General features: G+C 58.8%; 62 protein-coding genes, 1 tRNA gene and 1 riboswitch (1 of these 64 cut by a window edge). Of the genes, 35 read left to right on the top strand and 28 right to left on the bottom strand.

What is annotated here, in order from left to right; genetic code table 11:
• Positions 1-144 precede the first annotated feature (144 nt).
• A complete protein-coding gene (locus tag EV561_RS23165; protein ID WP_165927885.1) occupies positions 145-861 on the top strand; it encodes an aldolase/citrate lyase family protein in 717 nt (238 codons plus the stop codon).
• 18 nt (positions 862-879) lie between these two features.
• On the opposite strand, the gene EV561_RS23160 is transcribed toward EV561_RS23165, so the two are convergent.
• Together EV561_RS23160 and EV561_RS23155 are read right to left on the bottom strand one after the other, a co-directional pair.
• The gene (locus EV561_RS23160) at positions 880-1,491 is read right to left on the bottom strand and encodes a flavin reductase family protein (protein ID WP_132524854.1); all 612 of its coding nucleotides are present in this window, start codon (positions 1,489-1,491) and stop codon (positions 880-882) included.
• A gap of 1 nt (position 1,492) precedes the next feature.
• A complete protein-coding gene (locus tag EV561_RS23155) occupies positions 1,493-2,074 on the bottom strand; it encodes a nitroreductase (RefSeq protein ID WP_132524852.1) in 582 nt (193 codons plus the stop codon).
• Positions 2,075-2,183: 109 nt separating this feature from the next.
• On the opposite strand from EV561_RS23155, the gene EV561_RS23150 reads away from it, so the two are divergent.
• Positions 2,184-3,302, top strand: coding sequence for a hypothetical protein (locus EV561_RS23150; protein WP_132524850.1), 1,119 nt, complete (start codon positions 2,184-2,186; stop codon positions 3,300-3,302).
• A gap of 8 nt (positions 3,303-3,310) precedes the next feature.
• Here EV561_RS23150 and EV561_RS23145 read toward each other — a convergent pair whose 3' ends face one another.
• The 6 genes from EV561_RS23145 to EV561_RS23120 all read right to left on the bottom strand — a co-directional run bounded on the left by EV561_RS23145 (position 3,311) and on the right by EV561_RS23120 (position 10,618).
• A complete protein-coding gene (locus EV561_RS23145) occupies positions 3,311-4,150 on the bottom strand; it encodes a lysophospholipid acyltransferase family protein (RefSeq protein ID WP_132524848.1) in 840 nt (279 codons plus the stop codon).
• Between the two features lie 118 nt (positions 4,151-4,268).
• The gene (gene thrS, locus EV561_RS23140; RefSeq protein WP_132524846.1) at positions 4,269-6,278 is read right to left on the bottom strand and encodes a threonine--tRNA ligase; all 2,010 of its coding nucleotides are present in this window, start codon (positions 6,276-6,278) and stop codon (positions 4,269-4,271) included.
• Positions 6,279-6,431: 153 nt separating this feature from the next.
• Complete coding sequence (locus EV561_RS23135; protein ID WP_207910574.1) at positions 6,432-8,909, bottom strand: tetratricopeptide repeat protein; 2,478 nt, start codon at positions 8,907-8,909, stop codon at positions 6,432-6,434.
• A gap of 247 nt (positions 8,910-9,156) precedes the next feature.
• Positions 9,157-9,477 (bottom strand): ribonuclease E inhibitor RraB, encoded by a 321-nt coding sequence (locus tag EV561_RS23130; RefSeq protein ID WP_165927884.1) that lies wholly within the window; start codon positions 9,475-9,477, stop codon positions 9,157-9,159.
• A 234-nt stretch (positions 9,478-9,711) separates the two neighbouring features.
• Complete coding sequence (gene yidD, locus EV561_RS23125) at positions 9,712-10,161, bottom strand: membrane protein insertion efficiency factor YidD (protein ID WP_132524840.1); 450 nt, start codon at positions 10,159-10,161, stop codon at positions 9,712-9,714.
• A 7-nt stretch (positions 10,162-10,168) separates the two neighbouring features.
• Positions 10,169-10,618 (bottom strand): iron-sulfur cluster assembly scaffold protein, encoded by a 450-nt coding sequence (locus EV561_RS23120; RefSeq protein ID WP_132524838.1) that lies wholly within the window; start codon positions 10,616-10,618, stop codon positions 10,169-10,171.
• A gap of 303 nt (positions 10,619-10,921) precedes the next feature.
• Here EV561_RS23120 and folE point away from each other — a divergent pair, with 303 nt between their 5' ends.
• The 3 genes from folE (at position 10,922) to EV561_RS23105 (ending at position 13,103) form a co-directional block, all read left to right on the top strand.
• Positions 10,922-11,536, top strand: a complete 615-nt coding sequence (folE, locus tag EV561_RS23115) for a GTP cyclohydrolase I FolE (RefSeq protein WP_132524836.1) — start codon at positions 10,922-10,924, stop codon at positions 11,534-11,536.
• 22 nt (positions 11,537-11,558) lie between these two features.
• Positions 11,559-12,008 carry a phosphoribosyl-AMP cyclohydrolase gene (hisI, locus tag EV561_RS23110; RefSeq protein WP_132524834.1) on the top strand — a complete coding sequence of 150 codons (450 nt, stop codon included), beginning with the start codon at positions 11,559-11,561 and terminating at the stop codon, positions 12,006-12,008.
• A gap of 126 nt (positions 12,009-12,134) precedes the next feature.
• A complete protein-coding gene (locus EV561_RS23105) occupies positions 12,135-13,103 on the top strand; it encodes a patatin-like phospholipase family protein (RefSeq protein ID WP_132524832.1) in 969 nt (322 codons plus the stop codon).
• 51 nt (positions 13,104-13,154) lie between these two features.
• Here EV561_RS23105 and EV561_RS23100 read toward each other — a convergent pair whose 3' ends face one another.
• Positions 13,155-13,589, bottom strand: coding sequence for a CBS domain-containing protein (locus EV561_RS23100; protein WP_132524830.1), 435 nt, complete (start codon positions 13,587-13,589; stop codon positions 13,155-13,157).
• A gap of 132 nt (positions 13,590-13,721) precedes the next feature.
• Positions 13,722-14,474, bottom strand: coding sequence for a rhomboid family intramembrane serine protease (locus EV561_RS23095; protein WP_132524828.1), 753 nt, complete (start codon positions 14,472-14,474; stop codon positions 13,722-13,724).
• Between the two features lie 301 nt (positions 14,475-14,775).
• On the opposite strand from EV561_RS23095, the gene EV561_RS23090 reads away from it, so the two are divergent.
• The 7 genes from EV561_RS23090 (at position 14,776) to EV561_RS23060 (ending at position 21,438) form a co-directional block, all read left to right on the top strand.
• Positions 14,776-15,426 (top strand): PAS domain-containing protein, encoded by a 651-nt coding sequence (locus tag EV561_RS23090; protein ID WP_245512852.1) that lies wholly within the window; start codon positions 14,776-14,778, stop codon positions 15,424-15,426.
• A gap of 152 nt (positions 15,427-15,578) precedes the next feature.
• Entirely contained in the window at positions 15,579-16,190 is a 612-nt protein-coding gene (locus EV561_RS23085; RefSeq protein WP_132524826.1) for a PilZ domain-containing protein, read from the top strand.
• 66 nt (positions 16,191-16,256) lie between these two features.
• On the top strand, positions 16,257-17,216 hold the full coding sequence (gene pip, locus EV561_RS23080) for a prolyl aminopeptidase (RefSeq protein WP_132524824.1): 960 nt from the start codon (positions 16,257-16,259) through the stop codon (positions 17,214-17,216).
• Between the two features lie 529 nt (positions 17,217-17,745).
• Positions 17,746-18,354 (top strand): transglutaminase-like cysteine peptidase, encoded by a 609-nt coding sequence (locus EV561_RS23075; RefSeq protein WP_132524822.1) that lies wholly within the window; start codon positions 17,746-17,748, stop codon positions 18,352-18,354.
• A 256-nt stretch (positions 18,355-18,610) separates the two neighbouring features.
• A complete protein-coding gene (locus EV561_RS23070; protein WP_132524820.1) occupies positions 18,611-19,384 on the top strand; it encodes a hypothetical protein in 774 nt (257 codons plus the stop codon).
• 116 nt (positions 19,385-19,500) lie between these two features.
• The gene (locus EV561_RS23065) at positions 19,501-21,042 is read left to right on the top strand and encodes a serine hydrolase (RefSeq protein ID WP_132524992.1); all 1,542 of its coding nucleotides are present in this window, start codon (positions 19,501-19,503) and stop codon (positions 21,040-21,042) included.
• A 126-nt stretch (positions 21,043-21,168) separates the two neighbouring features.
• Entirely contained in the window at positions 21,169-21,438 is a 270-nt protein-coding gene (locus EV561_RS23060; RefSeq protein WP_132524818.1) for a hypothetical protein, read from the top strand.
• Positions 21,439-21,457: 19 nt separating this feature from the next.
• Here the strand turns inward: EV561_RS23060 and EV561_RS23055 are convergent, their stop codons facing one another.
• Positions 21,458-21,895 (bottom strand): DUF1489 family protein, encoded by a 438-nt coding sequence (locus EV561_RS23055; protein ID WP_132524816.1) that lies wholly within the window; start codon positions 21,893-21,895, stop codon positions 21,458-21,460.
• Between the two features lie 61 nt (positions 21,896-21,956).
• Positions 21,957-23,363 (bottom strand): L-serine ammonia-lyase, encoded by a 1,407-nt coding sequence (locus EV561_RS23050; protein WP_132524814.1) that lies wholly within the window; start codon positions 23,361-23,363, stop codon positions 21,957-21,959.
• Between the two features lie 217 nt (positions 23,364-23,580).
• Here EV561_RS23050 and EV561_RS23045 point away from each other — a divergent pair, with 217 nt between their 5' ends.
• Both EV561_RS23045 and EV561_RS23040 read left to right on the top strand, forming a co-directional pair.
• A complete protein-coding gene (locus tag EV561_RS23045) occupies positions 23,581-24,276 on the top strand; it encodes a DUF599 family protein (RefSeq protein WP_132524812.1) in 696 nt (231 codons plus the stop codon).
• 75 nt (positions 24,277-24,351) lie between these two features.
• Complete coding sequence (locus tag EV561_RS23040; protein WP_132524810.1) at positions 24,352-25,329, top strand: heparan-alpha-glucosaminide N-acetyltransferase; 978 nt, start codon at positions 24,352-24,354, stop codon at positions 25,327-25,329.
• Positions 25,330-25,354: 25 nt separating this feature from the next.
• Here EV561_RS23040 and EV561_RS23035 read toward each other — a convergent pair whose 3' ends face one another.
• Positions 25,355-25,747: a MerR family DNA-binding transcriptional regulator gene (locus EV561_RS23035; protein WP_165927891.1), complete on the bottom strand. Its 393-nt coding sequence runs from the start codon at positions 25,745-25,747 to the stop codon at positions 25,355-25,357.
• A gap of 139 nt (positions 25,748-25,886) precedes the next feature.
• Complete coding sequence (gene mgtE, locus EV561_RS23030) at positions 25,887-27,305, bottom strand: magnesium transporter (RefSeq protein WP_132524806.1); 1,419 nt, start codon at positions 27,303-27,305, stop codon at positions 25,887-25,889.
• A gap of 235 nt (positions 27,306-27,540) precedes the next feature.
• On the opposite strand from mgtE, the gene EV561_RS23025 reads away from it, so the two are divergent.
• Both EV561_RS23025 and EV561_RS23020 read left to right on the top strand, forming a co-directional pair.
• Complete coding sequence (locus EV561_RS23025; protein ID WP_132524804.1) at positions 27,541-28,035, top strand: peptide deformylase; 495 nt, start codon at positions 27,541-27,543, stop codon at positions 28,033-28,035.
• Between the two features lie 59 nt (positions 28,036-28,094).
• A complete protein-coding gene (locus EV561_RS23020; protein ID WP_132524802.1) occupies positions 28,095-28,589 on the top strand; it encodes a BON domain-containing protein in 495 nt (164 codons plus the stop codon).
• An 82-nt stretch (positions 28,590-28,671) separates the two neighbouring features.
• On the opposite strand, the gene EV561_RS23015 is transcribed toward EV561_RS23020, so the two are convergent.
• Together EV561_RS23015 and EV561_RS23010 are read right to left on the bottom strand one after the other, a co-directional pair.
• On the bottom strand, positions 28,672-29,196 hold the full coding sequence (locus EV561_RS23015) for a hypothetical protein (RefSeq protein ID WP_132524800.1): 525 nt from the start codon (positions 29,194-29,196) through the stop codon (positions 28,672-28,674).
• A gap of 96 nt (positions 29,197-29,292) precedes the next feature.
• Positions 29,293-29,535, bottom strand: a complete 243-nt coding sequence (locus tag EV561_RS23010) for a hypothetical protein (protein WP_132524798.1) — start codon at positions 29,533-29,535, stop codon at positions 29,293-29,295.
• A gap of 323 nt (positions 29,536-29,858) precedes the next feature.
• On the opposite strand from EV561_RS23010, the gene EV561_RS23005 reads away from it, so the two are divergent.
• Together EV561_RS23005 and EV561_RS23000 are read left to right on the top strand one after the other, a co-directional pair.
• A complete protein-coding gene (locus EV561_RS23005; RefSeq protein WP_132524796.1) occupies positions 29,859-30,662 on the top strand; it encodes a DUF2092 domain-containing protein in 804 nt (267 codons plus the stop codon).
• Complete coding sequence (locus EV561_RS23000) at positions 30,659-30,871, top strand: hypothetical protein (RefSeq protein WP_132524794.1); 213 nt, start codon at positions 30,659-30,661, stop codon at positions 30,869-30,871. The genes EV561_RS23005 and EV561_RS23000 overlap by 4 nt, the downstream gene beginning before the upstream one ends.
• 81 nt (positions 30,872-30,952) lie before the next feature.
• On the opposite strand, the gene EV561_RS22995 is transcribed toward EV561_RS23000, so the two are convergent.
• Positions 30,953-31,037: transfer RNA gene (locus EV561_RS22995), tRNA-Leu, on the bottom strand.
• A gap of 204 nt (positions 31,038-31,241) precedes the next feature.
• Here EV561_RS22995 and lipB point away from each other — a divergent pair.
• On the top strand, positions 31,242-31,964 hold the full coding sequence (lipB, locus tag EV561_RS22990) for a lipoyl(octanoyl) transferase LipB (protein WP_132524792.1): 723 nt from the start codon (positions 31,242-31,244) through the stop codon (positions 31,962-31,964).
• Between the two features lie 173 nt (positions 31,965-32,137).
• On the opposite strand, the gene EV561_RS22985 is transcribed toward lipB, so the two are convergent.
• On the bottom strand, positions 32,138-32,560 hold the full coding sequence (locus EV561_RS22985) for a helix-turn-helix transcriptional regulator (RefSeq protein ID WP_132524790.1): 423 nt from the start codon (positions 32,558-32,560) through the stop codon (positions 32,138-32,140).
• Between the two features lie 257 nt (positions 32,561-32,817).
• On the opposite strand from EV561_RS22985, the gene EV561_RS22980 reads away from it, so the two are divergent.
• The 9 genes from EV561_RS22980 (at position 32,818) to sugE (ending at position 41,853) form a co-directional block, all read left to right on the top strand.
• Positions 32,818-33,753 (top strand): DMT family transporter, encoded by a 936-nt coding sequence (locus EV561_RS22980; protein ID WP_132524788.1) that lies wholly within the window; start codon positions 32,818-32,820, stop codon positions 33,751-33,753.
• 97 nt (positions 33,754-33,850) lie between these two features.
• Positions 33,851-34,552 (top strand): hypothetical protein, encoded by a 702-nt coding sequence (locus EV561_RS22975; protein WP_132524786.1) that lies wholly within the window; start codon positions 33,851-33,853, stop codon positions 34,550-34,552.
• Positions 34,553-34,675: 123 nt separating this feature from the next.
• Complete coding sequence (locus tag EV561_RS22970; RefSeq protein WP_132524784.1) at positions 34,676-36,685, top strand: acetyl/propionyl/methylcrotonyl-CoA carboxylase subunit alpha; 2,010 nt, start codon at positions 34,676-34,678, stop codon at positions 36,683-36,685.
• Positions 36,686-36,796: 111 nt separating this feature from the next.
• The gene (locus EV561_RS22965; protein WP_132524782.1) at positions 36,797-38,062 is read left to right on the top strand and encodes a hypothetical protein; all 1,266 of its coding nucleotides are present in this window, start codon (positions 36,797-36,799) and stop codon (positions 38,060-38,062) included.
• A 113-nt stretch (positions 38,063-38,175) separates the two neighbouring features.
• The gene (locus EV561_RS22960; protein WP_132524780.1) at positions 38,176-39,303 is read left to right on the top strand and encodes an S-(hydroxymethyl)glutathione dehydrogenase/class III alcohol dehydrogenase; all 1,128 of its coding nucleotides are present in this window, start codon (positions 38,176-38,178) and stop codon (positions 39,301-39,303) included.
• A gap of 103 nt (positions 39,304-39,406) precedes the next feature.
• A complete protein-coding gene (gene gfa / locus EV561_RS22955; protein ID WP_132524778.1) occupies positions 39,407-39,982 on the top strand; it encodes an S-(hydroxymethyl)glutathione synthase in 576 nt (191 codons plus the stop codon).
• A 109-nt stretch (positions 39,983-40,091) separates the two neighbouring features.
• A complete protein-coding gene (locus tag EV561_RS22950) occupies positions 40,092-40,559 on the top strand; it encodes a YaiI/YqxD family protein (RefSeq protein ID WP_132524776.1) in 468 nt (155 codons plus the stop codon).
• Positions 40,556-41,389: an S-formylglutathione hydrolase gene (fghA, locus tag EV561_RS22945; RefSeq protein ID WP_132524774.1), complete on the top strand. Its 834-nt coding sequence runs from the start codon at positions 40,556-40,558 to the stop codon at positions 41,387-41,389. The genes EV561_RS22950 and fghA overlap by 4 nt, the downstream gene beginning before the upstream one ends.
• Before the next feature lie 149 nt (positions 41,390-41,538).
• On the top strand, positions 41,539-41,853 hold the full coding sequence (gene sugE / locus EV561_RS22940) for a quaternary ammonium compound efflux SMR transporter SugE (RefSeq protein WP_132524772.1): 315 nt from the start codon (positions 41,539-41,541) through the stop codon (positions 41,851-41,853).
• A gap of 15 nt (positions 41,854-41,868) precedes the next feature.
• Here the strand turns inward: sugE and EV561_RS22935 are convergent, their stop codons facing one another.
• From EV561_RS22935 to crcB, 7 genes are all read right to left on the bottom strand, one after another.
• A complete protein-coding gene (locus EV561_RS22935) occupies positions 41,869-42,255 on the bottom strand; it encodes a DoxX family protein (RefSeq protein WP_132524770.1) in 387 nt (128 codons plus the stop codon).
• A 113-nt stretch (positions 42,256-42,368) separates the two neighbouring features.
• Entirely contained in the window at positions 42,369-43,901 is a 1,533-nt protein-coding gene (locus EV561_RS22930; protein WP_132524768.1) for an acyl-CoA carboxylase subunit beta, read from the bottom strand.
• Positions 43,902-43,991: 90 nt separating this feature from the next.
• Positions 43,992-44,384 (bottom strand): hypothetical protein, encoded by a 393-nt coding sequence (locus tag EV561_RS22925; RefSeq protein ID WP_348633751.1) that lies wholly within the window; start codon positions 44,382-44,384, stop codon positions 43,992-43,994.
• A 140-nt stretch (positions 44,385-44,524) separates the two neighbouring features.
• The gene (locus EV561_RS22920) at positions 44,525-45,310 is read right to left on the bottom strand and encodes an ATP12 family chaperone protein (protein WP_132524765.1); all 786 of its coding nucleotides are present in this window, start codon (positions 45,308-45,310) and stop codon (positions 44,525-44,527) included.
• A 9-nt stretch (positions 45,311-45,319) separates the two neighbouring features.
• Positions 45,320-45,973: an HAD-IA family hydrolase gene (locus EV561_RS22915; protein WP_132524763.1), complete on the bottom strand. Its 654-nt coding sequence runs from the start codon at positions 45,971-45,973 to the stop codon at positions 45,320-45,322.
• A 202-nt stretch (positions 45,974-46,175) separates the two neighbouring features.
• On the bottom strand, positions 46,176-47,168 hold the full coding sequence (locus EV561_RS22910; RefSeq protein WP_132524761.1) for an RluA family pseudouridine synthase: 993 nt from the start codon (positions 47,166-47,168) through the stop codon (positions 46,176-46,178).
• 126 nt (positions 47,169-47,294) lie between these two features.
• Positions 47,295-47,672: a fluoride efflux transporter CrcB gene (crcB, locus tag EV561_RS22905; protein WP_132524759.1), complete on the bottom strand. Its 378-nt coding sequence runs from the start codon at positions 47,670-47,672 to the stop codon at positions 47,295-47,297.
• Between the two features lie 156 nt (positions 47,673-47,828).
• Here crcB and EV561_RS22900 point away from each other — a divergent pair, with 156 nt between their 5' ends.
• Positions 47,829-48,104, top strand: coding sequence for a hypothetical protein (locus tag EV561_RS22900; RefSeq protein WP_132524757.1), 276 nt, complete (start codon positions 47,829-47,831; stop codon positions 48,102-48,104).
• Positions 48,105-48,170: 66 nt separating this feature from the next.
• On the opposite strand, the gene EV561_RS22895 is transcribed toward EV561_RS22900, so the two are convergent.
• Both EV561_RS22895 and EV561_RS22890 read right to left on the bottom strand, forming a co-directional pair.
• Complete coding sequence (locus EV561_RS22895) at positions 48,171-48,713, bottom strand: copper chaperone PCu(A)C (RefSeq protein WP_132524755.1); 543 nt, start codon at positions 48,711-48,713, stop codon at positions 48,171-48,173.
• A 95-nt stretch (positions 48,714-48,808) separates the two neighbouring features.
• Positions 48,809-49,186, bottom strand: coding sequence for a hypothetical protein (locus EV561_RS22890; RefSeq protein WP_132524753.1), 378 nt, complete (start codon positions 49,184-49,186; stop codon positions 48,809-48,811).
• 138 nt (positions 49,187-49,324) lie between these two features.
• Here EV561_RS22890 and EV561_RS22885 point away from each other — a divergent pair, with 138 nt between their 5' ends.
• The 6 genes from EV561_RS22885 to EV561_RS22860 all read left to right on the top strand — a co-directional run bounded on the left by EV561_RS22885 (position 49,325) and on the right by EV561_RS22860 (position 55,462).
• A complete protein-coding gene (locus EV561_RS22885) occupies positions 49,325-49,516 on the top strand; it encodes a DUF3008 family protein (RefSeq protein WP_132524751.1) in 192 nt (63 codons plus the stop codon).
• Between the two features lie 100 nt (positions 49,517-49,616).
• Positions 49,617-49,705, top strand: a riboswitch (glycine riboswitch).
• Between the two features lie 155 nt (positions 49,706-49,860).
• The gene (gcvT, locus tag EV561_RS22880) at positions 49,861-51,000 is read left to right on the top strand and encodes a glycine cleavage system aminomethyltransferase GcvT (RefSeq protein ID WP_132524749.1); all 1,140 of its coding nucleotides are present in this window, start codon (positions 49,861-49,863) and stop codon (positions 50,998-51,000) included.
• A 27-nt stretch (positions 51,001-51,027) separates the two neighbouring features.
• Entirely contained in the window at positions 51,028-51,390 is a 363-nt protein-coding gene (gene gcvH, locus EV561_RS22875; protein WP_132524747.1) for a glycine cleavage system protein GcvH, read from the top strand.
• Complete coding sequence (gene gcvP / locus EV561_RS22870; protein WP_132524745.1) at positions 51,390-54,254, top strand: aminomethyl-transferring glycine dehydrogenase; 2,865 nt, start codon at positions 51,390-51,392, stop codon at positions 54,252-54,254. Before gcvH ends, gcvP begins: the two co-directional genes overlap by 1 nt.
• A gap of 271 nt (positions 54,255-54,525) precedes the next feature.
• A complete protein-coding gene (locus EV561_RS22865; protein WP_132524743.1) occupies positions 54,526-55,146 on the top strand; it encodes an esterase in 621 nt (206 codons plus the stop codon).
• Between the two features lies 1 nt (position 55,147).
• Entirely contained in the window at positions 55,148-55,462 is a 315-nt protein-coding gene (locus EV561_RS22860) for an addiction module antidote protein (RefSeq protein ID WP_132524741.1), read from the top strand.
• A 21-nt stretch (positions 55,463-55,483) separates the two neighbouring features.
• On the opposite strand, the gene EV561_RS22855 is transcribed toward EV561_RS22860, so the two are convergent.
• On the bottom strand, positions 55,484-55,784 hold the end of the coding sequence (locus EV561_RS22855; RefSeq protein ID WP_132524739.1) for a LysE family transporter. The gene runs 320 nt beyond the window's last position; only the last 301 of its 621 coding nucleotides appear in the window; its start codon lies beyond the right edge, outside the window; the stop codon is at positions 55,484-55,486.

Here is a 55,784-nt window from a genome sequence, read left to right as displayed (position 1 = left end):
CATATTCATTAACCGCTGACCGAGATATGTGACCGTTTATGGGGCGGTCCCCCTCCCCGGAGGACCCAATTCCAGCTAAGGTAGTTTACGTAACGTAATGCATCCTGCGTAGGGCCTGTTGAGGCCAAGTTGGGGAAGTTCCGCTTGATTAGGTCCTGGTTCCTGGCGCCTGCGGGCAACGAAACGAAGCTGGTCGAAGGCCTCGCCAGCAATGCCGATGCGTTCGTCCTCGACCTGTCCCAAGCGCAGGCCGTGAACGCCGAGGAAGCTCGCCGCGCAGCTGCCAATTTCCTGCGGCAAAATCATTCCTCTCCCATGGTGTTCTACATCATGACCCATGCTTCCGGGAGCGACCTTCTGCAGGGCGATCTCGAGGCTCTGGTTCCTTTCGAACCTGCCGGCATCGTCCTTCCGCATGCCGATGGTGGCTCCGATCTGCAACAGCTCGATGTTATGATCTCCGTTCAGGAAGCTCTGGCAGGGCTTCCCGTTGGCCGCACGAAAATCGTGGCCCTGACCGGCGATCATGCCGGGGTCGCCTTTTCGGCCGGCAGCTATCGTGCCAAATCGCAGAGATTGGAAGCGCTGGGATGGTGGGCCGATCGGGCAGCCGGCAATATCGGCGTCAACCGTCTGCATGAATCGAATGGCCGTCTGGCAGCTCCCCTCGAAGCCGTCCGTACCTTGACCCTGCTCGGAGCCAGCACCGCGGGTGTCGGCGCGATCGACACGCCCTCGGCAGCCATGGATATCGAACATTTCCGCGTCGAATGCGACTCGGCTCGCGGCGATGGCTTTGCCGGCAAGATCGCCATCAGCGCCGAACAGGCGGCCGTCATCAACACAGTCTTTGCCGCCTGACAGGCTTCAGCGTCGAGCCTAGCTCTGCGGCGGCTTGGGGCGGATCATCTCGAAGACCTCGCTGCCTTCGCTATAGTCCATGTAGCCCATGCGAGCCACAGGTCTCGCCAGCGACATGTCCAGGCGCCCATTCCGAATGATCGTCTCGTCGATGTGAATGCCGACGACCTGGCCGAAGACCATGACATTCAGAGCCGGCTCGCCCGAGAGTGTCCTCGGATTGAGAATCTCGGTTACCCGGCACTCCAGAACGGCAAACGCCTCGGCAACATAGGGTGCGTCTATCAAGGTACCGGTCTTTGCCGTGAGGCCCGCCAGTTCGAACTCGTTGACGCCGTACGAGACGGCGATCGACGAGGCATTCATCTTCTCCACGAGATTGCGGCTGACGAGATTGGCGGTAAAGACACCGCTTTCCTCGGCGTTCCTGACGCTGTCCTTCTTCCCGTCGGACGAGAACATGACGATCTTCGGCCGATCGCACACGGCGTTGAAGAAGGAATAGGGCGACAGGTTGATCGAGCCGTCGCTCCCCTTGCTGCCGATCCAGCCGATGGGGCGCGGCGCAACGATGGCCTTGAACGGATCGTGCGCGAGACCGTGCTGGTTCGCATCGGTCGCATAGAACATATTACTCTCCGCCGACCCAGGTTACGGTTTCGACCAACTCCGGACGGGGCCGTTCTGTCGACGGAAAGGTGCTCGAACCGATATGGATGAAGCCGGCGACCTTCTCGCCCGGCTGTACGCCGAGAAGCGGATAGGCGCGTTCATCATAGGCGAACCACTCGGTCAGCCAGTTCGAAACCCAGCCATGGGCATTGGCCGACATGAGCAGATTGAGGCACAGGGCGCCCGCCGACATCAACTGTTCCCATTCCGGAATCTTGACATGCGGCGCCGCCTTGCTGACGACGGCGATAACGACGGGGGCGCGGGTGAAGCGCGCGCGTTCGACCTCGATCATCTCGGGCGACAGGTCCGGTTTTGCCGCCAATGCGAGCTTCAAAAGCTCCTCGCCGATGCGCTTCCGCTCCTCGCCGCGATAGACGATGAAACGCCAGGGGGCGAGCTTTCCGTGATCCGGAACGCGCGAGGCAATACGCAGAATGTCCTCGATTTCGGTCTTGTCCGGGCCGGGCTCGGACATCTGGAAGGCTGGGATGGATCGGCGGACCGCAAGATAATCGATCAGCTTAATATCATTTTTCATGGATGAATTGCTTTCGTCGAGATGCGCAAGGCGGACAGGTCTTGAATTTGCCACTGGATTGGTCTTGAAGTGGCCTTTGTCGCTCAAGAAGTCAATCGGTTGGGAACGCATGTCAGCTACTTTGGCCCTCGCCCGGATCGGCTTTGCAATCGCCGCGCTGGTGGTGATGCCGCTGACTGCTGCTGCTGCGGACGCCTTCAAGGAATTCAAGCAGCTCGATACGACCTCCAAGATGCCGAAGCTTAACGCCTTCATGGCGCCAGGCGCGGCCAAACCGAGCAATTCGGAGCTGCGCGAAGTTGCCTTCGATGCAAAGATGACAGCTGATGGTCAGGCTGTGCAACAGGGCCTGTCCTGGTACGTTTTCAGTCCGATCCCGGGTGCCGACGGCAAGTTGCCGCTGGTTGCCAGCTCGAAGGGCGGATCGGCCGATTTTCAGCTCGCTCCAGGGGATTATTTCGTCAACGTTTCCTTCGGACGCGCTGGCGTCACCAAGAAACTGACCGTGCCTGATAGCGGTGCCATACAAAAGCAGGTCATGGTGCTTGATGCCGGCGGCATCGTGCTCAATGCCGTCTCGGGCTCCGACGTGCGCATCCCGCCCGGCGAACTCAGCTTCTCGATCTATTCGAGCGACGTGAAGGAAGATGGCACACGCGGTCTCGTGATGGCCGACGTCAAGCCGAACACGCTTATCGGCATCAGTGCCGGCACCTATCACATTGTTTCGGAATACGGTCAGGTCAACGCGATCATCCGCGCCGATATCCAGGTGGAGTCCGGCAAGGTGACCGAAGCGACCATCCAGCATCGGGCCGCAAAGATCACGCTGAAGCTCGTGTCGGATGCCGGCGGAGAAGCCATTGCCGATACGGCTTGGTCGGTACTGACGTCATCGGGCGATATCGTTGCGGAAAGCGTCAGCGCCTTCCCGACCATGGTCCTGTCAGAAGGGGTGTATACGGCCGTCGCCCGCAACAAGGACAAGATCTACCAGCGCGATTTCAACGTGACCGCCGGGCAGAATTCCGATGTCGAGGTCTTGCTGAGGGAGCAGCCGCAGGAAGTGCAGGAACCGCTGCGGCAGGAGGATCAGGCTGTTCCGGCCGTTCAGCAAGTCGTGCCGCAACAGGCGTCGCCAGCTGAGCAACCTCATCCGGCTGGCAAAGCACCGCTTCCGACCTATGAACAGCTTGCCCCCGGCGAAAGCGGCACCAGCATGGATTGAGAGGCTGGCTAGGCTCGCTTCAAAAACGGCCGCCGCGGCGGCGCCATGGAAAAGACAGCACTATAGAGCCGCGACAGCAGATCCTTGCGATCATTTCCCTTGTTCAACGATTCCCACGATATCAGCTCGCCTACATGGGAGGTGATCGTGCTACCCGACAGCCGGCGAAATTCACGGATCAGCAGCGAAAGGCGCAGCGTCAGCGAAAGCCGGCTCGCGAGATGAAAGAGCCTGCCGTTCTGCCCTTCGAAATAGATCGGAATGACGCTAGCGCGCGCAGACTGCACGAGCTTTGCCGGGAACATCTTCCAGGGCAAGTCCTCTGCCCTGCCGAAGCCCTTTTTTGCAGTTGCAACTCCGCCCGCGGGAAAGACGATGATCGTCGTTCCTTCCTTCAGAAGACGAAGGGCCTCATGCCGTGTGCGCATATTGATGGCCAGCGCTTCCTTGGTCTCGTCAAAGGAGATCGGCAGGGAGTAATCCGCCATCTCAGGCACTTTCAGGAGCTCATTGTGAATGAGCACCTTGAACGGGCGACCGAGCTGCTCGGCGAGCGCGAGAACAGCAATGCCGTCACCGATGCCGAAGGGATGGTTCGCGACGATGACAACGGGCGTATCATCGGTGAGGTTGCGCGGCGGCCATTCGCCCCTGATATCCATGCGAACGTCGATAAGGTCTAGCATCTTGCCGAACACCCGCTCGCTCTTGCCGACGATATCCGTACGCCAGATATCGTAAAGGCGCGCGTAACGGTCACGGCCGGACAAGCCCTCGATCGAGCGAATGAACCAGCGCTTCAGACGCGGGTCCCGTTCATTGGCATAGGACAGTTCTTTGAAATTCAAATGGGCACCGGGCGCTGCCCGCTCCTCGATCATTCAGGGGCCATATATTGCAGGTATATGTCAGGCATCTGACAGCACGATGAAAACGCTGCCAGATGCTAATTGTTCAAACTGCAGTTCAGGCCGCCGCCTTTGCCTTCTTGGCTTCAGCCTTGCGCAGAAGATCCGGTGCGGTCGCCTCATGCGCCAGTTCAGCAATCGCTGCATCCAGCGACATTGAAGTCTGGGCCTGAGAGCCGAGCCGGCGGATGTTGACGGAACGCTCTTCTGCTTCCTTCTTGCCGCAGACGATGATCACGGGAACCTTCGTTACCGAATGTTCGCGGATCTTATAGTTGATCTTCTCGTTGCGGAAGTCGGTCTCGACGGTGAGGCCGGCGTCACGCAGCGCTTCGGCAACCTCGGCGCCATACTCGTCCGCATCCGAGGTGATCGTTGCGACAACCACCTGCAGCGGCGATACCCATAGCGGCATATGGCCGGCGAAGTTCTCGATCAGGATGCCGAGGAAGCGCTCCATCGAGCCGCAGATGGCGCGATGGATCATGACCGGCTGCGTCTTCTCCGAATGCTGATCGATGTAGAAGGCGCCGAAACGCTCCGGCAGGTTGAAGTCGACCTGCGTGGTGCCGCACTGCCATTCGCGGCCGATAGCGTCACGGAGCGTGTATTCGAACTTCGGCCCGTAGAACGCACCCTCGCCCGGCAGGATGCCGGTCTTGATGCGCCCGCCGGACTGCGCCTCGATCGTCTTCAGCACGTCCATCATCACGCTTTCGGCACGATCCCAGAGCGCATCGGAGCCGACGCGCTTGTCGGGACGCGTGGAGAGCTTGACGACGCATTCCTCGAAGCCGAAATCCTTGTAGACCGACAGGATGAGATCATTGATCTTCAGGCACTCGGCGGCCATCTGCTCGTCAGTGCAGAAGATATGCGCGTCATCCTGCGTGAAGCCGCGCACGCGCATCAGACCATGCAAGGCGCCCGACGGTTCGTAGCGATGCACGAGACCGAATTCCGCAAGGCGAATCGGCAGTTCGCGGTAGGACTTCAAGCCATGCTTGAATATCTGCACGTGGCCGGGGCAATTCATCGGCTTCAGCGCGAAGACGCGGTTGTCGGCATCCTTGTCATCGGGATGGGTGAAGGCATGGGCGGATTTCACCGCGAACATGTTCTCCTGATACCAGCCCCAGTGACCGGAGGTTTCCCACAGCGACGTATCAAGCACCTGCGGCGCGTTGACTTCCTCGTAGTCGCCGGCAAGACGCCGACGCATATAGGAGACGAGGGTCTGGAACACGCGCCAACCCTTGCCGTGCCAGAAGACGACGCCCGGGCCTTCTTCCTGGAAATGGAAGAGATCCATTTCACGGCCAAGACGGCGGTGGTCGCGCTTTTCGGCCTCGGCGAGGACGTTCAGGTAATTGTCGAGATCAGCCTGTTCGGCGAAAGCCGTACCATAAATGCGCGACAGCATCGCATTGTTGCTGTCGCCGCGCCAATAGGCGCCGGCCACCTTCATCAGCTTGAACGCCGCGCCGATCTGGCCGGTGGAAGCCATGTGCGGGCCGCGGCAGAGATCAAACCAGTCGCCCTGATTGTAGATCTTAAGGTCCTGCCCCTCGGGGATGGCATCGACCAGCTCGACCTTGTAGTTCTCGCCCTTGGCGGCAAAGACTTCCTTCGCCTTCTCACGCGACCAGATCTGCTTGGTGAACGGCTTATTGCGCTGGATGATTTCCTTCATCTTCTTTTCGATGACAGGCAGATCGTCGGGCGTGAAAGGCTCGTTCTTGGCAAAATCGTAGTAGAAGCCGTTTTCGATGACCGGGCCGATCGTCACCTGCGTGCCGGGCCAAAGCTCCTGCACGGCTTCGGCGAGAACGTGCGCCGCGTCATGCCGGATAAGCTCCAGCGCGCGGGAATCCTCGCGGGTGATGATTTCGATCTTGCCGTCGGTCACGGCGTCGGAAAGATCGCGGACGGTGCCGTCGATCGCAATGGCGACCGCCTTCTTGGCCAGCGACTTTGAAATGGATTCGGCGACATCGCGACCGGTTGCGCTGGCATCATAGCTGCGCACGGAACCATCGGGAAATGTCAGGGAAACGGATTGGGACATCAAAATTCTCCTTGTCCAGTCCCGCCAACGAATGCGGGTGGTAAAATAGACCGGGGATTCCCGGCGGCTGAAGGTCGGCGTGATACTTCGTTTCACTGTTGAAGTCAAAGTCCAGCTTGTCCCAGAAGGCGTCAAATCTCCCGCTGACGCGGGCTAGGAAGCGTTGGCCTTGTAATAGTCTTCCAGAACTTTCGTCGTCGCCGGAGTGATCTCGTCGGTGATAGGTCCGCTGAAAAGTCCGCGCTGACGAAGGCTTTGCTTGAGCGCGCGGAGAGTGAATGGCGACATCGACTTCAGGCGGGATATGATCACTTCGTCCCCTTCGCTCAGCGCCTTCAGAACGCTTTCGGCGGCAAGGTCAGAGCTGTAGAGGCGATCATAGGCAAACGCGATACGGTAGGCGGCGCCCTTGTAGCCGAGATCGCTCGCCCTCAGATACCATTGCAGGGCCGCGTTCTTGTCCACTGCGGTGCCACGCCCATCGTCATACATCCGACCAAGGGCGAACATGGCGCTGCTGGAACCCAGATCGGCTGATTTCTTGTAGAACTCGAAAGCCGCCTTCAGGTCGATCGGCACGCCGTTGCCGTCCTCGTACATATAGGCGAGATTGAGGGCGCCGATTGCCGAATTGCCGTCTGCCGCCTTCTTGTACCAGCGGAGCGCTATGTTGGCGTCAGCAGTGGTTGCCATCCCGTTCTGGAAGAAGAAGCCAACTGCATTCATCGCGTCGGCGTTAGAGTTGCTGGCGGATTTCAGAAACCAGTTGAACGCCTTGGTAAGATCGATCGGCACGCCGTGGCCGCCCTGGTACATGTCACCGAGCAGGTACGCGGCGTCCTCGTCGCCCTTGGAGTCACTTTTCGTTAGCCATTCCAATGCCTTGGCAAAGTCAGCCGTCGCGCCGCTGCTGCCGTAGTAAAGCCGGCCGAGCCGATACATGCCTTCGGCTGAACCGCTGTCGGCCGCCTTGCCATACCATTTGATGGCCTCGTCGAAATTCTGCTTGACGCCGTCGCCGCTTTCGTACGCTCTGCCCAACAGAATCACGGCTTTGATATCTCCAGCTCCGGCGGCCTTGCTGTAGAATTGTAGGGACTGCCCGTCATCGCGGGGCAAGCCGTCATCGCCGCGATAAATCCCACCGAGCTCCACCATGGCCTTGGTGTCGCCGGCCGCCGCTGCTTTCTTCAACCATTGGACTGCCAGGCGGATATCGGGATCTGTGCCCTGCCCTTGCTCGTACACGATGCCGAGATGGTACATTCCAAGCGCGGTGCCCTTAGCAGCACTGCGCTTGTACCAACGCAGCGCCTCCGCCTTGTCTGCCTTGACACCGTATCCGGAGAAATAAAGGTTGCCGATGTCGTCCATCGCAAAGCCGTTTCCGACATCAGACGCCTTGCGAAGCCAGGACATGGCCTTTTTATCATCGCGAGCGACACCGTCTCCGACCGAATAGGCATTGCCGAGAGCATCCATGGCGTCCCTGTTGCCAGCTTCAGCGGACTGCGTCAGCAATTCGATTCCCTGCGCAGTATCGCGTTGGATGCCTTCGCCGTAGTAGTAGATCTTACCCAGATAGTAGCGCGCGTCCTCATCGCCGAGCGCCGCGGCCTTTGAGAGCCACTCCTTCGCAAGTTGCGGATCCTTCGGCACGCCCTCGCCCCAGCGGTACAAGAGTCCGATGTCACGAATCGCACTAACGACCCCGCGGTCGGCTGCTTCTTTTTCGAAGGACATGGCGAGGGCATAATCTCTCTTGTCTCCATACCGGTAAAACTGCCCCATAGCTCGATATGCCCAAAACGAGTGCAGGTCGATTGCCTGCTGAATCAAGGTCTTGGCGCGGGGCAGGTCCTTTTCCAGGCTGTCGCCGAAGAGATAGGCCGTGCCGAGCTCAACCGATGCATCCGCATCCCCCAAGGCGATCGCCTGATTAAGAAGCTTTACGGCTTCCGCCGTATTGCGGAGATCGTCGTCGTAGAGATCGATGTCTGCAAGATCGCTCAAAGCAAGAGTATAGCCCCGTGCTGCCGAAGCCTTCAGCAATTCCACCGCATGCGTCGTGTCCTTGGCTACGCCTCGGCCGTGCCGATATAGATAGGCAAGCCATACAGCCGCATTTTCACTGCCGGCCTTCGCCGTCTTGCTGTAGATCTGGAATGCCTTTTCCGGATCGGGGGCGACCCCGACGCCCTCGAGATACATGTGAGCCAGTGCAGCACCGGCGTAGTGATAGCCCAGCCCGTCCGCCAGCTCGAAATAAGAGCGTGCCATGACGAAATCCTGCTGCACGCCCCAGCCGTTAAGATACATGCGGCCGAACAGATAATCGGCCGTTGCATCGCCCATTAGCGCCGCTTTCCGTATCCATATCAGCGCAGCCGGAAAATTGCGGTCGCGTCCTTGGCCGTAGATATAGGCCGTTGCAAGATAGCCCATCGCTGGCGCATAGGAATCTGCGGTCGCCAATTCCTCTAATCCCACCACCGCCGGCCCGTAGTCCCCCGTATTGAAAAGGCTGGAATAATAGAAATAGCGCGCCTCTACCGATTGCGGATCGGACTTGCGATAGGCATCGCAGACATTAAGCACGTGCCGCCAATAGGTCAGGCCGGAGGCAGACACCTTGTCGCTCTCCAGTGATCTGCACTCATCTGCGGATGTTTTCTTGTCGTCCGACACGTCGGCTGCGCCTGCGGTCGAAGCGAATATGGTGAAAAATACCAGAGCTAGAAAAAAGGGCTTCATATCAAAGACATTTTCGAGAAAAAATCGCTACGACGCTAGTGATATCCTGAAATTATGCAACTGCAAGTGCATTTTTCTACACGATTCCAAGCAGGCTAGATCGTGAACCCATAAGTCACCGGCCTCAGACGGTGAAGAAGCCCCAGCCATCTGCTTGACCGCGATAAGATCGCGCCAACGCGTCGAGATACTCCTCTGTGTCGGTGATGGCTTCGCAGGTTAGTATCATTTCCTTGGACGCAATAACGTCCCAGGGGTCTACCTCTCGTTCGACATCGTGCACTGCTACGGCAAATCCTTCCGTTTCAGCTGCCCTGGCGAAGGCGTCGGCCGATACTTTGTCAGGGAAGATGTGGCAGAAATCGATAGATCGAGGAGAGCTAAGGTCTCTTCCGTCAGATTCGAATTTATGCAGGATCGCGGCGTTCTCTTCGAACAAAGACACAGGTATATACCCTCGTAATACATGTCGACACTTTATGGGCGCTGCAGGAATTACAGCTCCGCTGAAGCGCTATTCAAAATCGACCTCAGAGACTTTGAGCGGCCGCTAATCGAGCCTTGCCCAACAAACCACGGTCGTGCCACGCGTTGATGACCGCCGCGCCTGAGCGCATCTTTTGGTCTTACGTTCTGGAGCACCTCGGAGCGATCTGCCCGAGAGAGGGAGTTCACAACGCTAATTCGAAGTCTTGATCTTCCGCCCGATCGCAAAATACCGCCAGGGCGTGAACCAACGGAACCGGTCGCCGAGGGTCTCGGGCACGGGATCAAAGCCGCTCGTGCCGCCGGGGCCGCAGCGTGCAACCCGGAAAAATGCCATCCAGCCGCCGGCCCATAGCCCATGCCGCGCGATCGATTCGTAGCCATATTCGGAGCATGTCGGCAGGTGCCGGCAGGAATTGCCGATGAAGCCGGACAAGGTCAGTTGGTAAAGCCGGATAAAACCCATGCCGAGGAGACGATCGGGCGTCTTGCGGAAAGGGCCGTTATAGTTGCGCCCGGAATAAGACTGCCTGACAACCCCGTTGTCTTTGTCAAATCCTGTTCCACGCAACCGATGAGATCGCGGGTGCGCGGCAGCGCCGCCCTCGTCTTCGTCTTCTTCAAGGGAGCAGAGATGACACATGGCCTGTTCAGACCGCCTCTGCCGTTTCTGCGCGTCTCGCCTCGATCTGGCCGATGGCGTCGACGACAGCATCGAAGGTCAGCATGGTCGAAGCATGGCGCGCCTTGTAGTCTCTGACCGGCCGCAGATAACGCATATCCTCGAAGCGGCCTTCCGGTCCCTCGCCGTCCGCCTTGAGCATCGCTAGCATATCCGCGCGAGCTTTCCTCAATTCATCAGCGGTCGCGCCGACCACATGCCTTGCCATGACGGAAGACGAGGCCTGCCCGAGCGCGCAGGCTTTCACGTCGTGGGCGAAATCCGTAATGGTATCGCCGTCCATCTTCAGCCAGATTTTCACTTTGGAGCCGCAAAGCTTGGAATGCGCCTGTGCATTTGCATCGGCATCGATCAGGCTTCCGATCCGGGGAATATTGCCTGCAAATTCGAGAATTTTGCTATTGTAGATATCGTCCATGACAAATTCCGCCCCAGATCATTGCGGATCGGCTCAATTCGGCGGCTGTTGTTGCGTAAACAAAAAACACACCGTCTCACGATAGCGCACTTACATGAAGGCGCCGTCTTCCTATATGTATGTCGTTCGAAGGCCATGAAAATGCAATGGCCTCGGTTAAGTTTGATTGGGAAACCGTGCCGGAAGGGCTATAAGCCGCCCCGAAAGCCCCGGAGCCTGCCAAAGGTGCAACATTCCTGACAAGGGATACCAGTGGCGAGTCCGAAAGACGATCCGCAACGCGGATCAGGAGACTTGAAACATATGGACGCCATCGTAAAGAATTTTCCGCAAAACGAGCAGACATCAGATCGCCCCACCCAGAAGGAAGCAGAGGACGCCGTTCGGGTCCTGCTTCGTTGGGCAGGTGATGATCCGACACGCGAGGGCCTGCTCGACACGCCGAAGCGCGTGGCGAACGCCTATCGCGAATTGTTTGCCGGCTATGACATGAGCCCCGAGGATGTCCTCGGCCGCACCTTCGAAGAGGTCAGCGGCTATGATGACCTCGTGCTCGTGCGCGACATTCCATTCTTCTCCCATTGCGAACACCACATGGTCCCGATTATCGGGAAGGCCCATGTCGCCTATCTCCCGAACGGCCGTGTTCTCGGCCTCTCGAAGATCGCCCGCACGGTCGAGATATTCGGCCGCCGCCTGCAGACGCAGGAGGCCATGACGGCTCAGATCGCCCACGCCATAGACGAGAGCCTGCGGCCGCGTGGCGTGGCCATCATGATGGAGGCCGAGCATATGTGCATGGCGATGCGCGGTGTGCAGAAGCAAGGCTCCTCGACGCTGACGACCACCTTTACCGGTTCGTTCAAGGCTGATCCCGCCGAACAGGCCCGCTTCATGACGATGGTCCGGAGCCGCTGACCGGCTCCAACAGAGAGCCGAGATGACACTGACATTCAAAGAGCCTTCCACCGATAAATCCGAACTGGAAGATGCGGGGGATTTTACCCCCCGCTTCGACGACCGCGGCCTGATCACCGCTGTCGTCACGGATATCCGCGACGGTGCGCTGCTGATGGTCGCGCATATGAACGCCGAGGCATTGGCGCTGACACTCCAGACCGGAACGGCACATTATTTCAGCCGATCACGCGGAAAAATCTGGAAAAAAGGCGAAACCTCCGGCAATCTTCAAACAGTGAAAGAGATCCGCACCGATTGCGATCAGGATGCCATTTGGTTGATGGTCGAGGTTGCCGGTCACGACGCGACCTGCCACACCGGACGCCGCTCCTGCTTCTACAGAACGGTGGAACTGGAGGATGGCAAGGCGGTTGTGAAAATCGCGGACGATCGCAGGCATTTCGATCCCGACCAGGTTTACGGTCACTGAGATCGGGTCTGGAAATTGGGCAGATGCCTTCTAATTGAACAATTAGCTAATAAAATATACCATTTGGAAACGAAAAGGGACGCTACTTAACGAGAAGGGCATATCAAGCCCTGGGAAAGGCGTAGCATGCTGAACTGGGGTTTGAATCGTACCGGTGCCGGCCAGTCCTTGGTAGATTCAAGCACGGCTGGTTCACACGACGGTACCGCCGGCCCCCCACTCCTTCCGCCCTCCCCCAAGAAAGTGAAGATCGCCCTTGCGCTCGGCGGGGGCGCAGCTCGCGGTTGGGCTCATATTGGTGTGCTGCGCGCGCTTGACGAGGCGGGCATCGAGGTAGGGATGATTGCCGGCACCTCGATCGGTGCGCTGGTCGGCGGCTGCTATCTCGCCGGAAAACTGGATGAGTTGGAAGAGTTCTCCCGATCGCTCACCATGCGCCGCATTGCCAGCTTACTGGATCTGACCATCGGCGGCAGCGGCCTGTTCGGAGGCATGCGCCTGACCAAGCGCATGCAGGAGCATCTGGAGGGTCTGACGATCGAGGATCTCGACCGTCCCTTCGTTGCCGTCGCAGCCGAGGTCAATACCGGCCACGAGGTCTGGATCGGCAACGGTTCGCTGATCATCGCCTTGCGCGCGTCCTACGCCCTGCCCGGCATCTTCGAGCCGGTGCGCAGCAACAATCGAACGCTGGTTGATGGCGCGCTCGTCAATCCCGTTCCCGTCTCGGTTTGCCGTTCATACGAGCAGCCGCTCGTCGTCGCCGTGAACCTGCACTACGATCTCTATGGACGATCCGCCGTCGTCAAGCACAATGCCGTGCTGACCGCGACGGAAATTCAGCGTCAGGCGGAGGCTCCCTATGCGAAGCTCGGCATGACCGGAGCCTTGGTGCAGGCCTTCAACATCATCCAGGACAGGATTTCGCGCTCGCGCCTTGCCGGCGATCCGCCGGACCTTGCCCTGCATCCGCGGCTCAGCGATATCGGCCTATCCGAATTTCATCGCGCCGGTGAAGCGATAGAGCGTGGCTATGAGGAAACCTTGGCGCGACTTCCTGAAATCAAGCGAATGCAGGAAGCCTACGCACGCTGAACGGACGCAGCAGACCAAAGGTGCTGCTGCGTCCAAGAAGGCAATCTACGATTATCCGGCAATATAGGCTTTGATCTGCTCGGTCTCGAGTTCGATCTCCCTGATGCGCGACTTCACGACGTCGCCGATCGAGATGATGCCCGAGAGCTTGCCCTTGTCTTCGACGGGCACATGGCGGAACCGACGCTGCGTCATCAGTTCCATCAGCTCATCGACGGTCGTATCTTCCTTGCAGCGATGAACCTTTGCGGTCATTAGCGACGAAATCGGCTGATCCAGACTATCCTTGCCCGATTTGGCGACTGCATTGACGACGTCACGTTCGGTGAAAATTCCGGCGATCTTTCCTTCGACCCCGACCACGACGAGAGCACCGATCCGCTTTTGATTGAGGATTTTTGCGGCCTCGGCAAGCGTCGTGTTGGCAGTCGCGGTCACGACATTCCGGCCCTTGGTGTCCAGTATGGATTTTACGGAAACTGACATTCGATCCTCCCATCTCGAAATGCATACAACATTCTCGTCTACGGGCTCCCGTGGCGGCCTCCACCCACACGAAAATGGAATTGAATGGTGCACTCCCCAAAGCGGGAATGCAACATCTTCAATTTCGCTTGATTAGATTTCGATCGGATCCGGCTGTTTATCAAACAGGCCGAACAGCAGAAAGCCGAAAAGAAAGCCGCCAATATGGGCATCCCAGGCAACGGCCTGCGATCCATCTCCGATCAAGGGAATACCAAACGCGATCAGAAGGTTTCCGACAAACCAGAAGAGCACGAACATGAAGACCGTGCGGCTCCGCAGCGACTGTGTGATCGAAAGTCGGGGATTGAGATGGGCCTGTGGCAGCGCAGAACCGCGCCGGTCAGGCGGGAATGCAAAACGGCAGGCGGCGCCCATCAGAGCCGATACGACGCCGGATGCCCCGATCAGCAATGTCACCTCACCCCAGTTGAGCGCAGCATGAAGGAAGGCTGATGCTGCGGATGAGAGCACCCAGAAGATCAGATATCGTGCCGTGCCGATCCGTCGCACGACAGGTGCTGCAAAGGCCATCAGCCAGAGCCCGTTGAAGACGATATGCTCGACGCCGCCATGCAGCAGCGAATAGGTGACGGGCGTCCACAACCATTCCAACCCCTGCTGCGACAGGGGCGTGACATAACGAGCCGGAATGAAGCCAAAGGTGTAATAATACCAATCCAGCGCGCTGGTCGGCAGCAATAATGTCTGCACGAGAAAGATCGCGATCAACAGCGCGAGCGTTGCGACCAGCGCCGATGGCAGGTTGAAGACCGGATTCCGTTGCGGACGCGGCTCTATGTCTCCGTCTTCGGGCGCGGGAGGCGGCGGAGCTGCATCATCCATGTAGTTATTACTCTCTGAGCGCTGATATAGGAGACAGCCATACAAGAGCGATCGTCAAAAAAAAAGCCGCCCGGCAATGCCGAACGGCTTTTCGAGCGTCCCCCCGAATGATCGCATTCGATCCCCCGCGCCCGATTCAGTTTGTGCTGAAGGTCAACCCTTCGTGAAGTCATGATTATTCATCTCATGGCCAACGCCCGCGCTCAATCGAAACCTTCGGTTAACCTTAACTCCCCCGCCGTGGCACGAAATAAGCAAGGGATAGCTTAAGCGCCGACAATCCGCCTGCGTTTGAACCAGAATGGAACACGGACCCGCCATGCGCCACAAAACCAGTATCGAGATATTTACCTACTGGGATCATATCCGCGGTCCATATGACGCACCCCTGCGCTCTCAAGTAGAGCCGGCGGCTGTGCGTCATGTGCTTTCCGATCTTTTTATTCTCGAGGCGACGCCTTCCGACAGGCCGCGTTTCCGTCTCGCAGGCACGAAAATCTGCAACATATTCGGTCGTGAGTTGCGCGAGGAGGATTTCTCGGCGCTCTGGGCAGGCAGTCAGCCTGACGATCCCGTCAAGATCGCCAACGGCGTTATGGCGCATGCCGTTCCGGCCCTGATCAATGCGACGGGCTATAGTGTCACCGGGCGCCATCTTGCCTTTGAGATCGTATTGATGCCGCTGCGTTCTTCTCGCGAGGGCGAAAACTGTGATCGGTTGCTGGGTTCGCTTGCACCGGCGCAAAATCCCGCATGGTTCGGTGCCGAGCCGCTGGAGTTCCTGGCCTTGGACCGTAGCCGGATCCTGACGGATGACCAGGTAAAGGCCGGGGAGCCCACACGTCAGACGGCCCCGTTCGGCGGGCAGCGGACGAGCAAGGGGCCGGAATGGAGCGAAGCCTTCCGCCGCATATTGCCCTGGCGGGCATCAGCCGGCGGCCGCATTCAATAAAATGGGCTGTAAAATAGCAGCGCCTCATTTTGAGACGGTTGTACCGCATTCCTGCTTTGCCGCAGCCTTTAGCGGTTGAGGCCACCAATCTTCTGTTAATAGATTGCGGCTAATGATTGCGTTTGAGATATAACATACAAGAAGCAATTTTCATGCACTCATTCCAGCCAGCTCAGCAGACGCGGAATGTTCCTCGCACGGATCAGCGCACTTTCCAGCGTGTTCCGATCAATATGCAGGGCCGCTTGATGCTGGCCAATTACGAGGAATACGAGTGCATGGTGATCGACATGTCGCCGGGCGACATGTACGTCCTTTGCGACGGTCGTCCACGGGCCAATGAGCGTGTCGTCGCTTATATCGATCATCTCGGCCGCGTCGAAGGCTACGTGCTGACGATCGATGGTCGCGGCTTCTCCATGTCGATCAATGCGACGGACCGCAAACGCGAGAAACTTGCAGCGCAGCTGACATGGCTTGCAAACAAGCATGAACTGGGACTTCCCGAAGACCGCCGGCACGACCGTCTGACGCCGCGGACGATCCAGAGCGAACTCACCCTCGAGGACGGAACCCGCTACGTCTGCCGTATCATGGACCTGTCGCTTTCAGGCGCGGCAGTCGACGTGGAGGCGCGACCGCCGCTCGGCACGGCCGTCCGCCTCGGCAATATGCGCGGCCGGGTCGTACGCCATTTTATGGAAGGCGTTGCGATCGAGTTCCTCTCGGTTCAATCGCGCGACACGCTTCGCGAATTCCTCTGATCTGATTCCCGTCATCCCGATGTCATGAAAATCCCCGAGAGCGGTGGCGGCCCGCGGGATGATCAGATGAAACGTCTCTATCCGGAAATCGAACCTTACGACCACGGAATGCTTGAGGTCGGCGACGGCAACAGCATCTATTGGGCACTGTCGGGAAATCCTAAGGGCATATCCGCGATCGTTCTTCACGGTGGTCCGGGATCGGGCAGTTCAGCCAATATGCGTCGTTTCTTCGATCCGCAGCATTACCGCATCATTCAATTTGACCAGCGTGGATGCGGGAAGAGCCAGCCGAATGCCGCCGATCCGCAAACGGATATGAGCGTCAACACCACGTGGCATCTGGTTCGGGATATGGAGCGGCTGCGCATATTCTTCGGGGTCGAGCGCTGGCTTGTCTTCGGCCATTCATGGGGCTGCACCCTCGCCCTTGTCTATGCCCAGCAGCATGCCGAGCGAATCGCCGGCCTTGTCGTCGCCGGTATCACCATGACGCGCCAATCCGAGATCGATTGGCTTTATCACGGGATGGCGGTCCTGCTTCCGCAGGAATGGTCACGTTTCCGCGCCGGCGTTCCGGAAGAGGAACGAGACGGACATCTCGTTACGGCCTACCATCGCCTGCTGCAAAGCCCGGACCCCGATCTCCGCCTAAAGGCGGCCACCAGCTGGCACGAATGGGAAGGTGCCTCTATCCTCGTCGATCCCGATGCGACGCTGCCGCGGCGATGGGCGGACCCCGGCTATCTGCTGATGCGAGCCCGCATCATTGCCCATTATTTTCATCACCGCGGGTGGCTGACGGACAGCCAGATACTGAAAGAGGCTCATCGGCTTGCCGGGATAAGAGGCGTCATGGTCCACGGCCGCATGGATCTGGAAGCGCCACTCGTCACCGCATGGGAATTGTCGCAAGCCTGGCCCGAAGCCAAGCTTGTCGTCGTTCCGAGATCCGCTCACTCACCGTCAAGCGCAGGGATGGCCGCAGCGATCGTGGATGCCACGGATTCGTTTCGTAACGGTTGATCGGTAGCTGTCCTTCGGAATCGCGATTTCGGCGGAGCCTGCCCAAAGACGTGATGTCTCGCCACGATGAACGTCTGTGCGGATTGATTTTCACCCAAACGGCTATCGGATCACAGGTTTTTTACCGCCGTCGCCGTTTCATCCTCAAAATAAATTTTCGGCGCTATTTTCCCAAAACGGAGCAAAATTGCCGAATTCTGATTGAGAGAAGCTTGTTCTAATGCGTCGGCTGCCGCTGACGCCTGTCCCGTTTTCGCACATTTCCAGCTATTCGAGAGTTTCTACCCTCCCGTAGGCCTGGAATAATACACAATGAAAACAATGATATAAAAAATCCTCGCCGCTTGTGATCACTTCAGATTTTATTCAAATTAGACGAAAAATAGATTTTGGTTTGATGCAAATTTAAGTCCTGTTTTATTCTATTTAGATCTGCATTTGAATCTATTAAGTGCTTATTTTTACTTCGCAATTTTGCGCGCAATAAAAACGTCCATGTCATTGTGATCTCCATAACGGGGAGATACAAATGACTATCCAATCCTGGTTGCGAAGCGGAGTAACCGCAGCAATTTTCACCTTCGGCCTCTTCGGCCTTGCCAATGCAACACCAGCCAGCATGGCGATTGTCGGCAATGCCGCGCCGCCGATCGGCCACTATGAATTCTGCAAGGAAAACCCGAGCGAATGCGCCTATGCGGGTGGCGATGCCGGGCCGTTGATCCTGACGGAAGATCGTTGGAAGACGATCCTCAAGATCAACTACACCGTCAATACGACCATAAAGCCAATGACGGACATGGAGCTGTACGGCGTCGAGGAAAAGTGGGCGATCCCCACGACCGCTGGCGACTGCGAGGACTATGCGTTGCTGAAGCGCAAGGATCTGATCAATTCCGGCTTCTCGCCATCGGACACGTTGATGACTGTCGTCCTTCAGCCCAATGGCGAAGGCCATGCTGTCCTGACGGTTCGCACCGACCACGGCGATTTCATTCTCGATAACATGCGCAACAAGGTGATGCTCTGGTCCGATACGGAATACACCTACCTGAAGCGCCAGTCCGCTGATGATCCGGCGCGATGGGTGAAGATCCAGGACGCAGGCCATGCCGACGCGGTTGGCAGCGTCAAGTAACTCCAGACGATCGGCAGTTTTGCCGTTCTAGTGCTCGGCCCGGTCTGTCTGCATCCCCGTGCCCGACCGGAGCCATGAGCCGTTCCCGCTGTCCCGGGAGCGGCTCTCCCCCTTTTCTGCCTTCCCGCCGCAGCTTTGCTTAACCTCACGTTAACCATGCCGGCGCCAATCATTCCATATTGAGACTCATCACGAGTTCCCGTCCTGCAGGCGATACCAGACGCTTCTGCGGCGAAATGGAAACGAAGGCAGAAGCATGGTTCTCGCGCCGCCGCCTGCCCCCGCGATCGAAGAGGCCCCGTTGATCTCCAACGGGTTCGTTTACCGTTTGACAGCTGTCGTAGCGCTTCTTGCTGTCCTGACCGTCGCGATCAGTATCGGTGGCCGTTGGCTGGGCCAGCGCATCTCCCTGGGCGGACACACGGACGATACCAAGGTTTTCACGGTTACTGTCGGCGAAGATACGCTGCGGCTTGCGGCCAACACGATCCGCTTTCCCAGCGAGCGCTCAGACGGCAGTACCGAGCGCGTCGATCTCTATCTGACCTGGCCGCAGATGCAGGGTTACAACGAAGCTGATCGTCTGAGCTTCAACGACGTTTCACAGTCGTCGTCCTTGATTTTCCTGCAATTTACGCAAAGCACCATGTCCCGCGATATGTCAGGGCGGCTGGCGCCGATCTACTCTCATTTGATCGAGGGCGACCCCTTTGCCGGTCCTCATGGTCTGACGGCCCATCGCCTGCGCGCTGATGCGGGCTATACGAATGAAGTGCTGCTAACCGCGCCACGGCCGGGCAAGCCTGATTATGTCGTCCGCTGTGTGCTCCCTTCAACTCCGGACAAGGCTACGAGCGGAGACTGCCAGCGTGACGTTCATCTGGGTAAAGACCTGACTGTGCTTTACCGCTTTTCAAGCGCCCTTCTGGGTGATTGGGACCATATTGATGCCGCTATTCAAACGTTTGTGGAATCCCGCCTTGCCGAGCAACCCGCAGCCTCTACCGGCGCGCCGGCGACGGACGGCTAAAATGTGGCGGAATCCCGAAACCAACTGTTCATCATAAACCGATTGGTAACCCCGACCCCCTACTCTGTCCTGCAACGGACGTGTCAGGAGGCGACGGCCGGATAATGAAAATGTTGATGCAAGCAAAGAGTGAAGTAGTGTCCAGGTCAATTTTCTCCTCATCGTCGTCGCGCTTTGGCAAGTTCCTGATGACGGTGACATTGGGTTTCGCAATTGCGATCATGACAATCGCGACAGCCTCGCCTTCTCAGGCTGCGAGCGGCCCTGGCTATGCGGGCATCGTCGTTGATGCCAGGACAGGAAACGTACTCTACAGCGAAAACGCCGACGCGCTTCATTATCCCGCCTCACTTACAAAGATGATGACGATATACCTCGCGTTCGAAGCGCTCGAGGCCGGACGCATCAAGCTTGATTCTCCTATTACCATGTCTGCCCATGCTGCAGCTCAGGCGCCCACAAAGTTGGGCGTTCGTGCGGGCACCGTCATCACGGTCCAACAGGCAATCCTCGGCATGGTCACGCTGTCGGCAAACGACGCTGCCATGGCTCTTGGCGAATATCTCGGTGGGTCCGAGGAGAATTTCGCCCGGATGATGAACAATAAGGCACATGCGCTGGGTATGACCAGGACGACCTATCGCAATCCGAACGGCCTGCCGAATACGGCGCAGATGACGACGGCCCGTGATCAGGCCCGCCTCGGCATCGCACTCCGCGAGCATTTCCCACAGTATTACGGCGTCTTCTCGGTCAAGAGCTTCCAGTTCGGCAATCGCACCATCTACGGCCACAATCGCCTGGTCGGCTCCGTAAGAGGCGTCGATGGCATCAAGACCGGCTATACCCGCGCCGCCGGCTTCAATCTGGTGTCCTCGCTGCAGGATAGCGGCAAGTCGATCGTCGGCGTCGTTCTTGGTGGCGCCTCCACGCCTGCCCGCGACAACCAGATGCGCAAGCTGCTCGCGGCCTATCTGCCGAAGGCGTCGGTCGACGGGCGCCCGGGTCAATTGATCGCCCAGGCCGCGCCCGAAATGACTGCGCCTGCAATGCCTGTTCCCACGAAGACGGTACCCGTTGCGCCTGATGTCGATGCAGCCGCCGTCCGCATGGCCGATGCGGCCAAGGTGAAGCTGCCGGCAAGCGGCCCGACGCCGGATGCCCGTTATCAGGAGAATTCGAGCGTTGCGGCCTTTGCTGCCGTCACGCCGAAGTCGAACAATCCGCTCGTGGTAACCAAGCCGCATAAGCAAAATGTTCCAGCCAACGAAGTTGCTTCGATAGCGCCCGCCTATGCCGAAAGTCAGGGCGAAGGCGATGCGGAGCCTGTCGATGCGGTAACGACTGCGTCGACGGCCAAACTGGCCAAGGCCGAGAAGGCAGACAAGTCTGAAAAGACGGAGAAGGTTCCGAGTGGCTGGAGCATCCAGGTTGGCGTGTCTTCGACCAAGGAAATGGCAGACGATCTCTTGGATCAGGCAAAGAGCAAGGGCGGCAAGGCTCTGCGCTCGGCCAAGCCCTATGCCGTCGCATTCGGAGACGGCGCCTCGCAGGTCTATCGTGCTCGCTTCGGCGGCTTTGACGATCAACGCGATGCGGTGAATGCGTGCAAGACGCTGAAGAAGGCTGGCATCAAGTGCTGGGCCAGCATGGAATAAGGGCGGCGGCATCAAGTGCCGCTGTACGTCTAGGACCAATGGATATCGGGATGGGTATCCATTCTCGCGGAACCGGCCGTAAGCCGGTCCCGCCCCTGAGTTAGTAATGCGTTACGGGGACATGACATGGCAATGAACGAGAACATGCCGGATATCTCGCTCGATACCGGGGCAAAGATCAGGTCGAAGGGCTATGCTCTTCATCCGCTGCACGAAGCGGCCATGCGGATCGCTGATCTTGGGCTTCATCGCTCCCGTTCGCGGACCAAGGATCTGATAAACGTGCTTCTGTGTCATGGTGCCCGCGCCTGGCGCTATTCCCAGCCGGAAGCACGCATCCATCTCCACGTAACATCCTTGGCCGGAAAAACACCGGTTCTGATGCGCCTGCGCTGAATGGCCGATCGGGCCGGGATCAGAGCAATCCCAGCTCCGAGAGTTCCCGTCTCAAGTCTGCAGGCATTTCCGTTATGCCTGCTCCCAAGCTGTCGAGATCGCGCGGCACGTCGTCCTGCGGGTAGTATCGCCATCCCTGGAACGGTCGCTTCGGCTGTACGGACGTCTCGATAACTTCCGGTCCAAGCACGAGCTGGCAGCGGGATATGCCTTCACCATCGGTAAAGGTCCTGATGTCGATGAGCTTTTGCCTTGCCTGAACCTGCCCTTTGATCACCCAGTAGAGCGAGCCGCCGTCCAGCAGCTCCTCGACGCGTTTCGGCACCATCCTGGTGGTGTGGGTCGTGTGTGGTTCGAGTCCGGCGGCGACCGCGGTCAATGCCCGCTCGGATACCCATTCACGCAGGTCCTCGATCGAGTCGGCGCCCACGCACAATTTGATAAGATGCAAAGCCATGCTGCCCGTTCAATTCCTTTTGGCCGGCAGCGTCAAGCCTTAACGCCAAGCATCCACAAACTCAGCATTCGACGACATTGACCGCCAGACCGCCCGTCGAGGTTTCCTTGTATTTCTCGCTCATATCGTAGCCGGTCTGCCGCATGGTCTCGATGCAAGCGTCCAGCGGCACGAAGTGCTGGCCGTCTCCCTTGATCGCCAGCGAGGCGGCGGTCACCGCCTTGACGGCTCCCAGCGCATTGCGCTCGATACAGGGAACCTGCACCAGGCCGGCAATCGGATCACAGGTCATGCCGAGGTGGTGTTCGAGCGCGATTTCCGCAGCATTTTCGACCTGCTCGGGCGTGCCGCCCATGACCGCGGCGAGGCCGGCTGCAGCCATAGCAGCTGCCGAACCGACTTCGCCCTGACAGCCGACTTCAGCGCCCGAGATCGAGGCGTTGTGCTTGATGATGCCGCCGACGGCTGCCGCCGTCAGCAAATAGTCGCGAATGCCATTCTCATCAGCATCCTCATGGAAATGCTTGTAGTAGCGGATGGTTGCCGGAACGACGCCTGCAGCACCGTTGGTCGGCGCGGTGACCACGCGTCCACCTGCGGCGTTCTCCTCGTTTACGGCCATGGCATAGACGCTCAGCCAGTCGTTTGCGAGAAGCGGATTGATCCGGTTACTGCGCCATTCCTCGTGCAGCTTGTCATGGATTGCCCGCGCGCGGCGGCGAACCTTGAGGCCGCCGGGCATGATGCCTTCCGTCTTCAGTCCGCGATCGATGCAGCTGTCCATGGCTGCCCATATCTTGTCGAGGCCCTCGTCGAGCTGCGCCCGCGTCATACGGCTTTCTTCGTTCGCGCGCTTCATCTGCGCGATCGTAAGCCCCGAGCGTGCGGCCATCTCGAGCATCTGCTTTGCCGTCGCAAAGGGATAGGGCACCTTGTAGTTGCCCATGGCAGCCTTCCGCTTCGCGCGCATGACCTCCAGCTCCGTGTCGGTCACGACGAATCCGCCGCCGACGGAATAATAGATGCGCTTGACGAGCAACCGGCCATCCTTGTCCAGCGCCGAGAAGCTCATGCCGTTGGCATGGCCCGGCAAGGGAACCTTCTTGTCGAAGATGAGATCGGTCTTTGGCTGGAACTCGTAAGGGGGATGCCCCTGCGGGTTGATACGGCCCGTGCGCTCGACCTCGTCGATGATTGCATCCATCTTGTCCGGGTCGACCTCATCCGGCCGCTCACCCATCAGGCCGAGGATCACCGCCCTGCCCGTCCCATGCCCGATACCGGTATGCGCAAGCGAGCCGTGCAGGCTGACCCTGATGGCCGCCACATGCACATTGGACGATGGCCGCGGCCACTCGTTCGACAGGATCAGTTCGAGAAATCGGTTGGCGGCCGACATAGGCCCCATCGTGTGCGAGCTCGACGGTCCCACGCCGATCTTGAAGACATCGAATACGGAAAGAAACATGGAACCTTGGCGCCTCGCAACAGAGTCAGATGCCACTAAAATTACGTTAGGGTGATCGAGCGGCACGGCGACCCACCGACATCGGATTGGACGCAAGCGACATTACAGTCCCGCACAATCCGACTCAAACATAGCTAAGTCATATGTCGATATCGCTGTTGCGGCTTTCAAGCTATCAAACGTTAGCAGACAGCTGAACAGATTTTGGGAACGCCTCATGACGACCGCCGACTATGTCGCTCTCGCCCTCTTCATCCTTTGCTGGCTGGGCCTCAACCGGATCACCGACAGTTCCCGGTTTTTCAACCGGAGCAGCCTGACGCAGGAGATGATCGAGCGCCGGCGTGAATGGATTTACAATTCGCTGCGCCGTGACCTGAAGATGATAGACACGCAGATTCTCGCAGGCCTTCAGAATGGGACGGCATTCTTCGCTTCGACGTCTATTTTTGCCATGGGCGGCTGCTTCGCGCTGCTTGGCGCAACGGACAAGGTGAATGCCTTTTTCGCTGACCTGCCCTTTCTCTTCAATGCCGGCGGTCGGGTTGCCTTCGAAATCAAGGTGGCGGGCCTCACCGGCCTGTTCGGTTACGCCTTCTTCAAATTCGGCTGGTCTTATCGGCTGTTCAACTATTGCACAATTCTCTTCGGCGCCATTCCGATGATCGAGGATATCGAGGCGAATCGCGTCGAGACGGAGCGTGCAGCCGAACGCGTCATCCGCATGAACATCATAGCCGCGCGCAATTTCAATGCGGGTCTTCGCGCGATTTTTCTATCGATCGGCTATCTCGGCTGGTTCATAAGCCCTTATTTCTTCATCATCACGACGATCTTCATCAATGTCGTCCTGATCCGGCGACAGTTTTTTTCGGATGCGCGTCTGGCCATCATGGATATCGATGTGCCATGAAATCGCCGCGCTCCTCCTGTTTCCAGCAGCGTCCGGCGCGCCGCCGTTAATCTCGTCCCGCTGAAAGGATTCCTGATGGCCGCTGTCGCCGAGAGCATCGATGCGCCCCAAAAGACACCGCGCATTGGCATTCTGGACACGGCGCGCGGCATAGCTCTTCTCGCAATGGCGAGCTATCACTGTACCTGGGATTTCGAATTCTTCGGCCATCTCGATCCCGGCACGGCGGAAACAGGCTGGCTGAAGCTCTATGCCCGAGCGATTGCAAGCACCTTCCTCTTCCTCGCCGGCGTAAGCCTTGTGCTCGCCAATCGGCCGGTAATTCGCTGGCGGCCTTTTTGGAAACGCTTTGCAATGATTGCCGCTGCGGCGATCGGTGTCTCGATCGTCACGCTGATAGGTATGACCGACGAATGGATCTATTTCGGGATTCTGCACTGCATCGCGGCACTGACCCTGATCGGCATCGTCTTTCTGCGTTTGCCGATGCCTTTGACCTTGCTCGCGACGGCGGTACTCGCCGTCTGCTGGGTCGTCGACGTCTTCTACAGCCCCGGCGCGCTAGACTGGGCAGCCCTTAATCCACGCTATTTCGCCTGGCTCGGCCTTGCCGCAGCCCCGGCACGCTCCAACGACTACGTCCCGCTCTTTCCCTGGGCGCTCGCCTTTTTTGCCGGTCTCAGCGCGGCGAGCCTTGCGATACGGACCAATCTGCCGCAGCGATTGGCGAGGCTAGGCACCGGCGGAAGCCTGATCGCGCGTGCCGGGCGTCATAGCCTGATCTTCTACCTCGTGCACCAGCCGCTGCTGTTCGGCCTGGTCTATCTGCTATCGCTAGCCGCCCCTGCCGACCCAACCCCAGGCATTCTGCGGCAGTGCCAGATGGTCTGCACCCAGTCCAATGGCGAGGCTTTCTGCCACAGTTTCTGCCAATGTTCCGTCGATGCGCTGAAGAAGCAGAGCCTGTTCGAGCCGTGGCGGGCGGGAAAGATAAAGGCCGACGATGAGCGATTCGAGGCGATCTCCATCCAGTGCACGGATCAGGCCCGCTGACGCCGGGCGCCGTGAGCTTGCCTTTTCAGGTGCCGACGCCGATTTCGGCCAGGCGGCCCAGGCAGGATTCCTCGATGTGATCGAGTTCGGTCAGCGTATCGTCGATATCCTTGCGCTTCTGGCGTAGATCCTCGCGCTTTTCCTCGACGCGCTTCATCAAAAGCTTAAGTTGGCCGACTTCGCCGGGCGGCTCCTTGTAAACCTGGATGATCTCGCGAATTTCCGCAATCGTGAAACCGATGCGGCGGCCGCGCAGGATTTCTCCTATCAGGCGACGATCTGCCTGTCGAAACAGGCGCGTACGGCCCCTTCGTTCCGGATGAATGAGCCCCTCATCCTCATAGAAGCGCAGAGTACGAGTGGAAACCCCGAATTCACGCGTAAGCTCTGTAATGGTATAGTACTTGTTCACCGGTATTTCGTCCTCGTATAGCGAGCTTAGGTCCGGTTCAGCCGAAGCATGGCATACTCGGCCGAAAGGCAGTCCCCTCTCCGCCCACATCGCCGTGCATAATATTGACTTTTACGTATCAGTCAATTTTGACAGCCGGACTGCGTTAACGCAGCACAAACCACCACGTCGCGAGGCCGAGGAAAGAAAAATAGCCGGTACAATCGGTTACGGTCGTCACGAATGCCGATGATGCAATAGCCGGATCGGCACCGACGCGATTGAGAAGCAGTGGCAGCAATATCCCGCCGAGAGCCGCGGCAACAAGATTGATCACCATCGCCGCGGCGATCACGATGCCCAACTGAATATCGTGAAACCAGATCAGTGAAATGACGCACATGACGACGGCGAACAGGACGCCGTTGATGAGGCCGACGCTTGCCTCCCTGCGGATGATGCGCCCGGCATTGTAGATGTCGAGATCGCCGGTGGCCAATGCGCGAACGGTCACCGTCATTGTCTGTGTTCCGGCATTGCCGCCCATGGAGGCGACGATCGGCATCAGGACGGCAAGCGCCACCATCTTCTGGATCGACCCATCGAAAACGCCGATGATGGTCGAGGCAAGGATTGCCGTTACCAGATTGACAGCGAGCCACAGGAAGCGCGAGCGCACGGTCGAGATGACATTGTCCGACAGTTCTTCGTCGCCGACGCCGCCGAGACGTTTGATATCCTCGTCCGCCTCCTCATGAATAACGTCGACGACATCGTCGATGGTCAGCACGCCCACCAGCCGATCATTCTCGTCGACAACGGCGGCCGACAGAAGGTCATATTGCTCGAAGAGTTGGGCGGCCTCCTCCTGGTCCATTTCGGCAGGTATGGGATGCGACGTCTCGCGCATGATGGTTTCGATCTTTGCCTGCCTCTTGGTGCGCAGGATGCGATCGAGATCGACGCTGCCGAGCAGCTTGAACGTCGGATCGATGACGAAGATCTGGGTGAAGGCTTCGGGCAGGTCTTCCTGATCGCGCATGTAGTCGATCGTCTGACCGACTGTCCAGAACGGTGGTACGGCGACGAATTCCGTCTGCATGCGGCGTCCGGCCGAACTCTCCGGATAGTCCAGGGCGCGACGCAACCGCACGCGCTCGGTAAAGGGCAGTTGCGACAGGATCTCGTCGCGATCTTCCTGGTCGAGATCCTCGAGGATGTAGACGGCGTCGTCGGAATCGAGCTCGCCGATGGCTGCAGCAATCTGGTCGTTCGGCAATTGATCGACGATCTCGCGGCGAATCGCCTCGTCGACCTGCGTCAGAGCCGTCATGTCGAACTCGTCGCCGAGCAGCTGGACCAACGAGAGACGCTGATCGGCGTTCAGGGATTCCAGCAGATGGCCGATTTCCGATTCATGCAGCCTGGCGACGTTTCGGTGCAGAAAGGCGGAATCGCTCGCCTCGATCGCCTCGCGGACCTGCTCGATGAAATCAGCGCGCACGTTGCCGTCCTCATCGTAGATATCGATGTGCGGCTCCTGTGTATCGGTGCGGGTAAGCTCGTCTTCGTCGGTCGTCGTCATGTGCCGCCTCGTATCCATTCGCTTTGCGAGCGCCCGCCGTCAAGAACGAGAATGACGGCAAAAAATCCATTGTCAACAATTAGATAGAGGAGAAACCTCGCCTGAGGCTGGCCGCTCGATCAGCTACCGTGTAAGGTCGCTGCGAACCGGCATCGGAACGCAAAGCCATTTGCACGGATATCGGTTACGGCTATCCTTGCGCGCAGATTGTGTCGTCATTTTACCAGAGATATGTGTGCCCATCCGTACGATCATTCGCTACCCAGATCCTCTCCTCAAAACTGTATGCGCATCGGTCACTGTTTTCGATGAAGCGCTAAAGCAGCTCGCTGCAGACTTGCTCGACACGATGCGGGCGGCACCCGGCGTTGGTATAACTGCAGCCCATATCGGCGTCTTGCGACGGGTGACGGTTATCGAGTTGGACCGCCGGGACGGAGTTCGCGTCTACGTCAATCCGGAAATCCTCTGGTCGTCGGCCGAGACATCAAGGCAAACGGAAGGCAGCGTTTCCATGTCGGGCGCGACCGAAGAAGTCACTCGACCGAAGGCCATTCGGTTCCGCTATCAGGACCTCGATGGTATAGTCCGCGAAGAGGATGCCGATGGCTTTCTTGCCGTTTGTATCCAGCACGAAGTCGACCAGCTCGATGGCATCTTCTGGCTGCAGCGCCTGTCGAAGCTGAAGCGCGATCGGCTTACCCGGAGATGGGAAAAGATCAGAAACTAGGATTGAACCAAGCACGCCGCCAGCCGTTCTCTAGTACCGACGGCAAAAGGAGCCTGATCATGGATTCCAAGAAGAAAGAACTGACGCGAGAGGAGGACTATCGCGACTATGAGGAACGGGACATCGAAGAGGGCTGGCCCTATGACGACCAGGCCGGAGCGAAGTCTCGTGATCCCGGCAACGGTCCCTACGGCGGCACCGAGGCCAATTTCGACGAAGAGACGAACAAGGGCTACACCGTTACCGACAGCGATGAAGACGGCCAGCAGGAAGCCCAGACGGAATCCTTGCTACCTGGAACTAGCGGTCGCGAGAATGCGGACGACCTCGAAGAGCGCGTCATGGACGCGCTGACCGACCTTGAGGGCGTGACGCCGGAAACGGTCGATGTTCGCGCCGAACGGGGAGGCAGGATTATTATCGAAGGCGAGGTGGACGACGCCATTACTGCCCGTCATATCGAAGCCCGCGCTCTCTCCGTCGCCGGCGTTCGTGCGGTCAGGAACAATCTCAGCATAATCGGCGTCGACGCCAATATCCCCGACGACGACTGAGGAAAACCTTGATAGCAACCGACCTATGCAAACGGGCGCCGAAGCGCCCGTTTCTCATGTGCACCAACGGCTGGTTTGGCCATCAGCCTTTCAGCTTTGAGTTGCAGAGGCTGTAATAGCCGCCGCCCTTCTGGATCCACTTCAGGCCGCCGAGCGTGTTCTTGTCCTTGTTGACATGGTAGGAGTCGACACAGGTGTGGAAGCGGCCCTTTGCCGGCGTTTCGCTGGCATATTTGGACGAGATGGCGGTCGGGAAAGTTACACCGGCAGGTGCAGCCATCGAGGGCTTTGCGGGCTCCTTGGCCGGAACGGCTGCCGGATCCGGCTCATCTGCGTCCGTTGTTTTCGCTGCAGTTGTCTTTGCCGGAGCAGCGGGAGCTGTTGCCGGAGCGGTAGCAGCAGGAGCGGCTGCGGCCGCATCGGTTCCGCATTGTGCCTTGCGGAAATCGTTCCACTTCATGCCGTTCAGCGTATTCGCCGCCTGGGCGGCCTTATACTTGGCGCTGCAATCCTGCATGCTCAGCGCAGACGCTGATGTCGCAAAGGAAAGAGAACCCAGAACGGCAAGAGATGCGAATGTTGTCAGTAGAATCGTGCGGCTGGTCATTCCTCGTTCCTCCGCTGCTTGACGACACGGAAACTATTGACCTCGCTACTGTAATTGTCAATCGGTAGACGAAAGAGCCGCTTCTTCCGCGCCGATTTATCTCACGCTGGTAGTGGTGATCTTGTCGAGCGGTGGTGTGGCCTGAACATGCAGCCACCAGCCCCCGGCGATTGCCAAAACCATAAGAAGAATGATCGACAGGACAAGCTGTGAGCGTCTTCGACGCCTGACGTCATCCTGCTGCTCTTCATCACGATATAAACCGAATCCTTTGTGATCTTCGACAAAGGCTGAAAACAACGATCCCCGATATTCGACATCGTCCTCTCCACGAGACATGCGCTCCTCCGTTCCCTTAGTCTTATAGTTGTATTCGCTACGATACTCTCTATATCGCAATTTTCTAATGTTAAATGCCGGGAAGGTTAACGCGACGCCCGTGCGATCCAGGGCGGCCGAGACACACACCACGTGCACGAATGGGAGCCGTATCACGCGTCTTGCGTCATAGATCATACTGTATGTTACGCGCGTGCGCGCGATTGGGAGTGTAGCATCGTCCCCAGTCTGAAATGTCCTCATCGCACGACCCGCTCGTGCGTAACGCGTAAGCGGTCCGTTTCGGCCGATAAGTGGCCATAGAAAACTGAGGGAGATAGACGATGCAGAAACCAGCCCGCAAAACACTCGCGCTTACGACCGCTACCATCCTTCTGACAGCGGCCGCACTGCTGTCCGGAGGGACATCCGGAGCAAAGGCCGGAGAGGCCGATGCCAAGAACCTTCTCAAGGCGATGTCCGACTATATGGCATCGCAGAAGACAATGTCCTTCTCCTACGATACGAACCTTGAAGTCGTCACCAAGGATCACCAAAAGCTGCTGCTGGCCAGTTCCGGTAAGATGGAGGTTAATCGTCCAGACAAGATTCGCGTGACGCGCTCGGGCGGGTTCGCCAATGTCGAACTCCTCTTCGACGGTAAGACGCTGACGCTGCTCGGCAAGGACGCCAATCTCTACACGCAGGTCGACGTTCCAGGAACGATCGATCATTTGGTCGACGAATTGAGAGACAAGCTCCATAGACCCCTGCCCGGAGCCGATCTTCTGCTGCCTGATGTCTATGGTGAACTCATGCACGGTGTCACTGACATCAAGGATCTTGGTAGCGGCGTGATCGGCGGGACCGAATGCGACCACCTCGCTTTTCGGAACAAGGAAGTCGATTGGCAGATCTGGATCGCCCAGGGCGACCATCCCTACCCGTGCAGATACGTGATCACGGCAAAGGATGTCGATCAGGCCCCGCAATACAGCATCCAGATCACCGACTGGAAGGCGGGAGATGATGCCACGGCCGACGACTATGCCTTCAAGAATGCGACCTCGGCGCAACAGGTGGACATCGAAAAGCTCGGTAACGTCGACGAGCTGCCAACAGAGTTCAGGGTGGAGGGCAAGAAATGACTATTCCAGCTAGAGTCAGAGTTCTTCTGTTTGCCGCAGTCATCGCCGCAGTCGGATTGGACGTCGGCGAGCGACTCGCAATCCCGGGCGTGAGCGGCATGATCACAGTCGCCGAGGCGCGAATCGGTCGACCCCTGACACCGGTCAGCGTGGCCGGTGTCGCGCGACGCACGGCCCGGCGCTGCGCCGCAGGCGTCTACTACTGTTAGTTTATATATCGATCGGGGTGATCAAAAAACGATCGCATCTTGCGTCGCAAAAAGCTGTATGAATCATACAGCTGGAAAAGTTGGTGCGGTCGAGAAGACTCGAACTTCCACGGGTTGCCCCACAGCGACCTCAACGCTGCGCGTCTACCAATTCCGCCACGACCGCATCGTGGTAGGTGCCGATTTGTGCCGGCGGGGCAGCATGTAGCAAAAGCATTCGGGGGGCACAAGAGCGATATGACAGATTTTTTTACGAGTTTTCACAGGTGTTTGAATTGCGCTTCAAAAGCCGCCATATAGGAACCGAACTGTCTGGCGCGTGCGGATTTTTAGAATGTCCTGCGTCGGATCAGGCGACAAAGGGCTTCCCATGCTACGCACCGATCTCGAACATTCCATGTTTCCCCTCGCCGGCTCCCCGCCGGTCCGTTGGCGTATCGCCGATGGCCTCGTCCCCTACGAAGAGGCCGTGGCGACCATGGAACGGGAAGTGGCTGATATAGCGGACGGCCGAACGCAGGAACTTGTCTGGCTGCTGGAACATCCGCCGCTCTATACGGCGGGAACGAGTGCGGACGCTGCCGATCTGATCGAGAAGGAGCGCTTCCCCGTTTTTTCCACCGGCCGGGGCGGCCAGTATACCTATCACGGTCCCGGCCAGCGTGTGGCCTACGTCATGCTTGACCTGAAACGCCGTCGGCAGGATGTCCGGGCCTTCGTGGCAGCGCTTGAAGAAGTGATCATTCGCACGCTCGAATCGATGAATGTCCGTGGCGAGCGTCGCGAGGACCGGGTAGGCGTCTGGGTGCGGCGCCCGGAAAAACCGCTCCTGCCGGATGGCACCATGTCCGAGGACAAGGTAGCGGCTCTGGGCATACGTCTGCGCAAATGGGTGACGTTTCACGGCCTGTCGCTGAACGTCGATCCCGACCTCAGCCATTTCTCCGGAATCGTGCCGTGCGGAATTTCCGCATACGGGGTGACCAGTCTCGTCGATCTCGGTCTGCCGATCATGATGGCGGACGCCGATATCCGCCTGCGTCAAGCCTTCGAATCGATTTTTGGCGAAACCGCTACCGAGCGTTCCGCATAAGACCTGTGCCTAAGGCCGAACTGGAGGCAACTCCCGGACTTTCGATCGATTCGATCTGAAATTATCCGGCGCTAAAGCATGTCGCGCAAAAGTGTGCAGCGATTTTGCGACAACGACATGCAAGAACAAAGACCTAAAGCACAGCAAGCGAATCCTGGAGATCGCGTCGCGCTTTAGTGCGCAACACCCTTGCCGACGTTGCGAAGCTTCAGCTGATAATCCAGCTTTTCCAGCTGCCGATTGGTGGCCTCTATGAGACGCCCCATATCCTTGTAGGCCGATTGAAGCCGCGAGAGCTCGATCTTCACCGCCTCCAGCGCGCGTTCATCGGTCATTTCCGCAGGCCCCTCGCCGGCGCCGGTCATCAGCCAGATAGGAGAGACGCCGAAGATGCCTGCGAGATCAAGGAGAAGGGATGGACGCGGTTCGGATCGGTCGGATTCCCAGGCAACCACGGTCTCTTCCTGGACGCCGAGCTGATTGGCAAGGGAGCCTGTACTGATGCCGGCGGCGTCGCGTGCCGAAGACAGGCGTCCGCCGAGCGTATCATCGCCTTCATCGGAAAAAACGTTGACCTGCTGCTCAGTCTTCAACATTCGGTGCATCCTTCCAGGGCTTACGGCCGACAGTTCTTTGCACGTCTCATTGTCTTCTATCGGATCTCGACGGCACAGATAGGTCTTAGAGCGTCACGCCGCCACCCCATTGCGGCCTGCGGAATGGAATGAAGTCGTCAGCCGGTGATTTCCTGGCTCGTGCCCTGGCGCAATCGAGAAGCTGATGGATGAACCGCGCCTGCTTGATCGCAAGACAATCCCGTGTTTGATGACATCATTAGGAAACCGGGTCGATCATGTCCTCTATCGCTACCGCCGAGACCACGCAAAATCCGTTGCAAGGCATGACCATCATGGCAAGCGCCATGATTATTCTCCCAACCATGGACGCTATTGCCAAATACATGGCGACCTTCGAAAACATGTCGCCGGGACAGGTGACCTTCTATCGCTTCTTTTTCCAGCTCGTCTGCACCCTGCCGCTGCTCTTTACGATGACGGGCGCTTCGGCACTTTCCGCAAAGCGTCCCTGGATGAACATCCTTCGCGGGGCGCTGCACGGGGCGGCGAGCCTGCTGTTCTTCGTCGCCGTCAAATACATGCCGCTTGCCGACGTTTTCGCCATCTATTTTGTCGAGCCCTTCATCCTGGCGGCACTCTCGGCAGCCTTCCTGGGCGACAAGGTCGGCTGGCGCCGGTGGCTCGCCATTATTATCGGCTTTGGCGGGGCAATGATCGTGATCCAGCCGAGCTTCGAGATCTTTGGATGGAAAGCTCTGCTGCCGGTCGCATGTGCTTTCCTTTACGCAGTCTATCTCTTCATGAACCGTGCGATCGGCGAAGCGGATTCGCCTCTGACCATGCAGACGATGGCGGGCGTCGGTGGCACCATCTTCATGGCCGTGGCGTTGTGGGTCGGATCCGCGATGGGCGGCACGGACTTTGTCCCCTCCCTGCCCGCTTCCTGGCTCGGCCTCGTTCTGCTTCTGATTCTCGGCTCGATTTCGGGCTATGCCCATATGCTCGTGGTGCGGGCCTTCCGCCTTGCGCCCCTGTCTTTGCTGGCGCCGTTCCAGTATTTCGAAATCATCTCGGCAACGGTGCTCGGCTATGCGCTCTTCGGCGATTTCCCGAATCTCTCGAAATGGATCGGCATCCTTATCATCGTCGGTTCGGGTCTGTTCATAATCTGGCGCGAGCGCGTGCAGTCCCAATCGCTCAAATCTTCCTGATTGGGGATGCTGGTGGTTAACTGCGCTCGTTGAAGCTTCTTCAATTTGAAGCGAGTAGATCACGGCCGGCTTCATGATGAGGCCTGGAGATAAAAAGATGAGCGAACTCCGCCAATCTTTTCCGGCGCATTTAATTGCCGGAAAGAGTCGGCTGGCGGCCGATGACGTATTATTTTTGAGAAATTATACTTTTCCCCTTGGACTCAGAACGTCCGACGATGTTCTCGTCCTCATGGCACTGCAGAATTCCTGCCCGGAAAAATGCGACGAATGGGACGCCTTCTTCATTGAAGCGCTGACCGAGTTCATTGTTCATTACAGCTACCCACAGGGATCGCTGGACGAGATCAATGTCGCATGGTTGGTACGACTGCTCTCGACCGATGGCGTGGTGAACTCGCCGCTGGAGCTGAGATTGATCCTGAATGTGATTGAGGCTTCCTCGAACGTGCCTCCGGAACTCGGCGCTTTTGCGCTGGACCAGTTGCGCGTTGCGATCGAAGAGGGTGTAGGCGCCTATGCCCTTACCCGCCCGATTACGCGTCCCGGCATCACGCGGCACGACCTCGACTACATCTGCCGGATACTGCGCAGCAAGCGTGACGCAGGGCGTCTTGCCCTCTCGCCGCTCAAGATCGCGGTACTGGAGCGGATAGCCGCGGCAACGAAGAGCAACTTCAATCACCCCGGATGGGACGATCTCCTGGATGCGATCATCATCCGCAGCGAAGACAGGCCGACAGTCAGCCGCTGGCTGCGGGTGCCCGATGCGATGCTCACGATACAGGGCGCGATTTAGCGGAGCAGGCGGAAAGTCTCTGGGGGCGCGGACCTTTAAAGTCCGCGCCCCGGTTTGATACGTTGAACCGACAATCGATTTGTGGCTTAAACGTTAGCCAGAGATGAGTTGGGCGGAGCTTTCATGTTCAAGAAAATCCTGATCGCAAACCGCGGCGAGATCGCTTGCCGCGTGATCAAGACTGCGCGTCGTATGGGAATTGCGACGGTCGCCGTCTATTCCGATGCCGATCGGGATGCCCTGCATGTGGAGATGGCCGACGAGGCGGTCCATATTGGCGCCGCTCCTGCGGTCGAGAGCTATCTCGTTGCCGTAAAGATCATCGCCGCCTGCAAGGAGACCGGCGCCGAAGCCGTCCACCCGGGCTATGGCTTTCTATCCGAGCGCGCCTCCTTCTGCGAAGCGCTGGAGAAGGAAGGCATCATCTTCATTGGTCCGAAACCCAAGGCAATCACCGCCATGGGAGACAAGATCGAATCGAAGAAGTTTGCAAGTGCCGCCAAGGTTTCGACGGTTCCCGGCTATCTCGGCGTTATCGAGGATGCCGATCACGCCGAAAAGATCGCCGGAGAGATCGGCTATCCCGTGATGATCAAGGCCTCTGCCGGCGGTGGCGGAAAAGGCATGCGCATCGCCTGGAGCGAGGCGGAAGTGCGCGACGGCTTCGATCGCGCCCGCTCCGAGGCCAGGAGCTCCTTCGGTGACGACCGCGTCTTCATCGAGAAATATGTCGTTGAACCGCGTCACATCGAAATTCAGGTTCTCGCGGATGCGCATGGCAATGCCGTCTATCTCTGCGAGCGCGAATGTTCGATCCAGCGCCGAAACCAGAAGGTCGCCGAAGAGGCGCCCTCGCCCTTCCTTGACGAGGCGACGCGAAAGGCGATGGGCGAACAATCGGTAGCGCTCGCCAAGGCGGTGGATTACCAGAGCGCGGGCACTGTCGAGTTCATCGTCGACAAGGATCGGAATTTCTACTTCCTCGAAATGAACACCCGGCTTCAGGTCGAACACCCTGTCACCGAACTGGTGACAGGCATCGACCTCGTGGAACAGATGATCCGCGTCGCCGCCGGTGAGAAACTTCCTTTCTCGCAAAAGGACATCAAGCTGAACGGCTGGGCGATCGAAAGCCGCCTCTACGCCGAGGACCCCTATCGCAATTTCCTGCCGTCGATCGGCCGCCTCACTCGCTATCGCCCTCCACAGGAAGGGAAAACCGACGGTCGTATCATCCGCAACGATACCGGCGTCTTCGAGGGTGCCGAAATCTCAATGTACTACGATCCGATGATCGCGAAGCTCTGCACATGGGCGCCGACGCGGATCGAGGCGATCGATGCCATGGGCGAGGCACTGGATGGCTTCGTCGTCGACGGCATCGAACACAATGTTCCCTTCCTGTCTGCCCTGATGAAACATCCGCGCTGGCGTGAAGGCCGTCTCTCGACCGGCTTCATCGCCGAGGAATATCCCGAAGGCTTCGCCCCCATGTCTCCGGATGGTGATGAAGCGGCAGCACTTGCTGCAATCGCGCTCTCCTGCAGCCTGGTCGAGGGCAATCGTCGCGAACGCCATGCCGACCGACTGCGCCCGGCGGCAGGCCCTTTGCGCGATGACTGGGTCGTCAAGCTCGGCGACGAATATCTCTCGCTGAAATTGCTCGATGGCCTGATCACCATTCCCTTCGAGATGGACATGGAGATTGGCGGGGCGGTTACATCGGTTGTCACTGACTGGAGACCTGGCGACGCGGTCTGGAGCGGAAGCGTCGGCGGCAGGAAGATCACCGCACAGATACGTCCCTTCCTGAACGGGTTGCGCATCGATTGGCAGGGACTGTCGGTCAAGGCCCGGATATTCACGCCGAGACAGGCGGACCTCGACAGGCTGATGCCGGTAAAGCTCCCGCCGGATACGTCGAAGCTCCTGCTCTGCCCCATGCCAGGTCTCGTCGTCTCGATCGCGGTCGCCGAGGGACAGGAAGTCAAGGCCGGGGAGACCCTCGCGGTCGTTGAAGCCATGAAGATGGAAAACGTGCTGCGGGCCGAGCGCGATCTTGTCGTCGGCAAGATCCAGACAAAGCCGGGTGAGAGTCTTGCCGTCGATGCCGTCATCATGGAATTCGCCTGATCCGTTGGTCCGCATTCGATTAGAATTGCACGAAATTCCTTCTCACTTCGCTTAAGGGTAATCGGCGATAATTGGGGACATGCGGGTGGAAATCATCCGCGGGAGCTTTCGATGTCGCCGCTTCTTTCAGCACTTCTGCTGCTTAGCCTCAATCTCGGCATCCTCTGGCTATTGATGGCCGCCCCTATCGGAAGGCGTACGATCCGCGTTCGCCGGACATTTCAGACAGCACCCGAGGCCATCTGGCGAGCAATCGATCCGGCAGGCGAGGAAGCCGATTGGCATCATTCCGTCATAAGCAGCCGTGCCCTAAAAAATCGCCCGGGCGTGGTCGAGCAGACCTACGCCCATCTCGACCGGCACGGTGAACCGATTCGCCGTCTGCTCGCAGTCGAACCCGTCGCCGCAACGCCGGAGGGTCGGGCCTACAGCGCGCGCATCATCGACGACAGCACACTCGATGCCGGCTTCTGGAGGAATTATCGAGAAAGGCGCGAGGTTAGCCTGTCGGAGGGTGGTACAACGCTGCTGGTGGAGCAGACCGACCGGTATCGGGGCCTTGCCTTCCTGCTCTTTCGCTATTTCGTCCTGCGTCGGGAAATGCGTGCGCTTGAAAGCTGGATTGAAACCGGGAAATCAAAACCCAACGGCCACTTCGAGCATCCCCTGATGCAAACTGCCCTGGCGGTCATCTCGACGCTTATTCTCTGGCCCTTCTTCGGCTTGACGATCGGTGGTCTAATGATCTCCACCTTCCTGACACTGGTGATTGTCCTGCACGAGCTGGGCCATATGGCGGCCTACCGCACCTTCGGTCACACCTGGGTCAGAATGATATTCGTACCGCTCCTCGGCGGAATCGCCATTGGTGGGCGGCCCTACAATAGCCTCTTCGAGGTGGCCACTTGCGCCCTGATGGGTCCGGGCATGTCGGCTTTCCTCGTGCCAATCCTTATCGCCGCCCACGACATGTCAGCGAGAGGCGCGATTTCGGAGCTACTCTCTCTGCCTATCCTGACGTTCCTGTTGATCCTCGGCGCCTTCAATCTCCTCAATCTGCTGCCGATGTACCGCTTTGATGGCGGACAGATCCTCAGGCAGGCCTTCAGAAGCCGTCTTTCACTGCTTTGCGCCAGCTTCGGGATCACATTCATCATTCTCTGGGTCGGCTGGCAGATCCATGTGCCATCAGTCGCACTGCTTGCCGGCCTTGCCGTATTCACGTTGCTGAGCCTCATCGGCGCACGCTCCGTCAAACCGAAGGAGAAACTGGAGGAGATGACCGGCGCCGAACGCATGCTGATCGGCTTCGGTCTCTATGCGGCCGTGATGATCCACGCCTATGCGATCATCTATTCGGCGCATCGGTTGTTCTGACAACCAAGGCTGGCGATAAAAGAAACATGACGGCCCCCCCGTTTTTTGCTTGAGCGGGTCAGTCACGCCATGCCAAAATCAAAACAATCAAATCATTAGGGAGACAGACGACCATGGACGTGCGCGCCGCCGTTGCCGTGCAGGCAGGAAAACCGCTTGAAATCATGACGGTTCAGCTCGAAGGCCCGAAAGCCGGCGAAGTGCTGATCGAAGTCAAGGCGACGGGCATCTGCCACACGGACGATTTCACGCTTTCGGGCGCCGATCCGGAAGGTCTGTTTCCCGCGATCCTCGGCCACGAAGGCGCTGGAATCGTGGTCGATGTCGGCCCAGGCGTTACTTCCGTGAAGAAGGGCGACCATGTCATCCCGCTCTATACGCCCGAGTGCCGCGAGTGCCCCTCCTGCCTGTCGCGCAAGACCAATCTTTGCACGGCTATCCGTTCGACCCAGGGCCAGGGCCTGATGCCCGACGGTACCTCGCGCTTCTCGATCGGCAGGGACAAGATCCATCACTACATGGGCTGCTCGACCTTCGCCAATTACACGGTTCTGCCGGAGATCGCCGTCGCCAAGGTCAATCCGGACGCACCCTTCGACAAGATCTGCTACATCGGCTGCGGTGTGACGACGGGCATCGGCGCCGTCATCAACACCGCCAAGGTCGAGATAGGCGCAACCGCCATCGTCTTCGGCTTGGGCGGCATCGGCCTCAACGTCATTCAGGGCCTGAAGCTCGCCGGTGCCGACATGATCATCGGCGTCGATCTCAACAACGACAAGAAGCCATGGGGCGAGCGATTCGGCATGACGCATTTCGTCAATCCGAAGGAGGTTGGCGACGATATCGTGCCTTACCTCGTCAACATGACGAAGCGCGGCGCCGATCAGATCGGCGGAGCCGACTACACATTCGACTGCACCGGCAACACCAAGGTCATGCGCCAGGCGCTGGAAGCCTCGCATCGTGGCTGGGGCAAGTCCGTCGTTATTGGCGTCGCCGGTGCCGGCCAGGAAATTTCCACCCGCCCCTTCCAGCTGGTGACCGGCCGCTCCTGGATGGGCACCGCCTTCGGCGGTGCGCGCGGCCGCACCGACGTTCCGAAGATCGTCGACTGGTACATGGAAGGCAAGATCCAGATCGACCCGATGATCACCCATACGATGCCGCTCCAAGACATCAACAAGGGCTTTGAACTGATGCATTCCGGAGAAAGCATCCGCAGCGTCGTGCTGTATTGAGGAGAACACGGCAAGGCGACGCGGCTTTGAAATAGCCTGCGATCTTTTGGCAAATCGATCCTGATTTGGGAGGCCGCAGGCGACCAAGGAGGAGGAGCAGAGCATGCCAAGTCAAGTATCGATACACCCCGCCCTGAATGGCGGGGTGAAGGCAGGCCAGGCGAATTTCAACGGCGGGACATTGGTCTGCGCCTGCGCCGATCGACCGGTGAAAGTCAGGATCGAAGGCTCGGTGCTGCACAACCACGCCTGCGGTTGTTCGAAATGCTGGAAGCCCGAAGGCGCGGCCTTTTCCATCGTCGCCGTCGCACCGACGGACAAGGTCAGCGTTCTGGAAAACGGCGACAAGTTGAAGGTTGTCGATCCCAGCGCCCTGATCCAGCGCCATGCCTGCACGGGGTGCGGTGTGCACATGTATGGGCCGGTCGAGCGGGACCACGCCTTCACAGGCCTTTCCTTTGTGCACCCCGAACGCTTTCAAGAAAGCGGATGGCCGGCCCCCGGTTTCGCGGCCTTCGTGTCCTCGATCATCGAAACGGGCACGCCGCCGTCCGCAATGGCGGGCGTTCGCTCAAAGCTCAAGGAACTCGGCCTGGAGCCATATGACTGCCTCAATCCGACCTTGATGGACGCCATTTCGACCTGGGTTGCCAAGAAGGCCGGAACGCTGAGAGAGTAAACCAGTGTCTTGAACCTCAAGCGATTCCAAGGCTATTGGGGAATACCGAACTGCTCTGTGCCTCCATCGGGGCGCACAGAGCTCTACCCATGAAACAGATTGCCATCTCATGATCTTTGTCGATGCGGACGCTTGTCCGGTGAAGCCGGAAATTCTCAAGGTCGCAGAGCGCCACGGTATCGAGGTGACCTTCGTTGCCAATTCCGGCTTGCGGCCGTCGCGTGATCCGATGGTCCACAACGTTATCGTATCCAACGCCTTCGATGCGGCGGATAACTGGATCGCGGAACGCGCTGGCGAGGGGGACGTCGTGGTGACCGCAGACGTGCCGCTTGCCGGGCGATGCGTTGCCACAGGCGCGATGGTGACAGGGCCGACAGGCCGGATTTTCGACAAGGCCAATATCGGCATGGCGACCGCCATGCGCGATCTCGGCGCGCATCTTCGGGAAACCGGCGAGAGCAAGGGCTATAATGCCGCCTTCTCGCCGCGCGACCGCTCCCAATTTCTGGAAACCTTCGACCGGCTTTGCCGGCGAGCAAAAGCGATGACCCCACCCACTGGAGGCCAGATATGAAAGTCCTTTCCCAAAATACCGCTTACGGTGGCATGCAGGGCGTCTATTCCCATCCCTCCGAGACCTGCAATTGCGAGATGACCTTCGGCGTTTACGTGCCGCCGAAGGCGATCACCGACCCCTGCCCCGTCGTCTGGTTCCTCTCCGGCCTTACCTCCACCCATGCCAACGTCATGGAAAAAGGCGAGTACCGCCGTATGGCTTCGGAACTCGGCCTCATTGTCGTAACGCCCGATACCAGCCCGCGCGGCAGCGATGTGCCCGACGAGATCACCAACTGGCAGATGGGCAAGGGAGCTGGCTTCTATCTCGACGCAACCGAGACGCCTTGGGCGCGGAATTTCCAGATGTACAGCTACATCACGCAGGAACTGCCCGCTCTCGTCAGCCAGCACTTCCGGATGGACATGAGCCGGCAGGGCATTTTCGGCTTTTCGATGGGCGGTCACGGCGCGTTGACCATCGCCCTGAAAAATCCGGACCGTTTTAAGAGCTGCAGCGCATTTGCGCCGATCGTCGAGCCGATGACCGCTGATTGGTCGATGGATGCCTATGAGAAATATCTCGGCGAAGACCAGACGAAGTGGCGTCAATACGACGCCTGCGCCCTAGTCAAGGATGGTGCACGCTTTCCCGAATTCCTCATCGACCAGGGAAAGGCCGACGGCTATCTCGAGACCGGCCTGCGTCCCTGGCTGTTCGAGGAGGCCGTGAAGGGTACAGATATCAATCTGATGATGCGGATGCATGAGCGCTACGATCATTCCTACTATTTCGTGTCGACCTTCATGGACGATCATCTGCAATGGCACGCCGAGCGGTTGGCATAGATCGGGTGGTGCGCCTTTCGGCGCCACTCTATCTTGCAAATGGAAACCGGGCGAAGCATATGTCCATAATCGCAGACGGCTGCGACGGCGGGCTTGAGGCCCGTTGACCGACCGCGGGGACGGCCTCGCTCTTTTGAACGGAGCGAAGAATGGCTTGGTTTCTGCTTTTCCTGGCTGGTCTTTTTGAAATCGGCTGGGCCGTCGGACTGAAATTCACGGACGGATTTTCCCGCCCCCTTCCCACTACGCTGACGCTGTTGTCGATGGTTGCCAGCGTCGCCCTGCTCGGTCTGGCCGTCAAGACGCTTCCGATCGGAACTGCTTACGCAGTGTGGACAGGTATCGGCACGGTGGGCACCGTCATCCTCGGCATTTGCCTTCTGGGCGATCCCGCAACGGTGGTGAGGATCGTTTGCATCGGCCTGATCGTTGCAGGCATCGCCGGGCTCAAGCTTGCTGCCTGAACCCGGCGAAAGCGATTACTTCTTGCGATTGTCGAGCGCCAGCAGGCCGGGGCCGGCGAAGAACAGGTACATGAATACGAAGCAGAACAGGATGGCGGCGTCGCCGCCATTCAGGGCCGGGAAGAAGCTTTTCGGAAAATGGGCCATGAAATAGGCGACCGCCATATTGCCGCAAAGGATGAAGGCGACCGGGCGCGTGAACAGGCCGAGAGCGATCAGCAAGCCGCCAAATGCTTCGAGGATACCCTGGGTCAGATAGAGGCCGCTGAGCGTTGCAGGGCCGCCGGACGGGAAGCCGAAAAGCTTCTGCGTGCCGTGCTCGATATACTGCAGACCGGTCATGATACGAAGTACGGTCAAGGCGTAAGGCTGATATTTGTTCAAGCCGTCGAAAAGTGCCATAAGAATCTCCAGTTTTTGCGTCTTCGCCTCCGAATTAGCCTGCACTGTAGAATTCGTGAATACAAAGCTTCTGACACCGCATCAAATTTTCGTGTAAAATCCGCGACTTGTGGTCACAGAGGAATGTTGTCGTGCTTCTTCCAGGGGTTCGACAGATCCTTGTTGCGCAACATTCTGAGACCACGTGCAAGACGACGACGTGTCGAATGCGGCATGATAACCTCGTCGACATAGCCCCTTTCAGCCGCGACGAAGGGCGAGAGGAAGCGGTCCTCATACATTTTCGTATGCGCGGAAATTTTCTCCGGATCGGCGATATCCTTGCGGAAGATGATCTCGACGGCGCCCTTGGCGCCCATGACCGCAATCTGCGCCGTCGGCCAGGCATAGTTGATGTCACCGCGCAGATGCTTAGACGCCATGACGTCGTAAGCGCCGCCGAAGGCCTTGCGCGTGATGACGGTAAGCTTCGGCACTGTTGCTTCCGCATAGGCAAAGAGCAGCTTCGCACCATGCTTGATCAGGCCGCCATATTCCTGTGCAGTTCCGGGCAGGAAGCCGGGTACGTCGACAAAGGTTACGATCGGAATGTTAAAGCAATCGCAGAAGCGCACGAAACGTGCCGCCTTGCGCGACGCATCGCTGTCCAGCACGCCAGCTAGCACCATCGGCTGGTTGGCGACGAAGCCGACTGTTGATCCCTCGATGCGGCCAAAGCCACAGACGATATTCTTCGCAAAGCTTGCCTGGATCTCGAAGAAGTCGCCCTCGTCGGCGGTCTTCAGGATCAGTTCCTTGATGTCGTAGGGCTTGTTGGCGTTGGCCGGGATGAGCGTATCGAGCGACATGTCCATGTCGGTCACCGATTGGTAACATTCGATCTCGGGTATCGGCGCCGTGTTCGACAGCGGCAGGAAGTCGATCAGCCTGCGCACCTGCAGCAAGGTGTCCAGGTCGTTGTCGTAAGCCGCGTCCGCGATCGATGATTTGACGGTATGCACGGACGCGCCGCCGAGTTCCTCCGCCGTGACGGTCTCGTTGGTGACGGTCTTGACCACATCCGGGCCGGTCACGAACATGTAGGACGTATCGCGCACCATGAAGATGAAATCGGTCATGGCCGGCGAGTAGACGTCGCCGCCTGCGCAGGGACCCATGATGATCGAGATCTGGGGAATGACGCCCGAGGACAGCACATTCCGCTGAAAGACTTCCGCATAGCCGCCGAGTGCGGCCACCCCTTCCTGGATGCGCGCGCCACCGGCATCGTAGATGCCGATGATCGGCGCTCTGTTCTTGAGCGCCATATCCTGCACCTTGATGATCTTCTCGGCGTGCGCTTCCGAGAGCGAACCGCCGAAAACGGTGAAATCCTTGGCAAAGACGAAAATGGTGCGGCCGTTGACGGTGCCCCATCCGGTTACGACGCCGTCGCCGGCAATCTTGCTGTTCTCCATGCCGAAATCGGTCGAACGGTGCTCGACGAACATATCGAACTCTTCAAAGGAGCCCTCGTCCAGAAACAGCTCGATGCGCTCCCGCGCCGTCAGCTTGCCGCGCTTGTGCTGCGCATCGATGCGCGCTTCGCCGCCGCCCTTACGGGCAATTTCACGACGACGCTCAAGTTCCTGCAGGATTTCCTTCATGACGACCCTCTTCTCCGCTGACCCGGCTTACCATGCGACCAGCAGGGTTTGAAGAGGCAAGACCCTTCGCCCCGCGAAGGAAGCCGAAACTCAACTGCCGAGTGGAGGCGTATTGAGCGCAAAGGTGGAACGGACGCGCGCAGCTATGTCCTCGGCCATCATTTCGTCCACACCGGCCGGGTCCGGCGCTATGGTCGTCGTCTCAAAAGATGCAATTCCGATTACCGAGCCGCTTTCGATCGACGTCGCATCGATATTGACCTTCGCCACATTGCGGTCCTGCTGGATTCCCTGTGCCTTTTCGACGCTGGCAATGCGAATGTTCAGCGAAACCTGCGGCATCGGAGACGGGCGTGTGGTTGCCGCAATGGCGGCATTTACACGCTGAGTAACCGCGGAGAGAAGCTGGGGCGAGATCGTCGGATCGGCCACGACAGTGGCGCTTCGGACATCGTAGACCGGCGCAGGCGGGTCCTTGGTCAACAAGCTGTTGCAAGCCGTCAAGCTAAAGCACACTAAAAGCATTCGCCACATGCGTGGCATCAGCCCATTCATGATTCGTATCCCAATATGACCCCGTCGCGCCGTAGACTTGGCCATAATCACCTGCAAATCAACAGCAATCAGCTTCGAAGCGCTGAAAAAACGTCTGTTGCCGCCTGAAATTCCTTGAAACGCATCGCCCGTCGCTGTTCCGCTTCTTCGTCGCTGCCCCAATGTTCAATGGTCCAATCCTCATCGAGATGGGCGAGCGACCATGCTTCGTCCAAGGGCAAAAATCCCTCGGCGAAAGCAAGTGCAAGGATCGCGGAACCAGTCAGCGTCGTGATCGTATGCAGGCTCGCGAGTTCGAGCGGTGTATCGTATTTCCGCAGGTTTACGGCAAAGGCCGCCGTCGCCTCGCGCGGCTGCTCCTGATGGATAACGCCTTCGATCAGGATGAAACGGGCACCGAGGCTATTGGCCGCCCAATCCATGACCGGATCCCAGCGTTCCGACTGCCGCGCCACAAGTCCTTCCGGTCCCTCGGCCCGGTAGCAAAGCAGATCGGTCGAGGAAAAGCGGAGAATATCCTCGAACACCGCTTGGGTATCCGTTGCGACGCCATCGAGAGCCGTGTTGAGCAGTCGGGTGACCGGCATGGTCGAGGGATCGATCACATCCTTCTGCTGCTGCCACTCGGCGGCAGCGAGCGTGGCCAGCGCCTGTGTCGGAACAACCAATGGCAGGCGCGCAGGCGTGCGGATCGTCTTGCCATCGAGTTCCAGAGCATAGCCTTCCTCGACCTGTCTGGTCGTTACTTCCTTATAGAAACGCTTCGGCAAAGGGCGTTTCATCTGGATCTGGGCCCGTCTTATCGGATCGGGGTGGCTCAGTCCTTCGGAGAGATCGTTCAGCAGGTCGCGCATGGCGTCACCTCAGACAATATGGCTTAACAGGTCGTTAGGATGGTGGGCGATCGCATCGGCTCCAGCCGCAAGCAAGTCTTCCACTGAAGCGTAGCCCCAGGAGACGCCGATCGCGGTCGCGCCGGCAGATTTTGCCATCTGCATGTCGTAGATCGCGTCGCCGATAACGATGGTGTCATGCGGATCCATGCCGGTTTCGCTGCAGCATTCCGTCACCATGGCGGGATGAGGTTTCGAAGGGCAATCGTCGGCAGTCCTCGAAACTCTGAAATAGGGCGTGAAACCGTGCACTTCCAGGATCTGCGTGAGCCCGCGCCGGGATTTCCCGGTCACGGCGCCGATGAGCAATTCGTCGCGCTGGGCCAATCCATCGATGAGCGGCTTGATACCGTCGAAGAGCGGCGTGCCCATGTCGGGCTCGTCCCGCACTTCGGTGTAGATCGACTTGTAATGCGCGGTCATCGCAATCGCTTCGTCATCCACATGGGGCTTGCCCTGCATCCTGGCAATGGCGATGTCCAGCGTCAGGCCGATGATCGACTTCGTCGTCGCCACATCGGGCCGCCTGTGGCCGAAGGCGACGAAGGTACGGGCCATAACTTCATGGATCAAACGCGCACTGTCGACCAGGGTGCCGTCGCAATCGAAAAGAACAAGTTTCATTTGGTTTCTGATGCCTTCAAAGCCAGATATTGGCGTAGGACTTCCATGTGCTCGCGGATAGCGGTCGTATTCTCTTGTATCGCTGCACTATTGGCTTCGGCGACCTTCTTCATGTCCCGCCGTGACCAAAACATGAGAAACAAGAACAAAAGAACTGGCAACCAAATAAGCAAATAAACCGGATCCATGATCTAAATCACCCTCATTCTTCTTCCGCTTCCATCCCAGCCAGATCGAAACCCAAAAGGTTCCAGCTCTGCACCATGTGCGGCGGCAGCGGTGCGGTCACGCGCAGGCGGCCCCCATTCGGATGAGGAATATCGATATGGCGGGCGTGAAGGTGGAGACGCTTCTGGATGCCTCCCGGGAAATCCCAGTTCGGGTCGTCGTCGAAATACTTCGGATCGCCGATTATCGGATGTCCCATATGCAGCGCATGAACGCGAAGCTGGTGAGTGCGGCCGGTATAGGGCTCCATTTCCAGCCAGGCGAGCCGCTGCGCTGCGGTCTCGACAACACGATAGTAGGAAATCGCGTGGTCCGCGCCCTCCTCCCCGTGCTTGGCGATCCGCATACGGTCGCCGTCGGCGGTTGCTTCCTTGACCAGCCAGGTCGAGATCTTGTCCTCGTGCTTGCGCGGCACGCCCTTGACCAGCGACCAATAGGTCTTCTTGGTGTCGCGCTCCCGGAAGGCGGCCGTCAGTTTCTGAGCCGCGCCGCGCGTGCGCGCGACAACGAGAACACCCGAAGTGTCGCGGTCGAGGCGATGCACGAGACGTGGCTTTTCGCCCTTTTTGCTCGTCCAGGCTTCCAGCATTTTGTCGACGTGACGCGTGAGGCCTGAGCCGCCCTGGACGGCAAGGCCAGCCGGCTTGTTGAGCACGAATACCTTCTCGTCTTCATGCAACAGCATGCGTGCCAGAAGCTCGCCATCGTCGGAATGCTTGAGATCCTTGCCCGCGATCGGCCCGGTCTTGACCTTGGCATCGACATCGAGCGGCGGCACGCGCACCATTTGTCCCGGCTGAACCCGGGCATCGGTCTTCACCCGTCCACCGTCGACGCGGACCTGCCCGGAGCGCATCAGTTTCTGCAACTGTCCGAATCCGAGGCCCGGATAGTGAATCTTGAACCAGCGGTCGAGGCGCATACCGGATTCGTCCGGCTCGACCTTGATATGTTCAATTCCGGCCATGCTTCTTCTTTCAATGGATTGCGGCGGCAAGTCTGCCTTTGAAGGTCGCTTTAGAGCATTTTCCTCAAAAGTGGAAACCGGAATCGTGCGAATCCGGGCTTTTTGCAACCAGACGGGAGCCTGGGATTAGCCGAATGACCGAACGACAGCCAGACCGGCGACGACCGCGGCAAGCGATACCGCGACGCTGGCGACCACGTAAGTGATCCCTGCCATCAGTGCCCCGCGCTCGAAAAGCGCGATCGTATCCAGCGAAAAGGCGGAAAAGGTAGTAAACCCGCCGAGAAAGCCGGTGATCAGCAACAGGCGCAATTCGACAGAGCCGCCATATCTCCGGGTAATCAATTCAGCAAGCACGCCGATCAGAAAACAGCCGATGACATTGACCGCCAGAGTTCCCCAGGGAAAAGCCGGCCCGGCGATACGCAAGGCCCAGATGCCCACAGAATAACGCAGGACAGAGCCGATTGCGCCGCCAACTGCAACTAGGAGAAGTTGGAGCATAGTTTCTGAATTATCCGGTTGCTATCGGTGTGCCAATGGAGCGGTCCGAATCAGAACAATTTGGGTAGATCGTTAGAATACGAGAGATTTCTTTAGCGGAAAACCAAGCCGCCGAGGATAGGGTCCGCCGTATTATTTGCGTTTTGGACGAAAACAATGGTCGAGGTCGTAACCGTTTCCGCCTATACTGCGGGTTGGGCAATGGAGGCTGTCAAGCAGCCTGCACGCACGCCGGCTAGCATTGTTGCGCGCGAGGCGCGGCTTCGTGAAATTCGCCAGGAGCGCGGTGGTGCGTCCGACGAAGGCGATATCGAAAACGCTATACCGACCATCCAATCGACCGAGGTAGCACTGGACCTTTTGACGGAGGGAAACCGTCAACCCAAGTCCAATTTCCAGCAGGTCGTCAAGGCCTACAGCGAGAACGAATAGTCTCGAAGATTAGCTTGTAGAAGACTGGCCCGCAGAAATTTGGTCCGCGGGCCTGGGCTTAAAGCCTCAGTTTCCCTGAACAGGCAAAACCGGCAATATCAGATCGACGGACCCGGCCTTCTCGAAAGTCAGCGTGACCGGCACAGTACCGCCCTGTTTGAACGGCGCCTTGACCTGCTTGAACATCATGTGCAGGCCATTCGGGGAGAGCTCGACCGTTGCACCGGCCGGGACGGCAACGCCATCCTTGAGCTCCCGCATCTTCATGATGTTGTTTTCCATCTTCATTTCATGAAGTTCGACCTTGCCGGCGCCCGCCGACTTGACCGAAACGAGCGTGTCGTTGCTGCCACCGCTATTGTGGATGACAAGATAGCCGCCGCCGACCGGCTGCCCCGGCAGCATGGCGCGGACGTAAGCGCCGCTGATGTCGAGATCACCGGCTTTCGCTGCCGCTCCCTTCGCAGGGCTCGGTGCATCCATCGGCATCTTCATGCCGCTCATGTTGTTCATATCGTTGGCCTGCTGCGCGACAGCACTAACCGCTGACAGCGAAAGCGTGGCGGAAAAAATCAGCGCGGCAACGGCAATCATGCGTTCGTGTTTCATGGGGTATCTCCTCTCCGGCGATCTGGCATCATGCTTGCCAGAGCCGGCTTGCCGCATGGGCGGCCTCAATTGATCTATCGAGTTATGATTACGGATCAGAGGAAAAGCGGCGGCGCGCGAGAATTGGCGCGCATGATCGTTCGGTTGCCGAAGATCGCGCCAGCCTCGCCAAGCGGGTTGAGCAGGAACGCGTGCGAGACGGTCAACCATGCGCCATCATCGGGATCAGGGAGAATAATCGATCCGGCCAGGCGGCAGACTTCGCAGCCGGGCTTGATGACAATCTTTCCATCGCTGTCCTTGATGGAAATGCAAAGTGTCGGGACGCTGCCATCAGGCAACTGATAGGCCGACCATCCGGAGCCGTTATCTTCGGCGGCAGCGGGCGCCTGATGGGCAAGCCCGAGGAACAGCAACGCGGCGGCGCAGAACATGCGCACCACGACTTTCCATCCTGTCTGCCGTCCGCTCATGAAACCCCTCCGCCCGATCCACGGGATAGCCCGCTTCGGTAGGAATTGCAAAGCCATATGTCAGATGCGCCGGGAACCTTGCCGGGCGCCGATAGGTTTCATTCGGACAGGAGCAAAACGCTCCGGATGGAGATGATCATGCCGGCAAAATCCAAGGCACAGCAAAAGGCTGCAGGTGCTGCACTTGCCGCCAAGCGCGGTGAAATCAAGAAATCCGAACTCAAGGGCGCATCCAGGCAAATGGTCGACAGCATGTCGGAAAACCAGCTTGAGGAATTCGCCTCCACCAAGCGCAAGGGCCTGCCCGCGCATAAGGAGAAAGCGGATTGACCGTCCCGAGACGGCAAGACGCGACGACCTCTCGCGACAGAAATTTGCTTGGCGACGACATTTGCCCTTGCCAAGCTTGGCGCCTGCCAGATAATGGCGGATGACCCTGTTGGGAGAATCCGGTGAGGAGCCGGTGCCGAAGGAGCAACCGCCCCGGAAACTCTCAGGCAAAAGGACCAGCAGCGGGCAGACGGAACTCTGGAGAGAAGCGCCAAAAGCGTTCGCCGAAGGGATAACAATCTCAGGCAAAGGGACAGAGGGGGCTCACGACAAGGGCGCAATGCATCTGCGCCGGAATTTTGAGCCCGCGCTTTTTTAACAAGCGCAAACCCCGGAGGCGTCATTTGGACGAGACCGCTGCCCTAAAGAAAACGCCCCTTCACGCCCTTCATCTGTCGCTCGGCGCCCGCATGGTGCCCTTCGCCGGATACGACATGCCGGTGCAATATCCGCTCGGCGTCATGAAGGAGCATCTCCAGACCCGCACTTCTGCCGGCCTGTTCGACGTGTCCCATATGGGCCAGGTCATCATTCGCGCCAAATCGGGCAAGTTTGAAGACGCTGCCCTTGCTCTCGAAAGCATCGTACCTGTCGATATTCTCGGCCTACCCGAGGCACGGCAGCGCTACGGCTTCTTCACCGATGAGAACGGCGGCATCCTGGATGATCTGATGATCACCCATATCGACGACTATCTCTTCGTCGTCGTCAACGCCGCCTGCAAGGACGCCGATTTCGCACATCTCGAAAAACACCTTGGGGATCGCTGCGAGATCATGCCGCTGGAAGACCGCGCGCTTGTCGCATTGCAAGGCCCCCGCGCCGTCTCCGTGCTCGCGGAGCTATGGGCCGATGTCGCAGCGATGAAATTCATGGATGCCCGCCACTGCCGGCTGCACGACGTTTCCTGTGTGGTCTCCCGTTCCGGCTATTCCGGCGAGGACGGTTTTGAAATTTCCATCCCCGGCAAATATGCCGAGGATATAGCCAACCGCCTGCTGGAACATCCCGACGTCCAGCCGATCGGCCTCGGTGCCCGCGACAGCCTGCGCCTCGAAGCCGGGCTATGCCTCTATGGCAACGATATCGATACGACGACCTCGCCGATCGAAGCCGGGCTGGAATGGGCGATACAGAAGGCGCGCCGCAACGCGGGCGCTCGCGCCGGCGGTTTTCCCGGCGCATCGCGCATTCTCGCCGAACTCCAGGATGGCACCACGCGCCGCCGCGTAGGCCTGAAACCGGAAGGCAAGGCGCCCGTTCGTGACCATGCCAAGCTCTATGCCGATGACCAGGGCAAGGACGAGATCGGCGAAGTGACCTCAGGCGGCTTCGGCCCGAGCGTCGAGGGACCCGTGGCCATGGGCTATGTCCCGCCGTCCCACGCCGCGGTGGGCACCCGGATCTACGCCGAAGTCCGCGGCAGATATCTGCCCGTGACCGTAAGCGCCCTGCCCTTCATCACCCCGACCTACAAACGCTGACAGTCAATTTAAAGAGAGGGATAATCCATGCTGAAATTTACCGAAGAACATGAATGGCTGAACATCGAAGGTGACGTCGCAACGGTCGGCATCACGACCTACGCCGTGGAGCAGCTCGGCGATCTCGTCTTCGTCGAACTCCCGGAAGTCGGCGCCAGCTTCTCCAAGAACGATAACGCAGCGACCGTCGAATCCGTCAAGGCAGCCTCCGACGTCTATTGTCCGCTCGATGGCGAAATCACCGAGGTCAATCCGGCGATCGTTGCCGATCCGGCCCTCGTCAATTCCGATCCGATGGGCGCTGGCTGGTTCTTCAAATTGAAGCTGAAAACCGTCTCCGACGCCGATGGCCTGCTGGATGAAGCGGCCTACAAGGAGCTCACCGCCTGATGAATACGCCGACCGAGTTTACGTTTACCGACTACCAGCCCTACGACTTTGCCAACAGGCGCCATATCGGTCCTTCGCCGTCCGAAATGAGCGATATGCTTGGAGTTATCGGCTATAACAGCCTCGACGGCCTGATCGACGCGACCCTGCCGCCATCCATCCGCCAGAAAGCGCCCCTCGTCTGGGGCGCGCCGATGACGGAGCGCGAGGCGCTCGACAAGCTGCGCGAGACCGCCAACAAGAACAAGGTTCTCGTCTCGCTGATCGGCCAGGGCTACTACGGCACGATCACCCCGCCGGTCATCCAGCGCAACATCCTTGAAAACCCCGCCTGGTACACGGCCTACACACCCTACCAGCCCGAGATCAGCCAGGGTCGCCTCGAAGCGCTCCTCAACTACCAGACAATGGTCTGTGACCTGACCGGGCTCGACGTCGCCAATGCCTCGCTGCTTGACGAGGCGACGGCTGCCGCGGAAGCCATGGCGATGGCCGAGCGTGTCTCGAAGTCCAAGGCCAAGGCCTTCTTCGTCGACGCCGATTGCCATCCGCAGACGATTGCCCTGATCCGGACCCGCGCCGAACCGCTCGGCTGGACGGTCGTCGTCGGCAATCCCTTTACCGATCTCGATCCTGTCGATGTCTTCGGTGCGATCTTCCAGTATCCCGGCACACACGGCCACGTACATGATTTCACCGGCCTCTGCGCGCGCCTGCACCAGACCGGTGCCATCGCCATCATCGCCGCCGACCTGCTTGCCCTCACGCTTCTGAAGTCTCCGGGCGAAATGGGCGCAGACATCGCAATCGGTTCGTCCCAGCGCTTCGGCGTGCCGGTCGGCTATGGCGGCCCTCATGCGGCCTTCATGTCGGTCAAGGACGCGCACAAGCGTTCCATGCCGGGCCGCCTCGTCGGCGTCTCCGTCGATGCCCGCGGCAACCGCGCATATCGCCTGTCGTTGCAGACGCGCGAACAGCATATCCGCCGCGAAAAGGCGACGTCGAACATATGCACCGCCCAGGTGCTGCTCGCCGTCATGGCCTCCATGTACGCCGTCTTCCATGGTCCCAAGGGTATCAAGGCAATCGCCCAGCAGGTCCACCAGAAGGCCGTATTGATGGCGAAGGGGCTGGAAAAGCTCGGCTACAAGGTCGAGCCGGAAACCTTCTTTGACACGATCACGGTCGATGTCGGCCACATGCAGGGCTTGATCATGCGCGCGGCTGTCGCCGAGGGCGTCAACCTGCGCAAGGTCGGCGAAACCAAGATCGCGATGAGCCTTGACGAGCGTACGCGCCCAGCAACGCTGGAAGCTGTCTGGCGTGCATTCGGCGGCAACTTCAAGCTCGCCGATTTCGAGCCAGGCTATCGTCTGCCGAAGACCCTGCTGCGCACCAGCGATTACCTGACGCATCCGATCTTCCATATGAACCGCGCTGAAAGCGAGATGACCCGCTATATCCGCCGGCTCTCCGATCGCGACCTGGCGCTCGACCGCTCGATGATCCCGCTCGGCTCCTGCACGATGAAGCTGAACGCGACAGCCGAAATGCTGCCGATCACCTGGCCGGAATTCTCGGACATCCATCCCTATGTGCCGGCCGATCAGGCGCTCGGTTATCGCGAGATGATCGACGACCTGACGGAAAAGCTCTGCGCTGTCACAGGCTACGACGCCTTCTCCATGCAGCCCAATTCCGGTGCGCAGGGTGAATATGCGGGCCTGCTGACCATCCGCAACTATCACATCGCCAATGGCAACGGTCACCGCGACGTCTGCTTGATCCCGACCTCAGCGCACGGCACCAATCCGGCCTCCGCCCAGATGGTCGGCATGAAGGTCGTGGTCGTGAAGGTCCGCGAAAACGGCGATATCGACCTCGACGACTTCCGCGCCAAGGCCGAGCAGCACTCGGAAAACCTCTCCTGCTGCATGATCACCTATCCCTCGACCCACGGCGTGTTCGAGGAAACGGTGAAGGAGATCTGCGATCTCGTACACAAGCACGGCGGCCAGGTCTATCTCGACGGCGCCAACATGAACGCCATGGTGGGCCTGTCCCGCCCCGGTGACATCGGCTCCGACGTCTCCCACCTCAACCTGCACAAGACCTTCTGCATCCCGCATGGCGGCGGCGGTCCCGGCATGGGCCCGATCGGCGTCAAATCGCACCTCGCACCCTACCTGCCCGGCCATCCGGAAACCGATGGGCGCTCCGGCGCGGTATCTGCAGCGGCTTTCGGCTCGGCCTCGATCCTGCCGATCTCCTGGAGCTACTGCCTCATGATGGGCGGCGAAGGACTGACGCAGGCGACCAAGGTGGCGATCCTCAATGCGAACTATATCGCTGCCCGCCTGAAAGGCGCTTACGACGTCCTCTACAAGTCGAAGACAGGACGCGTGGCGCATGAATGCATCATCGACACCCGCCCGCTGGTCGAAAGCGCCGGCGTGACCGTCGATGACGTCGCCAAGCGCTTGATCGATTGCGGCTTCCATGCGCCGACCATGAGCTGGCCGGTCGCCGGCACGCTGATGATCGAGCCGACGGAATCGGAAACCAAGGCCGAACTCGATCGCTTCTGCGAGGCGATGCTGGCGATCCGTCAGGAAGCCCGCGACATTGAGGAAGGCCGCTCCGACAAGGCCAACAACCCGCTGAAGAACGCTCCGCACACCGTCGAGGACCTCGTCGGCGAGTGGGATCGTCCCTACAGCCGCGAGCAGGCCTGCTTCCCGCCCGGCGCATTCCGGGTCGACAAGTACTGGTCGCCCGTCAACCGCGTCGACAATGTCTACGGGGACCGCAACCTGATCTGCACCTGCCCTCCGGTGGAAAGCTACGCCGAGGCGGCAGAGTAAGCAGGACATTGCCATGAAATCGGACGCCCAGGCCAAAGTCTGGGCGTCCGCCTAAATGCGACATGGATTTCGCCTCAGCTACGGTCGGAAAATACAGCCATGACGGGCATAAAATAAGACAAAAATTGATAAGTTGTCGAAACGAATAAAGCGAAAAAAAGTTTTTCCAATGGCCGAGCATCAATTCGTGCTTTTGGAGAAAACGGACATAAAGCCGTTATAAAACGGATTTATTCCGAAGCCCAACCCTTTGGCGCGATTGGGATTCCTCATGCCAGAACTTGAAGGCTTGCACTACGCTGCAAAACGCAGCGAGGCCGATGCTCGGCCATTGTTGCTGTTTCACGGCAGCAGCGGCAGTGAGCTGGACCTGATGAGTTTTGCCGACGAGATCGCGCCGCAGCGTCCATGCATTTTCCTTCGCGGTGGCGTCGAGTGGGAAAGTGGCTTTGCGTTCTTTTGTCGCAATCCGGATCGGACGCTTGTCTATGAGGATTTGCAGCTTCAGACAAATCGCATCTGTTCGTTCATAGAGGCGGCGATTCGGACAGGTCTTATTTCGACGCAGCCTCTTCTTATTGGTTATTCGAATGGAGCCATCATGGCTTCCTCGATCCTGTATCGGCAGCATGCCCTTGCTGCGGGTGCCGTCCTGCTACGGCCTCTATCGCCGGCGCCGGACGACGATTTTCCACCGATGCCCGAAGTAGGCATCCTGATTGTTGCTGGAGACAGCGACGATCGGCGCGCGCCGGAGGATGCGCGTCTGGTGGAAGAGCAATTCAAGAAATCGGGTGCGGATGTCAGCAGTCATGTGCTGGCAACCGGTCATGGTCTCCACGAGACCGAAACGCATATTGTGGGGGATTGGATTTTAAGGAAGGGATTTTGAAATGGCGCCGGGTACATCAATCGTCGACGATGGCGATTTTCTGGAAAGTGGACAAACGATCGAGGAATATATAAGGGCGGCCTTCGAGACCGAAGATGCGATGTCCATCACCAAGGCATTGGGCATGGTCGCGCGCGCAAGCAGCATGAGCCAGCTTGCACGGGATGTCGGCATGAGTCGTTCCGCGCTCTATCGGGCCCTGAGTGGCGACAGAAACCCGGAATTTGCAACGATCCTCAAGGTCATGAAGGCGCTGGGACTGAAGCTCCGTTCGGAGCCCGGGAATGGTCACGCCGGCGACAAGACTGCCGCCTGATTGTTGGGCGCAAACGTTTATTCAAGCCAGAAGCGAATAGCCTGACGATCCGATTGCCAGGCAACCGAACAGGATCAGCAGATAACCTGAGGCCCGCCCGAAGCCTGCCGTGAACTGATCCGACAGCCGATCGCGCGCAAGGCTGACCACGCCGCTCAGTGCGAACCACCAGAGAAGCGAGCCAGCAAACACGCCGGCAAGAATGAGCGTGGCGCTTGTGGCTCCCGTCTCCTGCGCCAGACCGAAGCCGGCAAACAGGGCGCCGAAAGACAGGATTGTCGCCGGATTTGATATTGTCAGAAAAAACGTCGCGAAGGTGGTC

It is taken from the genome of Rhizobium sp. BK376 (assembly GCF_004341625.1).
Lineage (GTDB): Bacteria > Pseudomonadota > Alphaproteobacteria > Rhizobiales > Rhizobiaceae > Rhizobium.
The sequence above is the reverse complement of the archived record's forward strand: the minus strand, read 5'-3'. Positions and strand labels throughout refer to the sequence as shown.

Coding starts and splice junctions, on each gene's coding strand:
- EV561_RS23060 (WP_132524818.1), top strand. CDS start 21,169: ATGGCAATGAACGAGAACATGCCGGATATCTCGCTCGATACCGGGGCA.
- folE (WP_132524836.1), top strand. CDS start 10,922: ATGGACGCCATCGTAAAGAATTTTCCGCAAAACGAGCAGACATCAGAT.
- EV561_RS23155 (WP_132524852.1), bottom strand. CDS start 2,074: ATGAAAAATGATATTAAGCTGATCGATTATCTTGCGGTCCGCCGATCC.
- EV561_RS23150 (WP_132524850.1), top strand. CDS start 2,184: ATGTCAGCTACTTTGGCCCTCGCCCGGATCGGCTTTGCAATCGCCGCG.
- EV561_RS22950 (WP_132524776.1), top strand. CDS start 40,092: ATGATCTTTGTCGATGCGGACGCTTGTCCGGTGAAGCCGGAAATTCTC.
- EV561_RS23100 (WP_132524830.1), bottom strand. CDS start 13,589: ATGTCAGTTTCCGTAAAATCCATACTGGACACCAAGGGCCGGAATGTC.
- EV561_RS23015 (WP_132524800.1), bottom strand. CDS start 29,196: ATGACCAGCCGCACGATTCTACTGACAACATTCGCATCTCTTGCCGTT.
- pip (WP_132524824.1), top strand. CDS start 16,257: ATGAAACGTCTCTATCCGGAAATCGAACCTTACGACCACGGAATGCTT.
- lipB (WP_132524792.1), top strand. CDS start 31,242: ATGCTACGCACCGATCTCGAACATTCCATGTTTCCCCTCGCCGGCTCC.
- EV561_RS22975 (WP_132524786.1), top strand. CDS start 33,851: ATGAGCGAACTCCGCCAATCTTTTCCGGCGCATTTAATTGCCGGAAAG.
- EV561_RS23055 (WP_132524816.1), bottom strand. CDS start 21,895: ATGGCTTTGCATCTTATCAAATTGTGCGTGGGCGCCGACTCGATCGAG.
- mgtE (WP_132524806.1), bottom strand. CDS start 27,305: ATGACGACGACCGACGAAGACGAGCTTACCCGCACCGATACACAGGAG.
- EV561_RS23050 (WP_132524814.1), bottom strand. CDS start 23,363: ATGTTTCTTTCCGTATTCGATGTCTTCAAGATCGGCGTGGGACCGTCG.
- EV561_RS23065 (WP_132524992.1), top strand. CDS start 19,501: ATGCAAGCAAAGAGTGAAGTAGTGTCCAGGTCAATTTTCTCCTCATCG.
- EV561_RS23000 (WP_132524794.1), top strand. CDS start 30,659: ATGACTATTCCAGCTAGAGTCAGAGTTCTTCTGTTTGCCGCAGTCATC.
- yidD (WP_132524840.1), bottom strand. CDS start 10,161: ATGTGTCATCTCTGCTCCCTTGAAGAAGACGAAGACGAGGGCGGCGCT.
- hisI (WP_132524834.1), top strand. CDS start 11,559: ATGACACTGACATTCAAAGAGCCTTCCACCGATAAATCCGAACTGGAA.
- EV561_RS22895 (WP_132524755.1), bottom strand. CDS start 48,713: ATGAAACACGAACGCATGATTGCCGTTGCCGCGCTGATTTTTTCCGCC.
- EV561_RS22920 (WP_132524765.1), bottom strand. CDS start 45,310: ATGCGCGACCTGCTGAACGATCTCTCCGAAGGACTGAGCCACCCCGAT.
- EV561_RS22960 (WP_132524780.1), top strand. CDS start 38,176: ATGGACGTGCGCGCCGCCGTTGCCGTGCAGGCAGGAAAACCGCTTGAA.
- EV561_RS23085 (WP_132524826.1), top strand. CDS start 15,579: ATGCACTCATTCCAGCCAGCTCAGCAGACGCGGAATGTTCCTCGCACG.
- EV561_RS22985 (WP_132524790.1), bottom strand. CDS start 32,560: ATGTTGAAGACTGAGCAGCAGGTCAACGTTTTTTCCGATGAAGGCGAT.
- EV561_RS23045 (WP_132524812.1), top strand. CDS start 23,581: ATGACGACCGCCGACTATGTCGCTCTCGCCCTCTTCATCCTTTGCTGG.
- sugE (WP_132524772.1), top strand. CDS start 41,539: ATGGCTTGGTTTCTGCTTTTCCTGGCTGGTCTTTTTGAAATCGGCTGG.
- EV561_RS22930 (WP_132524768.1), bottom strand. CDS start 43,901: ATGAAGGAAATCCTGCAGGAACTTGAGCGTCGTCGTGAAATTGCCCGT.
- fghA (WP_132524774.1), top strand. CDS start 40,556: ATGAAAGTCCTTTCCCAAAATACCGCTTACGGTGGCATGCAGGGCGTC.
- EV561_RS23095 (WP_132524828.1), bottom strand. CDS start 14,474: ATGGATGATGCAGCTCCGCCGCCTCCCGCGCCCGAAGACGGAGACATA.
- EV561_RS22910 (WP_132524761.1), bottom strand. CDS start 47,168: ATGGCCGGAATTGAACATATCAAGGTCGAGCCGGACGAATCCGGTATG.
- EV561_RS22860 (WP_132524741.1), top strand. CDS start 55,148: ATGGCGCCGGGTACATCAATCGTCGACGATGGCGATTTTCTGGAAAGT.
- EV561_RS23005 (WP_132524796.1), top strand. CDS start 29,859: ATGCAGAAACCAGCCCGCAAAACACTCGCGCTTACGACCGCTACCATC.
- EV561_RS23020 (WP_132524802.1), top strand. CDS start 28,095: ATGGATTCCAAGAAGAAAGAACTGACGCGAGAGGAGGACTATCGCGAC.
- EV561_RS22980 (WP_132524788.1), top strand. CDS start 32,818: ATGTCCTCTATCGCTACCGCCGAGACCACGCAAAATCCGTTGCAAGGC.
- EV561_RS22885 (WP_132524751.1), top strand. CDS start 49,325: ATGCCGGCAAAATCCAAGGCACAGCAAAAGGCTGCAGGTGCTGCACTT.
- EV561_RS22900 (WP_132524757.1), top strand. CDS start 47,829: ATGGTCGAGGTCGTAACCGTTTCCGCCTATACTGCGGGTTGGGCAATG.
- crcB (WP_132524759.1), bottom strand. CDS start 47,672: ATGCTCCAACTTCTCCTAGTTGCAGTTGGCGGCGCAATCGGCTCTGTC.
- gcvP (WP_132524745.1), top strand. CDS start 51,390: ATGAATACGCCGACCGAGTTTACGTTTACCGACTACCAGCCCTACGAC.
- EV561_RS23070 (WP_132524820.1), top strand. CDS start 18,611: ATGGTTCTCGCGCCGCCGCCTGCCCCCGCGATCGAAGAGGCCCCGTTG.
- EV561_RS22865 (WP_132524743.1), top strand. CDS start 54,526: ATGCCAGAACTTGAAGGCTTGCACTACGCTGCAAAACGCAGCGAGGCC.
- EV561_RS22965 (WP_132524782.1), top strand. CDS start 36,797: ATGTCGCCGCTTCTTTCAGCACTTCTGCTGCTTAGCCTCAATCTCGGC.
- EV561_RS23105 (WP_132524832.1), top strand. CDS start 12,135: ATGCTGAACTGGGGTTTGAATCGTACCGGTGCCGGCCAGTCCTTGGTA.
- gcvH (WP_132524747.1), top strand. CDS start 51,028: ATGCTGAAATTTACCGAAGAACATGAATGGCTGAACATCGAAGGTGAC.
- thrS (WP_132524846.1), bottom strand. CDS start 6,278: ATGTCCCAATCCGTTTCCCTGACATTTCCCGATGGTTCCGTGCGCAGC.
- EV561_RS23040 (WP_132524810.1), top strand. CDS start 24,352: ATGGCCGCTGTCGCCGAGAGCATCGATGCGCCCCAAAAGACACCGCGC.
- gfa (WP_132524778.1), top strand. CDS start 39,407: ATGCCAAGTCAAGTATCGATACACCCCGCCCTGAATGGCGGGGTGAAG.
- EV561_RS23075 (WP_132524822.1), top strand. CDS start 17,746: ATGACTATCCAATCCTGGTTGCGAAGCGGAGTAACCGCAGCAATTTTC.
- EV561_RS22890 (WP_132524753.1), bottom strand. CDS start 49,186: ATGAGCGGACGGCAGACAGGATGGAAAGTCGTGGTGCGCATGTTCTGC.
- EV561_RS22915 (WP_132524763.1), bottom strand. CDS start 45,973: ATGAAACTTGTTCTTTTCGATTGCGACGGCACCCTGGTCGACAGTGCG.
- EV561_RS22935 (WP_132524770.1), bottom strand. CDS start 42,255: ATGGCACTTTTCGACGGCTTGAACAAATATCAGCCTTACGCCTTGACC.
- EV561_RS23090 (WP_245512852.1), top strand. CDS start 14,776: ATGGAACACGGACCCGCCATGCGCCACAAAACCAGTATCGAGATATTT.
- EV561_RS23160 (WP_132524854.1), bottom strand. CDS start 1,491: ATGTTCTATGCGACCGATGCGAACCAGCACGGTCTCGCGCACGATCCG.
- EV561_RS23010 (WP_132524798.1), bottom strand. CDS start 29,535: ATGTCTCGTGGAGAGGACGATGTCGAATATCGGGGATCGTTGTTTTCA.
- EV561_RS23120 (WP_132524838.1), bottom strand. CDS start 10,618: ATGGACGATATCTACAATAGCAAAATTCTCGAATTTGCAGGCAATATT.
- EV561_RS22970 (WP_132524784.1), top strand. CDS start 34,676: ATGTTCAAGAAAATCCTGATCGCAAACCGCGGCGAGATCGCTTGCCGC.